Origin of the sequence: Virgibacillus sp. 6R (assembly GCF_001895305.1) — a bacterium.
GTDB classification, from domain to species: Bacteria; Bacillota; Bacilli; order Bacillales; family Amphibacillaceae; genus Virgibacillus; species Virgibacillus pantothenticus.
In genome coordinates this window covers 1,268,774-1,326,444 of record NZ_CP017762.1, presented here as the reverse complement: position 1 = coordinate 1,326,444, position 57,671 = coordinate 1,268,774, and the positions used below count along the sequence as shown (strand labels likewise).

52 protein-coding genes, 1 pseudogene, 2 riboswitches and 1 other annotated feature (1 of these 56 cut by a window edge) are annotated in these 57,671 nt (G+C 35.2%); of the genes and pseudogenes, 44 read left to right on the top strand and 9 right to left on the bottom strand.

Annotated features, from left to right (window positions below; all coding sequences use genetic code 11):
• Nucleotides 1–481: 481 nt before the first annotated feature.
• The 9 genes from BKP57_RS06020 to BKP57_RS05980 all read left to right on the top strand — a co-directional run bounded on the left by BKP57_RS06020 (nucleotide 482) and on the right by BKP57_RS05980 (nucleotide 11,169).
• The gene (locus BKP57_RS06020; RefSeq protein ID WP_050351691.1) at nucleotides 482–928 is read left to right on the top strand and encodes a MarR family winged helix-turn-helix transcriptional regulator; all 447 of its coding nucleotides are present in this window, start codon (nucleotides 482–484) and stop codon (nucleotides 926–928) included.
• 59 nt (nucleotides 929–987) lie between these two features.
• Nucleotides 988–1,770, top strand: a complete 783-nt coding sequence (locus BKP57_RS06015) for an alpha/beta fold hydrolase (protein ID WP_072742376.1) — start codon at nucleotides 988–990, stop codon at nucleotides 1,768–1,770.
• 1,057 nt (nucleotides 1,771–2,827) lie between these two features.
• On the top strand, nucleotides 2,828–3,118 hold the full coding sequence (gene gatC / locus BKP57_RS06005) for an Asp-tRNA(Asn)/Glu-tRNA(Gln) amidotransferase subunit GatC (protein WP_050351689.1): 291 nt from the start codon (nucleotides 2,828–2,830) through the stop codon (nucleotides 3,116–3,118).
• A gap of 12 nt (nucleotides 3,119–3,130) precedes the next feature.
• Nucleotides 3,131–4,597 (top strand): Asp-tRNA(Asn)/Glu-tRNA(Gln) amidotransferase subunit GatA, encoded by a 1,467-nt coding sequence (gatA, locus tag BKP57_RS06000; RefSeq protein WP_050351688.1) that lies wholly within the window; start codon nucleotides 3,131–3,133, stop codon nucleotides 4,595–4,597.
• Entirely contained in the window at nucleotides 4,597–6,027 is a 1,431-nt protein-coding gene (gene gatB / locus BKP57_RS05995; protein WP_050351687.1) for an Asp-tRNA(Asn)/Glu-tRNA(Gln) amidotransferase subunit GatB, read from the top strand. Before gatA ends, gatB begins: the two co-directional genes overlap by 1 nt.
• Before the next feature lie 811 nt (nucleotides 6,028–6,838).
• Nucleotides 6,839–7,741 (top strand): diacylglycerol kinase, encoded by a 903-nt coding sequence (locus BKP57_RS05990; protein WP_050351686.1) that lies wholly within the window; start codon nucleotides 6,839–6,841, stop codon nucleotides 7,739–7,741.
• Between the two features lie 345 nt (nucleotides 7,742–8,086).
• On the top strand, nucleotides 8,087–8,254 hold the full coding sequence (locus BKP57_RS22460) for a hypothetical protein (protein WP_169770794.1): 168 nt from the start codon (nucleotides 8,087–8,089) through the stop codon (nucleotides 8,252–8,254).
• Between the two features lie 115 nt (nucleotides 8,255–8,369).
• Nucleotides 8,370–9,755, top strand: a complete 1,386-nt coding sequence (gene rlmD / locus BKP57_RS05985; RefSeq protein ID WP_050351685.1) for a 23S rRNA (uracil(1939)-C(5))-methyltransferase RlmD — start codon at nucleotides 8,370–8,372, stop codon at nucleotides 9,753–9,755.
• A gap of 1,099 nt (nucleotides 9,756–10,854) precedes the next feature.
• The gene (locus tag BKP57_RS05980) at nucleotides 10,855–11,169 is read left to right on the top strand and encodes a hypothetical protein (RefSeq protein ID WP_050351684.1); all 315 of its coding nucleotides are present in this window, start codon (nucleotides 10,855–10,857) and stop codon (nucleotides 11,167–11,169) included.
• Here the strand turns inward: BKP57_RS05980 and BKP57_RS23385 are convergent.
• On the bottom strand, nucleotides 11,155–11,337 hold the full coding sequence (locus BKP57_RS23385; RefSeq protein ID WP_072741156.1) for a transposase: 183 nt from the start codon (nucleotides 11,335–11,337) through the stop codon (nucleotides 11,155–11,157). The genes BKP57_RS05980 and BKP57_RS23385 overlap by 15 nt on opposite strands.
• A gap of 32 nt (nucleotides 11,338–11,369) precedes the next feature.
• Nucleotides 11,370–11,546 (bottom strand): transposase, encoded by a 177-nt coding sequence (locus BKP57_RS23085; protein ID WP_250637876.1) that lies wholly within the window; start codon nucleotides 11,544–11,546, stop codon nucleotides 11,370–11,372.
• Nucleotides 11,547–12,280: 734 nt separating this feature from the next.
• On the opposite strand from BKP57_RS23085, the gene BKP57_RS05965 reads away from it, so the two are divergent.
• The 20 genes and pseudogenes from BKP57_RS05965 (at nucleotide 12,281) to BKP57_RS23270 (ending at nucleotide 31,490) form a co-directional block, all read left to right on the top strand.
• The gene (locus tag BKP57_RS05965; protein ID WP_050351683.1) at nucleotides 12,281–12,886 is read left to right on the top strand and encodes a TetR/AcrR family transcriptional regulator; all 606 of its coding nucleotides are present in this window, start codon (nucleotides 12,281–12,283) and stop codon (nucleotides 12,884–12,886) included.
• Between the two features lie 40 nt (nucleotides 12,887–12,926).
• On the top strand, nucleotides 12,927–13,628 hold the full coding sequence (locus BKP57_RS05960) for an ABC transporter ATP-binding protein (protein ID WP_050351682.1): 702 nt from the start codon (nucleotides 12,927–12,929) through the stop codon (nucleotides 13,626–13,628).
• 2 nt (nucleotides 13,629–13,630) lie between these two features.
• On the top strand, nucleotides 13,631–15,943 hold the full coding sequence (locus tag BKP57_RS05955; protein ID WP_050351681.1) for an ABC transporter permease: 2,313 nt from the start codon (nucleotides 13,631–13,633) through the stop codon (nucleotides 15,941–15,943).
• Between the two features lie 590 nt (nucleotides 15,944–16,533).
• Nucleotides 16,534–16,743, top strand: coding sequence for a sigma factor-like helix-turn-helix DNA-binding protein (locus BKP57_RS23275; RefSeq protein WP_335725527.1), 210 nt, complete (start codon nucleotides 16,534–16,536; stop codon nucleotides 16,741–16,743).
• A 269-nt stretch (nucleotides 16,744–17,012) separates the two neighbouring features.
• Nucleotides 17,013–17,723: a lantibiotic protection ABC transporter ATP-binding subunit gene (locus BKP57_RS05950; protein WP_072741154.1), complete on the top strand. Its 711-nt coding sequence runs from the start codon at nucleotides 17,013–17,015 to the stop codon at nucleotides 17,721–17,723.
• On the top strand, nucleotides 17,720–18,475 hold the full coding sequence (locus tag BKP57_RS05945) for a lantibiotic immunity ABC transporter MutE/EpiE family permease subunit (protein ID WP_050351679.1): 756 nt from the start codon (nucleotides 17,720–17,722) through the stop codon (nucleotides 18,473–18,475). The genes BKP57_RS05950 and BKP57_RS05945 overlap by 4 nt, the downstream gene beginning before the upstream one ends.
• Nucleotides 18,472–19,170, top strand: coding sequence for a BsaG family lantibiotic immunity ABC transporter permease subunit (locus tag BKP57_RS05940; protein ID WP_050351678.1), 699 nt, complete (start codon nucleotides 18,472–18,474; stop codon nucleotides 19,168–19,170). Before BKP57_RS05945 ends, BKP57_RS05940 begins: the two co-directional genes overlap by 4 nt.
• Nucleotides 19,163–19,858, top strand: coding sequence for a response regulator transcription factor (locus BKP57_RS05935; RefSeq protein WP_050351677.1), 696 nt, complete (start codon nucleotides 19,163–19,165; stop codon nucleotides 19,856–19,858). The genes BKP57_RS05940 and BKP57_RS05935 overlap by 8 nt, the downstream gene beginning before the upstream one ends.
• The gene (locus tag BKP57_RS05930; protein WP_050351676.1) at nucleotides 19,843–21,246 is read left to right on the top strand and encodes a HAMP domain-containing sensor histidine kinase; all 1,404 of its coding nucleotides are present in this window, start codon (nucleotides 19,843–19,845) and stop codon (nucleotides 21,244–21,246) included. Before BKP57_RS05935 ends, BKP57_RS05930 begins: the two co-directional genes overlap by 16 nt.
• Nucleotides 21,247–21,669: 423 nt before the next feature.
• Nucleotides 21,670–23,589 (top strand): BglG family transcription antiterminator, encoded by a 1,920-nt coding sequence (locus BKP57_RS05925; protein WP_050351675.1) that lies wholly within the window; start codon nucleotides 21,670–21,672, stop codon nucleotides 23,587–23,589.
• Nucleotides 23,590–23,996: 407 nt separating this feature from the next.
• A complete protein-coding gene (locus BKP57_RS05920; RefSeq protein ID WP_050351674.1) occupies nucleotides 23,997–24,329 on the top strand; it encodes a PTS sugar transporter subunit IIB in 333 nt (110 codons plus the stop codon).
• A gap of 53 nt (nucleotides 24,330–24,382) precedes the next feature.
• Complete coding sequence (locus BKP57_RS05915) at nucleotides 24,383–24,664, top strand: PTS sugar transporter subunit IIA (RefSeq protein ID WP_077296879.1); 282 nt, start codon at nucleotides 24,383–24,385, stop codon at nucleotides 24,662–24,664.
• Nucleotides 24,665–24,684: 20 nt separating this feature from the next.
• Entirely contained in the window at nucleotides 24,685–25,782 is a 1,098-nt protein-coding gene (locus BKP57_RS05910; RefSeq protein ID WP_050351672.1) for a DUF871 domain-containing protein, read from the top strand.
• A 21-nt stretch (nucleotides 25,783–25,803) separates the two neighbouring features.
• Nucleotides 25,804–27,078: a PTS cellobiose transporter subunit IIC gene (celB, locus tag BKP57_RS05905; RefSeq protein WP_050351671.1), complete on the top strand. Its 1,275-nt coding sequence runs from the start codon at nucleotides 25,804–25,806 to the stop codon at nucleotides 27,076–27,078.
• A gap of 194 nt (nucleotides 27,079–27,272) precedes the next feature.
• Nucleotides 27,273–27,704 carry a helix-turn-helix transcriptional regulator gene (locus BKP57_RS22455; protein ID WP_198035023.1) on the top strand — a complete coding sequence of 144 codons (432 nt, stop codon included), beginning with the start codon at nucleotides 27,273–27,275 and terminating at the stop codon, nucleotides 27,702–27,704.
• 96 nt (nucleotides 27,705–27,800) lie between these two features.
• Nucleotides 27,801–28,154: a WYL domain-containing protein gene (locus BKP57_RS22450; protein WP_198035022.1), complete on the top strand. Its 354-nt coding sequence runs from the start codon at nucleotides 27,801–27,803 to the stop codon at nucleotides 28,152–28,154.
• A 139-nt stretch (nucleotides 28,155–28,293) separates the two neighbouring features.
• Nucleotides 28,294–28,839: pseudogene (locus BKP57_RS22700) on the top strand (DJ-1/PfpI family protein).
• 442 nt (nucleotides 28,840–29,281) lie between these two features.
• A complete protein-coding gene (locus BKP57_RS05890) occupies nucleotides 29,282–30,244 on the top strand; it encodes a tRNA dihydrouridine synthase (RefSeq protein ID WP_050351670.1) in 963 nt (320 codons plus the stop codon).
• A 699-nt stretch (nucleotides 30,245–30,943) separates the two neighbouring features.
• Nucleotides 30,944–31,426, top strand: coding sequence for a DUF2975 domain-containing protein (locus BKP57_RS05885; protein ID WP_072741153.1), 483 nt, complete (start codon nucleotides 30,944–30,946; stop codon nucleotides 31,424–31,426).
• A complete protein-coding gene (locus tag BKP57_RS23270; RefSeq protein WP_303046264.1) occupies nucleotides 31,404–31,490 on the top strand; it encodes a helix-turn-helix domain-containing protein in 87 nt (28 codons plus the stop codon). Before BKP57_RS05885 ends, BKP57_RS23270 begins: the two co-directional genes overlap by 23 nt.
• A gap of 291 nt (nucleotides 31,491–31,781) precedes the next feature.
• Here BKP57_RS23270 and BKP57_RS05880 read toward each other — a convergent pair whose 3' ends face one another.
• A complete protein-coding gene (locus BKP57_RS05880) occupies nucleotides 31,782–32,294 on the bottom strand; it encodes a YolC/YozM family protein (RefSeq protein ID WP_050351668.1) in 513 nt (170 codons plus the stop codon).
• 173 nt (nucleotides 32,295–32,467) lie between these two features.
• Here BKP57_RS05880 and BKP57_RS05875 point away from each other — a divergent pair, with 173 nt between their 5' ends.
• The 14 genes from BKP57_RS05875 to BKP57_RS05810 all read left to right on the top strand — a co-directional run bounded on the left by BKP57_RS05875 (nucleotide 32,468) and on the right by BKP57_RS05810 (nucleotide 49,343).
• On the top strand, nucleotides 32,468–33,160 hold the full coding sequence (locus BKP57_RS05875; protein ID WP_232231332.1) for an SDR family oxidoreductase: 693 nt from the start codon (nucleotides 32,468–32,470) through the stop codon (nucleotides 33,158–33,160).
• Nucleotides 33,161–34,318: 1,158 nt separating this feature from the next.
• Complete coding sequence (tyrP, locus tag BKP57_RS05870; RefSeq protein WP_050351667.1) at nucleotides 34,319–35,752, top strand: tyrosine-tyramine antiporter; 1,434 nt, start codon at nucleotides 34,319–34,321, stop codon at nucleotides 35,750–35,752.
• 46 nt (nucleotides 35,753–35,798) lie between these two features.
• Nucleotides 35,799–37,661: a tyrosine decarboxylase gene (tdc, locus tag BKP57_RS05865; RefSeq protein WP_050351666.1), complete on the top strand. Its 1,863-nt coding sequence runs from the start codon at nucleotides 35,799–35,801 to the stop codon at nucleotides 37,659–37,661.
• 447 nt (nucleotides 37,662–38,108) lie between these two features.
• The gene (gene pdxK, locus BKP57_RS05860) at nucleotides 38,109–38,924 is read left to right on the top strand and encodes a pyridoxine/pyridoxal/pyridoxamine kinase (protein ID WP_050351665.1); all 816 of its coding nucleotides are present in this window, start codon (nucleotides 38,109–38,111) and stop codon (nucleotides 38,922–38,924) included.
• Nucleotides 38,925–39,699: 775 nt separating this feature from the next.
• Nucleotides 39,700–41,073: a Na+/H+ antiporter NhaC gene (gene nhaC, locus BKP57_RS05855; protein WP_050351664.1), complete on the top strand. Its 1,374-nt coding sequence runs from the start codon at nucleotides 39,700–39,702 to the stop codon at nucleotides 41,071–41,073.
• Between the two features lie 648 nt (nucleotides 41,074–41,721).
• Nucleotides 41,722–42,024, top strand: a complete 303-nt coding sequence (locus BKP57_RS05850; RefSeq protein WP_050351663.1) for a YerC/YecD family TrpR-related protein — start codon at nucleotides 41,722–41,724, stop codon at nucleotides 42,022–42,024.
• 584 nt (nucleotides 42,025–42,608) lie between these two features.
• Nucleotides 42,609–42,835, top strand: a binding site (T-box leader).
• Between the two features lie 75 nt (nucleotides 42,836–42,910).
• The gene (tyrS, locus tag BKP57_RS05845) at nucleotides 42,911–44,167 is read left to right on the top strand and encodes a tyrosine--tRNA ligase (protein WP_050351662.1); all 1,257 of its coding nucleotides are present in this window, start codon (nucleotides 42,911–42,913) and stop codon (nucleotides 44,165–44,167) included.
• A 767-nt stretch (nucleotides 44,168–44,934) separates the two neighbouring features.
• Nucleotides 44,935–45,627, top strand: a complete 693-nt coding sequence (locus BKP57_RS05840; protein ID WP_050351661.1) for a protein rep — start codon at nucleotides 44,935–44,937, stop codon at nucleotides 45,625–45,627.
• Between the two features lie 427 nt (nucleotides 45,628–46,054).
• On the top strand, nucleotides 46,055–46,417 hold the full coding sequence (locus tag BKP57_RS05835) for a PadR family transcriptional regulator (RefSeq protein WP_050351660.1): 363 nt from the start codon (nucleotides 46,055–46,057) through the stop codon (nucleotides 46,415–46,417).
• Nucleotides 46,330–47,148, top strand: a complete 819-nt coding sequence (locus BKP57_RS05830) for a VanZ family protein (RefSeq protein ID WP_232231331.1) — start codon at nucleotides 46,330–46,332, stop codon at nucleotides 47,146–47,148. The genes BKP57_RS05835 and BKP57_RS05830 overlap by 88 nt, the downstream gene beginning before the upstream one ends.
• A gap of 20 nt (nucleotides 47,149–47,168) precedes the next feature.
• On the top strand, nucleotides 47,169–47,654 hold the full coding sequence (locus BKP57_RS05825) for a VanZ family protein (RefSeq protein ID WP_072741151.1): 486 nt from the start codon (nucleotides 47,169–47,171) through the stop codon (nucleotides 47,652–47,654).
• A gap of 428 nt (nucleotides 47,655–48,082) precedes the next feature.
• Nucleotides 48,083–48,439: a DUF6176 family protein gene (locus BKP57_RS05820; RefSeq protein ID WP_050353454.1), complete on the top strand. Its 357-nt coding sequence runs from the start codon at nucleotides 48,083–48,085 to the stop codon at nucleotides 48,437–48,439.
• Between the two features lie 303 nt (nucleotides 48,440–48,742).
• The gene (locus BKP57_RS05815) at nucleotides 48,743–48,943 is read left to right on the top strand and encodes a DUF4177 domain-containing protein (protein WP_050351657.1); all 201 of its coding nucleotides are present in this window, start codon (nucleotides 48,743–48,745) and stop codon (nucleotides 48,941–48,943) included.
• Between the two features lie 82 nt (nucleotides 48,944–49,025).
• Nucleotides 49,026–49,343, top strand: a complete 318-nt coding sequence (locus BKP57_RS05810) for a MazG nucleotide pyrophosphohydrolase domain-containing protein (RefSeq protein ID WP_050351656.1) — start codon at nucleotides 49,026–49,028, stop codon at nucleotides 49,341–49,343.
• A gap of 389 nt (nucleotides 49,344–49,732) precedes the next feature.
• Here BKP57_RS05810 and BKP57_RS05805 read toward each other — a convergent pair whose 3' ends face one another.
• The 6 genes from BKP57_RS05805 to BKP57_RS05780 all read right to left on the bottom strand — a co-directional run bounded on the left by BKP57_RS05805 (nucleotide 49,733) and on the right by BKP57_RS05780 (nucleotide 55,876).
• Nucleotides 49,733–50,470: a cyclase family protein gene (locus tag BKP57_RS05805; RefSeq protein ID WP_072741150.1), complete on the bottom strand. Its 738-nt coding sequence runs from the start codon at nucleotides 50,468–50,470 to the stop codon at nucleotides 49,733–49,735.
• 41 nt (nucleotides 50,471–50,511) lie between these two features.
• Complete coding sequence (locus BKP57_RS05800) at nucleotides 50,512–51,561, bottom strand: homocysteine S-methyltransferase family protein (RefSeq protein WP_050351654.1); 1,050 nt, start codon at nucleotides 51,559–51,561, stop codon at nucleotides 50,512–50,514.
• A 94-nt stretch (nucleotides 51,562–51,655) separates the two neighbouring features.
• Nucleotides 51,656–51,754: riboswitch (SAM riboswitch) on the bottom strand.
• Nucleotides 51,755–51,936: 182 nt separating this feature from the next.
• Nucleotides 51,937–53,049, bottom strand: coding sequence for a methionine biosynthesis PLP-dependent protein (locus BKP57_RS05795; RefSeq protein WP_050353453.1), 1,113 nt, complete (start codon nucleotides 53,047–53,049; stop codon nucleotides 51,937–51,939).
• Nucleotides 53,050–53,151: 102 nt separating this feature from the next.
• A riboswitch (SAM riboswitch) is annotated at nucleotides 53,152–53,253 on the bottom strand.
• 289 nt (nucleotides 53,254–53,542) lie between these two features.
• Entirely contained in the window at nucleotides 53,543–54,439 is an 897-nt protein-coding gene (locus BKP57_RS05790; protein ID WP_050351653.1) for a manganese catalase family protein, read from the bottom strand.
• A 14-nt stretch (nucleotides 54,440–54,453) separates the two neighbouring features.
• Complete coding sequence (locus BKP57_RS05785; RefSeq protein WP_050351652.1) at nucleotides 54,454–54,672, bottom strand: YuzF family protein; 219 nt, start codon at nucleotides 54,670–54,672, stop codon at nucleotides 54,454–54,456.
• A gap of 319 nt (nucleotides 54,673–54,991) precedes the next feature.
• Nucleotides 54,992–55,876 (bottom strand): LysR family transcriptional regulator, encoded by an 885-nt coding sequence (locus tag BKP57_RS05780; protein ID WP_072741149.1) that lies wholly within the window; start codon nucleotides 55,874–55,876, stop codon nucleotides 54,992–54,994.
• A gap of 152 nt (nucleotides 55,877–56,028) precedes the next feature.
• On the opposite strand from BKP57_RS05780, the gene BKP57_RS05775 reads away from it, so the two are divergent.
• Nucleotides 56,029–57,671, top strand: the 5' portion of a protein-coding gene (locus tag BKP57_RS05775; protein WP_156875280.1) for a malate synthase G. The gene runs 535 nt beyond the window's last position; only the first 1,643 of its 2,178 coding nucleotides appear in the window; the start codon lies at nucleotides 56,029–56,031; its stop codon lies off the right edge, out of view.

Genomic DNA, 57,671 nt, shown 5'->3' with positions numbered 1-57,671 from the left:
TGGAATCTTAATATAGTTTTAATAGTCATTATTCATTTTCAGTTCCTTCTGTATGAAGTTTTCCAACGATATATTCTTTAAATTATTGTTTTGCATCCAGATATGTACTACTTCACCGTTTAACTTTGCTTCATAGTGTTTTAAGATTACCTTTGTTCTTTTTTTAAAAAAGGGGAAATTTAAATGAAAAAGTATTATTATAAAAGGATAATTTCTTATTTTACGAAAGGTAATTTAAACCATTGAAAGAACTAATAATGAAAAAATTTATTGAAAAAGGTGGGTATTCGGATTATAGTGTTCAAAACCAATTTCAATGTTGATATAATACTAAATCGAATAGTGTGGAATCTCTATAAAAACATATGAAATTCGAGAATTAATAGGCAAAATTAAGCAATTAGAAAATTTAAAACTTCATTTGTAATATAGTTAAGGTTGCTTTATAATTAATAGAGCTTAGTAAAATGAGGTGCATGAAATGAAAGATGAATATATCCACCAAATAAATATTTTACAAAATAACTTTAATATCTTAGTAGCAAAAAAATTTGAGGATAAGCTAGATAATCAGCTAACAGCTAAGCAAGTATTACTGTTAGAGTTGATAAAGCAAGGGTTTACTTCAACGAAAGATATAGCTGATAAATTAAATGTTTCTACAAGTGCAGTAAGTCAAATACTAAATAAATTAGAAGACAGAGGATATATCGAACGAAATTTTAATCCGCAAGACCGACGTGAAATCATCTTGAACCTTGCTGATAAAGCCCATCAGTATTTCAGAGATTTAGCTGCTTTGAAACTTCAAATTAATAAGGACATTTATGGAAATTTATCTTCAAAGGATTTAAAGCAATTAAAGGATATATTAGAAAAAATAATAACTATTGCTGATGAAAGCGATCAATCGAATGCAAATAATTAAGAGAAAATAAATTGGAGGAAATAATAGTACAATTCTGTTGTGTTATTGGAGTGGATGATTTGACTTTGTATTATAGAGAAACTGGAAATAAGGACGGTTCAATGATGTTTTTTATACATGGTGGCGGGGTAAGTAGCTGGATGTGGGAAAAACAAATGCAATACTTCAGTCAGTATCATTGTGTTGCAATAGATTTACCAGAACAAGGGAAAAGTAATCATACAGCTAAATTTTCAATTAAATATAGTGCAGAAAGAGCGATAGAGATAATAGAGAAAATAGCAAATGATAAAAAAGTAATCGTTATTGGATTCTCTTTAGGGGCGCAAGTAGCTATTCAAATGCTGAGTATAAAACCGAATTTAATTCATTATGCAGTTATTAATAGTGCGTTAGTTAGACCAAATTCATTTGTAAAAAAACTAATTAGACCTACAATTAAATTGACGTTTCCATTGATTAAAAACAAATCATTTTCAAAACTTCAAGCAAAAACACTATATATCGATATGGAACACTTCGAAACCTATTATAAAGAAAGTTCCTTAATGAAGTCGGATACGCTTGTACGAATATTAGAAGAAAATATGTCGTTTGAATTACCTGAAGATTTTAATAAGGCAAAGGGAAAGATTTTGGTTACCGTTGGTGAAAGAGAAAAAGCAGTAATGAAAAAATCAGCAAAAGATATAATTTTAAATAATTCAAACTGTTTAGGGGTAATAATACCTAACGTTAGTCATGGAATACCTCTAGTGCATCCTGATTTTTTTAATCAATTGGTTGAGAAATGGATTATTGACGGTGAAATACCAGATGGAAAGACAATAAATATTTCTTAAATTAGTCGGTGTTTATTAATCAAATTTATTTAAATAACTTAAGAATCAAGTGAAAAGCCTCGGCTTGATCATTATAGTTTTTATATAAGTCCAACATTCCAAGACTGCTTTAAAAAGAAATATAATGAAAAGGGGAAATAGAAAATTTATTATATATTGAAACTAGAAAAACAGCGCTTACCATTTTTCTGGTGGAGTTAACTGCTTCACCTTCTTTGCGTTTCTAAATTTTTCACAGTGCCAAATCTCTTCAAGTTTGGTAAGAAGGAAGAGTGATTTTCCATGCACGCTACGGTTTTATTTTCGTGAATTTGAATAAAGCAATTATGATCAGTAGATGAAAGAGAAGTAATGTTCTTTATTCGTCTAAGTAAACAAATTACAAAATAGTTAGGTTCTATCCTGACACAACTAGCCAATAGTAGGCTTTCCTAAATATATGTAAGGAATGAGAATGCATTCCTTAAAATTTTCGTTTTCCAAGTTTTTGCATGATGGAAGAGGAAACTGTTCATTAATTCGGTTTACTTCTCTACTTTAGTTGCTTAGTTATAGGACATTCTGCTATTATCAATAGTGTTACCACAACGTTTATTTTGCTTTAAGAGGTAGCAGGACGTTTAAAAGAAAAAACTATTTCAAAGAAAACAAATTTGATACAAAAGATAAACCAATTGTTTATTCTGTATGTAACTGGCAATAACGCCAACCCTTTCATGTTACTAGGACAGATAGGGAGGAATTAATTGCAAGTTAAATGGCGCTGTGCGGTATATCCTGCATATAAGTGCTGTAAGGCTCCCGCTCTAAGAGGTGCAGAGAGTTTCCTGAGCAAGTCTAAGTGGATAACAGCCCAAAATGTCCTATTTCATAAGCGGCCTTTAGGTCATACCGTTACGGTACTAACAATAGCGGGGAAAAACGCCTCACTGATTGAAGAGTTCGCTTTATACAACATCAGTAAAGGATAAATGAAAGTACTACTCATGAATAATTCATGTTATGAATGCAATTCTGGTGTGTACCATATAAAAGTATGTAGTTTGGAGGGAAAGAAGTGGAAAAAATTTCGAAAGATCAAGTAAAACATGTTGCTCATTTGGCTCGCTTGCATGTGACAGAAGAGGAAGCAGAAATGTTTACAGAGCATTTAAGTTCGATCATTGCTTATGCAGAGCAGTTAAATGAATTGGATACAACGAATGTAGAACCGACGACGCATGTACTTGATATAAAAAATGTGATGCGTAAAGATGAGCCGAAGCAATGGATTACACAAGAAGAAGCACTGAAAAATGCTCCAGATCATCAAGATGGTCATTTTCGTGTGCCATCAATTTTGGAGTAGGGAGGGAAAAGAATGTCGTTATTTGATTACACCATCAAGCAATTAGAAGAGAAATTACATAAAGGTGAAATTACCGTGGAAGAGCTAGTAAATGCTTCCTATGAGCGTATCCATGAAGTGGATGACCGAGTTCATGCATTTCTTACATTAGATGAAGAAAAAGCAAGAACAAAAGCAAAAGAACTGGATAAGGAATCAGATAAAACAGCAGCTTTATTTGGCATTCCTAGTGGGATTAAAGATAATATTGTAACGAAATCACTGCGTACTACATGTGCCAGTCAGTTTCTAGATAATTTCCATGACCCTTTATATAACGCAACGGTTGTTGATAAACTAAATCAACAAAAAGCTGTTACCATTGGTAAATTGAATATGGATGAATTTGCAATGGGGTCATCCAATGAAAACTCAAGCTATGAACCAACTCGTAACCCTTGGAACACCGATTATGTTCCTGGTGGGTCTAGTGGTGGCTCAGCAGCTGCTGTAGCAGCAGGTGAAGTGCTATTTGCATTAGGGTCAGATACAGGCGGTTCTATTCGTCAGCCAGCAGCATTTTGCGGCGTTGTAGGATTAAAACCTACATACGGACGGGTATCTCGGTTTGGTTTAGTAGCCTTTGCGTCCTCTTTGGATCAAATTGGTCCAATTACCCGTACGGTAGAAGATAATGCACGTGTACTTGAAGTGATTTCTGGACATGATGTGATGGATTCAACGAGTGCAGATGTAGAAGTCCCTGCGTACACGAAAGCTTTAACGAACGATGTGAAGGGATTAAAAATTGCTGTGCCAAAGGAATACCTTAGTGAAGGTGTAACTCCAGAGGTTAAAGAGACAGTTATGCAAGCATTAAAGGTATATGAATCTTTAGGAGCTACGTGGGAAGAGGTTTCCCTGCCGCACTCTAAATATGCTGTTGCAACATACTACCTGCTATCTTCATCGGAAGCTTCAGCCAACCTTGCTCGCTTTGACGGGGTTCGTTATGGAGTTCGCTCTGAGAATGCAGAAAATATGATCGACATGTTCAAAAAGTCACGCAGCGAAGGATTTGGTGAAGAAGTGAAGCGTCGGATTATGTTAGGGACGTTTGCCCTTAGCTCTGGATACTACGATGCGTACTATAAAAAGGCACAAAAAGTGCGTACATTAATAAAGCAGGATTTTGATCAGATTTTCCAAGATTATGATGTGGTAATCGGACCAACTACGCCAACTCCAGCATTTAAAGTCGGGGAAAAAGTGGACGACCCACTAACGATGTATGCAAATGATATTTTAACCATCCCGGTAAATTTAGCTGGCGTACCAGGTATTTCCGTTCCGTGTGGGTTTTCTGGGGCAGGATTGCCAATCGGTCTGCAAATTATTGGAAAGCATTTTGATGAGGCTACTGTATACCGCGCTGCACATGCGTATGAGCAAGCGACGGATCATCATAAACAACGCCCTCAGCTAGGAGGTGCCAAGTAATGAATTTTGAAACAATCATTGGCTTAGAGGTACACGTTGAATTAAAAACAAAGTCGAAAATCTTTAGTCCTAGTACTAATGAGTTTGGGACAGCTCCAAACACAAACGTGAATCCAATCGATTTGGGATATCCAGGTGTTTTGCCTGTATTGAACGAAGAAGCGGTTAATTTTGCAATGAAAGCAGCAATGGCTTTAAATTGTGATATTGCGACTCATACGAAATTTGATCGCAAAAATTACTTCTATCCGGACAATCCAAAGGCTTATCAAATTTCACAATTTGATCAACCAATTGGCGAGAATGGTTGGATTGAAATTGAAGTGCATGGAAAGAAAAAACGGATCGGCATTACACGACTTCATCTGGAAGAAGATGCGGGTAAACTAACACATGGTGATGATGGTTATTCGTTGGTTGATTTTAATCGTCAAGGCACACCATTAATTGAAATTGTTTCCGAACCAGATATGCGTTCGCCAGAAGAAGCTTATGCGTATCTAGAAAAACTCAAAAACATTATTCAATATACTGGTGTGTCCGATGTGAAAATGCAGGAAGGGTCTTTACGCTGTGATGCGAATATTTCTTTACGTCCAATTGGCCAAGAAGAATTCGGAACAAAAACGGAGCTAAAGAATTTGAACTCCTTTAGCTTTGTGCAAAAAGGATTAGAATTTGAAGAAAAACGTCAAGAGAAAGAATTGCTTTCAGGAGGAAAAATCCTGCAAGAAACACGTCGTTACGATGAAAAAACCAAGGAAACGATCCTCATGCGTGTTAAGGAAGGTTCGGATGATTACCGTTATTTCCCTGAGCCTGACCTAGTTCCATTGTATATTGATGAGGCTTGGAAGGAGCGCATTCGTAAAGAAATTCCAGAGCTGCCTGATGCACGTAAAAAACGATATATGGAAGAGCTTGAGTTGCCTGAATATGATGCTACCGTGATTACCAATTCCAAACAGATGGCTGATTTCTTTGAAGAAGCTATCGCTCACGGGGCTGATATGAAGCAAGTTTCTAATTGGCTTATGGGTGAAATTTCGGCTTATATGAACAAGCATTATAAAGAGCTGGATGAATTAGCTATTACGCCAGAAGCGCTTGCCAAAATGATTCAGCTCATTGATGATGGAACCATTTCTTCCAAGATCGCTAAGAAAGTGTTCGCAGAGTTAGTGGAAAATGGTGGCGATCCGGAGAAGATTGTAAAAGAAAAAGGTCTTGTTCAAATTTCTGACGAAGGTCAATTGAAAGAAATTATTTCTAAAGTGCTTGATGAAAATGAACAATCAATTATCGATTATAAAAATGGTAAAAATAAAGCAGTTGGTTTCTTAGTCGGTCAAGTGATGAAAGCTACTAAAGGACAAGCAAATCCACCAATGGTTAACAAAATTTTATTAGAAGAAATAAACAAACGATAATAGATCACCTGGGCTATTATGATCGCTTTCAAATAGTCCAGGATTTGATCTGTAAGGCTCGGTTATGAATCATGATAGTTGGATTGGAAGTCTACGGAACATACAGCATGTAAATCTCTGTTTTCGTTAGAGTTTAACAGTAAAAACTTTTGAAGCTCGGGTTGATGCAATTAACTAATGCAGGGGTTTCATTGTGGGTAGAGGAATTTCTTTTCCATATTGGAAAGTGCCGATTCACTAAGTTGCTGTAGGCGTATTAGGTGATTGATAATCGTTGTAAGTGTTTAAAACGTGGGAAACGACAACGACAAGTTTTAACGATAGATCGATCAGCTATTTTCTGCTGGCTATTTTATCCCTATATAAGGTGCAGTAAGACTCCAAATTCAGGAGTTGGATAATCTTTACTAATAACAAGTCTAAATGGAAGATAACAGCACCTAAATGCCCTATTTCGTAAGGGGACTTTAGGTGATACCATTACGGTACTAACAATCCGTGGGGGATGAATCCCCCCAATATATGGAAGATTCCCTTTATCAGAAGCGGCTGTATTCAAATCCATTCAGTTAATTTTGACATATATAGGTGATGGTTCATAAAATCTTCCTTGTGTGTCCTCTTTTCAAAATCATAGAAAAGGGCTATGATAAAGAATAGACTGCAGGTACATCATGTTTTTTAGGTTTTTATGATAAGCATACGAATCAGGTTCGGTCTATTTAGTTACATACTTTTTAAATATCATTCTATGTTTGCAATTTTTAATAATTATGGTCCTGCATACCTGATGCAATGCGGAGGGAAAGCAATGAATAAAGCGCGTATTATTTATAATCCTACGTCTGGTAGAGAAGCTTTTAAAAAAGAATTGCCAGCTGTATTAGAGAAGCTTGAAGTAGCTGGTTATGAAACATCTGCTCATGCAACGACTTGTGAGGGAGACGCGATCCAAGCTGCAAAATTGGCTGTTGAAAGAGGTCATGACCTTGTGATTGCTGCTGGTGGAGATGGAACAATTAATGAAGTTATTAATGGGATAGCTGAGCAGGAGAGACGGCCAAAGCTTGGTATTATACCAGTGGGGACGACGAACGATTTTGCCAGAGCCCTACATATTCCACGTGATATTCAAAAAGCAGTTGATGTAATTACGGAAGGGAAATCGATGTGTTTAGATATTGGAAAAGTGAATGAGCACTATTTCATGAACATTGCTGGTGGAGGTAAACTTACTGAACTGACATATGAAGTGCCAAGCAAGCTAAAGACGATGCTTGGACAGTTAGCTTATTATATGAAGGGGATTGAGATGTTACCTTCTTTAAAACCGACAAGAGCTAAAATCGAATATGACGGCAATGTCATTGATGAAGATATTATGCTCTTTCTCATCTCCAATACTAATTCAGTTGGTGGTTTTGAAAAACTCGCTCCGGAAGCGGATATGCAGGACGGTTACTTTGATTTAATCATCTTACGCAAAACAAATTTGGCAGAATTTATCCGAATTGCGACACTAGCACTACGCGGAGCACATTTAGAGGATCGCCACGTCATCTATGATAAGGCGAAGCATGTTAAAGTGACGACAGATGAGAAAATGCAATTAAATATTGACGGTGAGTACGGGGGACTGCTTCCAGGAGAATTTGCAAATCTACAGCAGCATATTGAATTTTTCGTTCCAGCTGAATTTATCGAAAAGAATTAACGGACTGCATGTATGAACTGCACCCAAAAGTTAGATGATACATCTAACTTTGCGGTGCACATTAAGGCAGTCCTTTTGCATGTTAAAAAGTGCTTTGCGCTGTGTTGCTGAGCGAGTCCACAGATTGCTGGAAATGGAAGGCTGATCATGTTTTTATGCATCATTGTAAAGCTTGTTAATTGTGAACTCCGGCGATTTTTATGTGAACTTCAGCGATTTTACTTTTTATCCATAAATAAAGCGTTAACGAGACCTCACTATTGGTTTTTAAAGTTCACTTCCAAAAGGTGAAAAGTCATGCTAAGCTTATGAATAATAGAAGAAGTTTTAATAGGGGGTATTCTTTTGAACGGAGAATTTTATGTCGGTTGGGGGACATTAGCGTTAATTAATGCTGGGTTAGCGCAAGGGAAGAATAGAACAGCTGTTAATTGGTTTTTATTGTCTCTATTTATAGGACCAATTGCCACGCTTAGTTTGTTGCTCGTTGAGAAACGGCCAGAAGATCAATAGGTGAATTTAGATAACATAACATGGTTACATATTTCCAAGTGCATGAATTCATTATGTAACCATTAACTTCTATGATAAGATAGGAACACAAACTAGCTTATAAAGGAAGAGAATCATGGCAAAAAAAGCAGTACCAGTAAAAAAGAACGAGACCTTGACGCTCGCATTTGAAGATTTGACCCATGAAGGGAATGGAGTTGCTAAAGTAAATGGCTACCCTCTGTTTGTACCGTATGGATTGCCAGGCGAACAAGCTCTCGTTAAAGTCATAAAAGTAAATAAAAATTTTGGCTTTGGAAAGCTTCTGGAAGTAAAACAAGCAAGTCCAGATCGAGTAGAAGCACCTTGTGATGTTTATTATAAATGTGGTGGTTGCCAATTGCAGCATATGAGTTATGATCTGCAGCTGAATATGAAGCGAAACCAAGTAAAAAACGTGATGCGTAAAATTGCCCATATGAGCCATGTTCCAGTTCATCCTACACTTGGTATGACGGATCCATGGCGTTATCGTAATAAAGTGCAAATTCCGGTTGGCGAAAAGAACGGTGAGTTAATTACTGGTTTTTTTCAAAAACGCAGTCATCGTATCATTGAAGATATGGATACATGTGTCATTCAGGATGAAGTCAATGATCGTATGGTAGAAGCAGTGCGACGGATTGCCAACCAATTAGGAATCACTGCTTATGATGAATCCAAGCATCGCGGGGTGTTGCGCCATATCATGGTACGTACCGGTAGAGAAACAAAGGATACGATGATTGTTCTCGTAACGCGAACGGACAAGCTTCCAGAACAGGATAAGCTGATTCAAGCATTGACAGAAACCTATCCTCATATTAAATCGATTGTTCACAATGTGAATAAGGAAATAACGAATGTCATTTTAGGTAAAAAGACGAAAGTGATTTGGGGAGATGACTATATTTACGATACGATTGGTAACATTCGATTCGCTATTTCTGCTAAGTCGTTTTATCAAGTCAATCCCCCTCAAACAAAAGTGCTATATGAAAAAGCTTTGGAATATGCAAATCTTAATTCATCGGATGTCGTTATTGATGCGTATTGTGGCATCGGTACGATTTCATTATTTTTAGCGCAGCAGGCGAAAAAGGTTTACGGCATAGAGGTTGTTCCAGAAGCAATTAGCGATGCAAAAAGAAATGCCAAATTGAACGGAATTACCAATGTTGAATTCGTTGTAGGTGAAGCTGAGAAAGTTATGCCATGGTGGAAGGCACAAGGATTGCATCCTGACGTTATCATCGTTGATCCGCCACGAAAAGGATGTGATGGAGACTTTCTGCAAGCAATGATTGAGATGCAACCGAAACGAATTGTGTATGTTTCTTGCAACCCGTCTACATTAGCTCGAGACTTAAAAATACTAGATGAAGGCGGCTATGAAACAAAGGAAGTGCAACCAGTTGACATGTTTCCACAGACGAATCATGTGGAGGCAGTGTCTTTACTAGAAAGAAAAATGTCTAACTAAAAAGAACATTTCTCAGTGATAATAGACTTTTCCTAATAAGACCTGGATTTCGGTAAAATAAACAATTCCGATTTAGACCCCGATTTCGTGAAAATAAACATTTCCGATTTCGGGGTCTAATCCAATAATTTCTTGGGTAATAGATGAAAGAGTGGGGAGAAAAGAGTTCTTTTTCTTCCCTTTTCTTTTTTCTCTATTCCTTGTTATCACTGGGTTCAACCAATATCCCACTCAATATTTAACTCAATAACAAATCACATCCAATATTTTATCTTTTCCTCTTCCATAATTTTCTCCATTATTTTTGAGAGAACTTTATTTTAAAACAAAAAAAAGGTGGAAAAGCGGTGAAAAACGGCCATATTTTCTACCGGGATTGGGAAAAAAGAGGGTTTAGTCGGAAAACTTTATTTTAACTCTGACGGTGGAATGCGGGTTTGAGGGGGGATTTAGGGAGAGTTTATTTTAATTGTACATAGTAGAGAAAAGAAATTTAGTTTGGTTTGTAATATTTTAACCATATTAAGTAAAATAGGAGATAAGAAGGAGTAGAACAGGGTTGATATACGTAAGAATTTTACAAAGAGTGTTGCTGTAGAGTTGATATTTATAAAAATTAGTCTCTACTATCTCCCTGTTGTTTTCCACTTCTTCACGCTAAAAAGTCGATACCTACTGCTAAATAGTTGGTACATTTGAGGGAAGAGCGGGGGAAACACGAATAGGCAGAACAATCATTTAAGGTTAATCAAAACTCAATACGAATCCAGCCTGGATCCAATAGTGGTCCAGTGTTCTTTATCCAATATTCCTTTACCCCGTTTTCTATTTTCCCTCACAATATATTTCATTAAATAATCAATTACTCGGACCCCAAAACTTGAAAAAATTGTAAAACTCCCTTGGATATTGTTTTATCTATGTTATATTTGCACCCATTTATCAAAATTTAGTAGAGGAATATTATAGTTTGATAAATTAGAATGCAAAATTTATAATATATTATTTGAATTCCAATAATTTTCTGATGTTATAATAGTATTAATTACCATATTAGTAAAGTGTAGTTGCTATATTAATAGGAAGGGAGGGTGAATAAATGAAAAAGAAGGTATTTGTTTTAATGTTTTCTACGTTATTATGTTTCTCCGCATTTGGAAATCCAGTATTTGCAGAAGAAAGTGTGGCTGTTGAAAAGGAAGGCGAAGTTAATCCAGAATGGGCACCGGTTACAAGAATTTGGCATGAATTCGGACCGGTTCCATATCAAGGACGCACGGTGTATATACAAACAACTAAATATAGAGCGTCTTTCGAGGGGTACGTATCTGCTAGAAATGTAGGTGGAGGACTATTCATCTATGAAGGGTATTTATACAATTTTCAAGGGCCTATTCCGTTACCATCTAAATAGGTTTATTAGTGAATCCTTTTTAATGCCATAGGACTTATGTTTTAACACCTTTATCTTGTTGTTTACCCCCTCTATATATCCATTGTTAAAAGGATACATAAATGATTGAAAGATTTCTGTTTTCCATCGCTGAAACGTATGATAAACACGTTGAAATGAATCAATCATACCTTATTCTTTTAACGCCTGCATACATGCTTCTAATCCAGCTTTAGCTTTATCCTTATCGCTTTCTTAAACCATTGATATAACTTATTTTTAAGTGCATATGCTTTTTGTAATCTAGGATCAATCTCAAGGAGTTTTTGTACCTTTTCTGACTCTTCTTCATCCAGTTTATATACCGATTTCCATAACAGTTTTTTACTACGTTTCATCAGAAAACGTGGCTTTTTATCCAAATCCCTTTGAACTTCTCGGCGTACTTCATGCCTCATATAGTGAAATCATCTGCAATAAAAATAGTTTCCCTAATGCTATATCCTTTCAAAACACATTTCATGCTAAAATTGCTGCTATTACTGACCCTATCATAATATCCCATTCAATATTACTTTTAATAACAAATTAGTGCTCATCTGTTATGATTATTTTCCTAAACTCTTTTCTCTGGTATCTTTATCTTCATTACTTTTATATCGTTGTTTAGCCTATACCGTTGGTTCGTTTATTCCTCCAGTTTAATCGTTACCGTTTAAGGTTTAACATTTAGTAAAAATTCCCTTTAACATTGACCGAACGTCGTTCAATTGATAGAATCTAAATATAGGAGCTTTTCCGACCACCTTGTGGATACGCAAGACGAAAAAATGTGTGGATAAAAATCATGTGATATATAAAGGGTGAGCAAGTTTGGCGAAAACGCATAGTTATACCAATATTTAACCAAATACTTTCAATTTGGGCGTTAGGTGGGATAAAGATGCTTTAAATCTTCAGTATTTTGAACGATTAGATATCTACCTCACACCATTCTTAATTAGGTGTTTGAGAAATTCTAAGAAAACAAGAACATTTGCAAGAAATGTTAATTAAATAGAGGAAGGCAATAATAATAACTAAAAATTAAATAAATAATAGAATACCAATATCTAAATCGGAGGTATTAAATGTGAGAACTGTCAAGAAACCAGAAGAACGGCTGAAAGAGCTAATTGAATTAGCGAAGGAATTGTTTTTAGAAAAAGGTTACGAAAAAGTAACTGTTCGTGAAATTCTCAATAAAACAGAAAGTTCGGGAGGGCCGGGATTATTTTACCATTATTTTAAATCGAAAAAAGAGATTTATGAAGCTGTGATTAATCAAATGGCTGAAGAAACGATTTTAAAGAGAAAAAAAATCTTTCAAGAAATGGATAATTCGGATGAAAGTGTATTACTTACTATTTCAAAGTTACTCATTATGATTAGAAATGACACGTTGGAATATCAGAAATTACAATTGAAGGGCGAAAATAAACAACTTTTGGAAAGTGCTTCGAAAAAGATAATTAAATCAGAGAAAACAATGATAAAAACGTTGCTATATCAATTATTAGAAAGAAGGATTGTTCCCGAATCTCCAATATTCAATAATGATTCATGTGATTTTTTGGCGAACTTCATCATTTATGGAGCAAATGGTATTTTGGCAAACCTTGAACCAGACCAAGATAGAATCGAAGCAACTGAATATATAAAAAAAGTCATTGAAAAATTAACTTATTTACAACTATAAAATATGGTGCGAAACTATAGTTTTGAGAAAGGAGATAGTTATGTCATTCGTAGAAGTTAAGAATATTATTAAAGATTATTACAGTGGAGATATTACTACTCGGGCTCTTAATGATATTAGTTTTTCTTTAGAAGAGGGTACGTTTAATGTTATTCTAGGCCCTAGTGGATCAGGGAAAACTACACTTTTAAATATGTTAGGGGGTATGGATACTTTGACGAGTGGAACCATTAGTATTCAAAAGCAAACTATCTCATCTATGAAAGAATATGAACTTACCAATTATCGAAGAAGGTATGTTGGTTTTGTTTTTCAATTTTATAATATTATTCCTTCATTAAATGCTTTTGAAAATGTTCAATTAGTGGAAAAAATGTCTCCAGATTCATTTGACCCTTTAGAAATTTTAAAATCAGTTGGTCTAGGTCATCGTTTAAAAAGCTTTCCTCAAAATCTATCTGGAGGGGAACTACAAAGGGTATCCATTGCTCGTGCTATTTGTAAAAATCCGGAAATATTACTTTGTGATGAACCGACTGGAGCATTGGATTCAAAAACAGGAGGGAAAATTTTACAATTACTAAAAGATATGTCACTAAAATATCGCAAGACGGTTATTATTGTCACGCATAACGCTTCAATCGCTGAAGTTGCTGACAGCGTGATAAGAATTAAAGATGGGTATTTAGATTCCATAAACTTTAATGACCGACCTAAAAAAATTAGTGAAATTGAGTGGTAAAAATGCTAAAAAATCTTCTAAAAAAAAATTTCAGAGATTTTCGTTCTCATGCTTCCGAATTTAGTTCAGTATTTATTTTATCATTATTAAGCATCTTGATTTTTTCAGGATTGTTAGCTGCAAGCCAAGGAATGGAAGAGAAATTTGAGAAATGGTCAGAAAGTTCTAATATGGCTGATGAATGGGTTACTATTAGGGATCAGCAAGAAAATAAAGTACTTCAAGAATTAAAAGATAAAAAATCAATTGATCAGGTTATGCAACAACAATATCTAAATGTTAAGGTTGGAACAGCCTCTTCAAAGAAGCAGCTGCAATTGGTAATAGATAATGGAACAATTTCAAAGCCAGCAATAATTAAGGGTGACAAATTCTCTACCCAAACAAAAGGAATCTGGCTGGATAGTAATTTTGCAAAAGAAAACGATTATAAAGTTGATTCGAATATTCAATTAAATGTTAATGGTGAAACCAAAAGTTATTTAATAAAAGGATTGGTAGCCAGTCCTAACTTTATTGCATATACAGGACCAGCAAATGATATTGTAGCAGATCATGAAAAATACGGTTATGTATTAACTAACACAAAAACCATTCCTTCTTTAAAAAACGCAAGTAATCAAATATTGGTTACGAAAAATGAAGAGTATTCAGAGTTTGATTTAAAAGAAGACTTAAAAGATGTTTTAGGTACTTCATTAATTGATATTTCTAATAGGAATGAAAAAAACAATGTATCAGAGTTTATTCAGAAAAAAAATAGTGTAAAAAAACTTTCTATCATGTTCTGCACAGTTTTATTCGCATTAGTGATTTTAACAACAGAAACAACTATTAGAAGATTGGTTAATAAACAGAGAAGTATTATTGGTCTTTTGAGAGCTTTGGGATTGAGCAAGTTTAAAATTATCCTCCATTATGTCCAATACGGTTTTCTGCCAACTCTTTTTGGTGGAACTATAGGATTATTCTTTGGACCAAGGACAATTGCACCACTTATTTTAGATAAACAGAAACCACTTTTTAATATGCCATATTGGGAGGTAACTCCCTCGAAGTGGAGTTGGGTAATGCTCGGCGTATTAGTATTAATAGGGAGTATAGCAGGAATTACTGCTATTTTAAAAACACTAAAAGATGCACCAGCAAAAATAATGCAACCACAAAAAATCAAACGTACACCTAAAAATATAGTTGAAATGTTCCCGCGGCTTTGGGATAGTTTGTCTTGGGATTGGCGTTGGGTTTTACGAGATATATCCAGAGCTAAATTACGTGCTTTGATTGGTATCTTTGGTGTAATTGGTTCATTAATGCTTTTAATTTCTGGATTAGGAATCCAACAATCTTTAAATGACTCCAATGAAAAGACATTTGGTAGTGATCAGTCATATAAAAATGAGATTAAAATATCCCCTACTATAGACAAATCTATTATGGACTTGATGGACTCTGAATTAAATGGTGACTATCAAACTATTCAACAATTACCTGCAAACCTTTCGACTTCAAGGAAAGATTTGATGTCGCTAATTACAATTGTTGAACCTGGTATTTACATGAATTTTAATTCAACGGATTATGAATCAGTTAATTTAGAAAAAGAAGACGGTGTTTTTATTTCTGATTATATATCAAAACAGTTAAATGTGAGAAAGGGTGACTCGATAAAACTTATTGGTAATTTTTCTGAACAAAATTTAATTGTTCCTATTGCGGGAATCTTAAAAGTAGGGAGTCCTCAAGGTATAGTGATGAGTAAAGATTATTGGGGAGAATTAGAACAATTATATGTTCCTACTACGGTTTTAACTGGACAAAAAGTATCTAAAAAAATATCTGACGACGAGGATGTTGTTCAAGTAAATTCGTTAGCGCAAAATTTGGAAAGTGCAAATAAAGTTTTGACTTCTTTTCAGAGTATTATTATTCTACTTATCGTTTTTGCGGTTCTTCTAAGTTGGTTTATTTTATATAATCTAGGAGCACTTAATTTTACGGAAAGATATCGAGAGTATGCTACTTTGAGAGTCTTAGGCTTTAGATTGAACGAGATTCGGTCAATAATTATAAAAGATAGTATTGCTACTTGGATTATGGGAACGATTATAGGCATACCCTTAGGATTACTATTTTTAGATTCTTATGTAGCGTTAGCAAATTCTACAACTACTCAATTTTTTATGCATATAAGTAGTCTAAGAATAGGAACAGCAATCTTAATTGTTTTATTTAATGTTATATTAATTTCTCTGTTTATTTCCAGACAAGTCAAAAAAATGGATATGGCGACAGCCTTAAAAAGCGTAGAATAGTGATTGACAATATGAGATGTTTTAAAATGAGTGAAATTGTTATTGCTTTACCAATAAGATGTTAGCTATAGAGGGAATATAAGGGAGTAGATATTTGAATACGCAAATAGGTTTTATGTGAATTTTTACTTGATTCGATTAACATTCAAGAAAGAATTAAATTGTTATGGGGTTTAGCTCAAATACCATTATTGACATACAATATCTCATAAACCTTTTGCTTTCAAGCCCAGCTGACTTTATTCAGTTGGGCATTTTTGTGTATTCTAAGACTTCCTTTCAAAAAATTGCTCTTTTTTGCATGTAGAACCAATGGGTGGAGGCTATGAAAGGGGAAATCATCACCTACCTTTGCAGTTTGGGAGGAAGAGAAAAGAATGATAGAACCAGATCGTACCAAGTGACAAGTTCGTTGTGCCTTTCATGCCTTTTGTAAAACGTGTATTGAAGAATGAAGCAATTAATATTTACAACAAAAGAGAGCAAGTAAAGGAATGATATTTTCTGATCTTACACCACAAGAAGAAAAAATCAACTCTATACCTTAGCTAAGCAATAGGAAGAAGAAAAAGGACAAAGCTTTCAAGTGGCTGGATAAAGAAAATCACTCCGAAATTCTTGGTGAAGTGATGCTTTCTTTACCAAAAAAGCTTATTACTGTCCTGCTATATTACTTTTTTCAACTGTCTGCTGTAGAAATAGGTAGATTATTCGATATTCCTCGTAGCACCATACAGTATAGATTGGCTCGTTATTTCTTATCAATGATAATATGCTCCCTAAACTCTATAATAACGTGAAAAAAAGATTAACCAAACATCAAATCCTTAGGTGGTTGGTTAGGTATGTAGTATATAGTCGGTTATCGATGGTTAACAAATTTATGATTCACACTCAAAAAGGAGAGGAGAAGCACATGAAGTCTTATTAAATAAAGAATTAAATAATCTTTATATTTCTGCTTGGCATCCTCGAAGTAGATCTTACAGCATCTAATCTCCTTTCCTTATAGATTCCTTATAATTTGATAGTAGACTTTAGATATCAACGAAAAGGAGCTTGGTATCTAATGTCAAAATATATGTTAGAGACACGAGATATAGGAAAAATGTTCAAAGATGAGAAAGTCTTAACGAATATTAATATGCATGTAAAATACAGTGAAATCTATGGATTGCTTGGATTGAACGGCGCTGGCAAATCTACATTAATGAAAATAATATGTGGTATATTTAGACCATCAGTTGGAGAAGTAATGTTTGCTGGACATAAATGGAATAGAAATGACTTACATGAAATTGGTTCTTTAATTGAAGGTCCAGCTATTTATGGGAATCTAACTGCTTATGATAACTTAAAGCTATTTTGTTTACAAGAAGGTATCCCATTAAATGAAATTAATCCTGTTTTAGCTAAAATGAAATTGGAAAACACCGGTAAAAAGAAAGTGAAGAACTTTTCTATAGGTATGAAACAACGTTTAGGAATTGCAATGGCCCTGATTAAAAAGCCGAAATTATTAGTGTTTGATGAACCTAGCAATGGTCTTGATCCAATGGGAATTCAAGAGTTACGTACATTATTAACCGAATTAAAAGACAACGGTATTACCATTATGATCTCTAGTCATATTCTATCTGAAATTCAACTGGTATCAGATACGATTGGTATTATTCATAATGGAACTTTAGAATATGAAAAAGAGAATAACCATGAAGAAAACTTAGAAAAAACATTCTTTGATATTACCGTAAGCCAAAGGGGATGCATCATGACATGATTGGGTACTTAAAAGCTGAACGGATAAAAATGAAAGCAACTATATCAAAACGATTATTATTCATTATCCCATTATTTTTCTTAGTATTTTCTATGTTTACTGCGCAGTTTATCACAAAAATAGGAAAATTTAATGGATATTTAGCACAAATGTTTAATCAATGGCCTTTGATTTTTTTGCCAATTGGATTAGCTATAGCATGTAGCTTGAATATCAGTTTGGAAAAAAAGAGTGGAAATTATAAGGCGATCATTGCGAATAACTTATCGTTATCTAAGACATGGTACTCTAAAATAATTAATATGGCATTTTATCAATCGCTATCTTCTATACTGATTATTGTCGTTGCTGTAGGGGGCTCGATACTAACTTATGGTGAGGTTCCTAATGTTTTAACGATCATTTATACCACTACTTTAATCACGTTAGCCGCTCTGCCACTAATACCATTTAATTTTATTCTTTCACAGTATTTCGGTACGATTATAACGATGATAACTAATTTATTAGGAGCTTTTATTAGCGTTATTTGGTTAGCACCTTATTCAAGATTTTGGTGGACTCCTTGGGCAAATATGCTTCGCATCCCAGCCGCATTGATGGGGATTCATCCGAATGGTACAGCCATTGCGCCTGGAAGCCATTTACAGGATACTACTGTATTAGGGGTGAGTATCGTCATTAGCGTACTGTACTTTGTTTTACTGTTCATTCTATCCACTTTTGCATTTAAGAAAAAGGTGATGAAATGAACTTATTAAAAACCACAACATTGAAATTAATTCGTACAAATTGGGTAATAATAATGGTAGCTTTTCCCATTTTATATGGGCTTGTGCTATATTGGTATTTAGGTAGGTATAATGACCTGGAACAAGCGTATTTTATGTACGCATTATTTTATAACTGTTTGTTGCCTTGTGGAATTGCTTTATTGGTTAGTTTGTATGTTCAATATGAAGAACAAATTGGGCACTTTAATCATTTGTTACAGTTACCTCGTCGTGATAAATGGTTGATAACTATGGTATTTGTCACTTGGCTTTCTGTAGGTATAAGCACACTCATTAGTTGTGTGCCGTTGTGGTTATTAGTAAGCAGTACGTATAATCAATATATTGGCTACTACTTACTTTTCACTACTTTGTTTTGTTTACCGATGATCATCATTATGTGGTTTGTTGCTTTAAAAATAAATGCAAGCTTATGTTTAGGTATGGGGGTCTTATTAAGTTTATTTCTAATCCTATTTGGGGCAAATAGTTTGGGTGACACAATATGGATGTACGTTCCTTTACTCTACGGAACGAGATATTTATATGTGGTAGGTAGATCACATGAAGATTTATTTTTTATTTTAGGTTTGTTCGTATTATTTTGCAGTTTTCTTTTCGCTGCTCTTATCTATTGGTTTAACCGTTGGGAGGGAAGAAAAATTAATGAATAGGAAACTTTTAATTGCTGAAGACGAAGCTGATATGCGGCGTTTAATTCGTTTGCATCTACAAAAGAAAGGCTATCAAATCATGGAAGCGACTGATGGAGAAGATGCAATTAACCAAATAAATACTAGCGTTGACCTTGTCCTGCTGGATATTATGATGCCAAAATGGAGCGGACTAGAAGTGTGTGAGCGTATTCGCCAGAAAGTGGATTGTCCAATTGTATTTATCAGTGCAGCATCAGATGAGATGACGCGTATAAAAGCTTTGTCGCTTGGCGGTGATGATTTTATCGCCAAGCCTTTTTCTCTAGAAGAATTAACTTTAAAAATTGAAGCTATTTTTAATATGCAAGCTCGTTTTCTTGACTCTTATGAAAAGGAAAAAAGAAAACATATTATGGTCGATGAATTAGAAGTTGATTTACTATCGAGACAAATATCCTATAAAAATAAACCTATCCCATTCACAAAAAAAGAATATGAATTGTTGGTTTTGTTGTTATCTTCTCCTAAACAGGTATTTACTAAGGAACAAATATATGACCATATTAGCGGAATCGATGGTATTGGAAGCTTACAATCTGTTGTAGAGCATGTTAAAAATATTAGACATAAATTAGGGGAAGTGAATTATAAATATGACTATTTACAAACTGTATGGGGGATCGGCTATCAGTGGAAAAATCACTAAGTAAAGATATAAGAAATCTTTACACGAAGAGTATTCTGTGGACAGTTGTCACTACTATATTAACTGTTATAGCTTTTGTGATTATAATTACATTCTTACAGCGGGAAATGTTACCAGCTAACCATGCAGAAATTGCAGCAATGGAAGCAAGTACTGAGATGAAAGAAAATACTTCAAAGTATTTAAACGAAAAACAGTTTTTAAGTAAACAGAATACTTTGCAGAAAAAAGGTGTGTATTTAAGTGAATTTTCAATGGATGGAGAAATGATTTCTGGTTTTGAAAGATTTGATTCCCTGTTTAATGATAAATCAATTCCAGAACTTGTTAATACCACTATAAATAGCAATGGATATTATCATAAAATTTTCCCGATAACTAGTCACGGAGAAATAAAGGGAATATGGGTATACTCCTATCAATTGAACCCAACGTTTTCAAATGAATATTATCGTTATATGATGATAGGAATGATTTTTTTAATATTTCTATCGCCTATTATATATTTTATTATCTTTTCAAGACTTTATATCAATAAGTTATATAACAAAATTAGGACTCCACTAGAAGAATTGATGGCGGCATCGCATAAAATTAGTCAAAAAGACCTTGACTTTGATTTAAAATACGATTCGAAAAATGAAATAGGTCAGTTAACCCGGTCTTTTAGACAAATGCAAGGAGAATTAAAAAAATCATTATATGAGAACTGGAAAAAAGATTCAGAATGGGCGGTCATGATGTCAAGTTTATCACATGACTTAAAGACACCTATTACACTAATTGGGATGTGCTCAGAAACACTAGCAAGTGATCAGACGTTAAGTGAAGAACAAAAAATGAGTGTAGAGATAATTGCTCGGAACATAATTAAAGCAAATCGCTTATTAGATAATATGAATATTGCAGGTAGGATTAGAAATCCGACTGCTATGAAGGACGAGACAACGTTAGTCAATTTAATAAGTGAAATAGAGTATGATTTTAAATCAATAATAGAAGAGAAGTCAATTACCTATTCCTACGAATCAACAGCAGATTCAAACATTACTGTCCCTTATTTAAAAATGAGCAGAATCTTGCAGAATATTTTTTCAAATGCAGTCCAATATACGCCTAAGGGCGGGGAAATCATGTTTACAATAGAACAAACAAATAATCATCTGTTATTAGCAATAGAGAATTCGGGAGCAGGAATTAAAAAAGAAAACTGGGAAAATATATTTAGAAAACACTATAGAGAAGATCCGTCTAGACCAAACCATGGAAATTCAGGTTTGGGTTTATATATAACTAAACAACTAATAGAATCGCTGGGTGGAACAATATCGGTAACAAACCCATTAAAATTAAATGGCATTAGATTTGAACTCGTATTACCATTGTAAGGTAAAACCGTCGATCCCTAACCACGTGTGGATGATTTAAGGACAGTTATGTTAAATAGAATTATATAAAAATTCTTATTAAAAACGGGGTTACTATACTTTTCCCCGATGTAAGGTACCGTAAGCTACTGCTTAGGTGGACTTTATATATACAAAGAGCGTAAGTGGGAAATAAAGGCGCTTAAATTCCGGATTCGTTGGGGCTGTAAGAGCCAATTGCTGAGGTTGTTGCATTTATGACAAGGTACGTTACGTAAGCGACGCTCTGCACACAGGAAAAGCTGGTTTAGCAGTTGTTTTACTTTTGATCAGTAGGCGATGAGGAAAACTCTACTTCGCGAAGTTTCCGCTTATTGTCATTTGCAATCATTTATTTGATATTAATAACATAGCGCTTGTCGTTTTATTGGAGGCTGATAATGTATGGGAATTAACAAAAGGCAAAGCACCATTTTATTACTTTTAAATAAATCCAAAGGACCTATAACAGCTAATTGGATCTCAAAAGAACTGAATGTTAGTGATCGTACGGTTCGTAATGAAATAAATAATTTACGTAAGGAATGTAAATCGCTCGGGATAGAAATTGAGTCCATACGAGGAAAAGGTTACGACTTAAAAATAATTGACCCTACTCTATTTAAAGAGGCGCTAAACATATATATAAAAGATGACACATTAACTAATTATAATCGTTTTACCCTCCAAAGCAATAGAGTGAAGTACTTGTTACAGCGTCTTTTGCTCGCAAAAGATTTTATAAAAATGGAAAAGCTTGAAGAAGAACTGTTTGTCTCAAGATCTACGTTAAAAAATGATTTGAAGCTAGTTAAGCAGGAGTTAGAAAAATTCCAGTTGGTTTGTATTAGTAAACCTTACTATGGAAAAAAGGTTCATGGTGAGGAATATATGAAAAGGTTATGCTTATCAAATTCTATATTAGATAACTATGACGTTTTTAGAGAAAAGACAGTTTGGTTTAGATTCATAGATATGGATCTATTCAATAAAATAAAGGATATAATTATTGAGATAGTGAATGATTACAGTTTTGAAATATCAGACCTAACATTGGAGAATTTGGCTACTCATATAGCTATAGCTTGCAAGCGTATCGAAGACAACTTTATTATTGAACAACTAAATATTCCATTAGCAGATGGATATACAGTTGAAAAAAGTATCGCAAATAAAATTATCCAAAGAGTAGAGTGTTTTACAGGTTTAAATTTCCCTAGAACAGAAGAAGAGTATATTTTAGTTCACCTGTTAGGTACAAAATTACTCTCTAATAAAAGGAATGCTAATGATTCTATCGTCATGAATGAGATTGTAAGAGACATTGTGATAGAGCTAAAGGAAATATATGATTGGGACTTTTATTCTGACTTGGAATTTATTCAGGGACTATCTTCGCACCTTGGACCAGTAATGAATCGGTTAAAATATGGTATGAATATTCATAATCCTTTATTAAACGACATAAAGCTGACATACCCTCTTGCCTTTGAAGGTGCAATTGTTGCAAGTAGATGTATTAAAAAGTACATCGATAAAGAAATTAATGAACATGAAATATCTTATATTGCTATGTATATTCAAGCAGCCCTTGAAAGAATAAAGGGAATACAAAAATATAAGATATTAGTCGTTTGTGCAACAGGAGTGGGAAGTGCAAAGCTTTTATATTATCAATTAAAGGATTTGTTTGGGCAGAAAATAGAGATAGTAGATACTATTAGTTTCTATAAACTGCCTTCTTTTTCTTTAGCTGGTATTGATTTCATAATAAGTACTGTTCCAATAAATAGAAAATTAAAGACTCCAGTTATTGTTGTCAATCCTTTTCTAAAAGATGAGGACATTAACACTATTGCTAGCCAGGTCAACACGTGTGATAATATACTTTCTTTTATAGATCTAGAAAGAATTTTTGTTCATGAAGAATTAAAAAACCAGGAAGCTGTTATTCAATTTTTATGTAATAAATTATATGAACAAGGTCTTGTTAAGAAAAACTACGCTACTTTAGTATTAAAGAGAGAGTCTGTGGCATCCACTTATTTTGGAAACTTGGTAGCAATACCACACCCGATAACTCCTCAAACTAGCAAAACATTTTGGACCATATGTACATTAAAAGCTCCAATATTGTGGAACAATCAAAATATGGTGCAACTTGTTTGTTTGCTAAATGTAGAAAAAGATGGTGCAGAGGATTTAAGCGGTATGTATGAAAGTTTAATTCATCTCATTAAAAGTAATTCAATTGTAAGAGAAATAATAAATAGTAAATCGCCGCAACAAATAGCTGAAATACTAAGCGAACAGATAAAAAGGTAAGCCAATATAGAGTGTTGGCTTACCTTTTTAATCTTATAGGAAATAATAAAATTAGGTGCTTGTATGTCCGGCTCCATCGCCCAGCAACTATGCGACTTTAGAAATGCGCCCTACGATAAATCATCATCAGTTCGTCCCTAAGAGGAAGGCCGACTAAAAACGGGCTAGCCGCTCAGGCGTCGGCATACCCCTGTTTTTAGTGGCATGATTCCTTTATCTTTAGTTGATTCGTTCCATTCACTACGTTGCTAAACGGGCGCCCCGAGCCTTTGCTCTTTTTAAAACGGTCCAATATGAAATGACATTTATTTCCGTTGATTAAAGGAAAAAGTGAAACTGGAATTGTTAACGTTTTCACTTATGATAAATATATAAGGTTATTAAAAGAAAGGGTTGGTGATTTTAAAATGAGTAAGCAAGCCAATATTTTATTAGTGTGTTCTGCAGGAATGAGTACTAGTTTATTAATGACAAACATGGAAAAGGCAGCAAAGGAAAAGGGAATAGATGTCAAAATTCAGGCAATGTCCTCAAGCGCTGCTAACAAATATATAGCTAAAGAAGATGTAGATGTCTTATTACTAGGACCCCAAGTACGCTTTTTAAAGAAAAAGTATGAGAAGAAGCTAGCGGGTACGCATACGAAACTTGCTGTTATAGATATGCAAGACTATGGGCAAGTGAACGGTGAGAAAGTCTTAGAATTAGCTCTACAATTAACAAGTGAAATTGATAAATAGGGATAAAGAAAGGAAGATATTCCTTGGAAGAACCAAAAAATTTACAAGCTATTATGGGACTGATTACGCATAGTGGAAATGCAAAAAGTTGTGCAATGGAAGGGATACAAGAGGCAAAACAAGGAAATTTTAAAGCGGCAGATAAAAAAATGGAAGAAGCTCATAATGAATTGGAAAATGCACATAACTCCCAAACAAGTCTGTTATCAAAAGAAGCCTCTGGAGAGAATATAGAAATAACGTTATTAATGGTTCACGCTCAAGATCATTTGATGAATGCAATCACTTTCTGCGATTTAGCAGAAGAATTTATTGATTTATATAAAGATAAATAAAGATATTTGGAGGAGCTATCATGAAACAATTAGGAGTGTCAATTTATCCATCTAGTAGCAACTTTGAAAAGGATAAAGAGTATTTAAATCTCGCTAGTCAATTTGGATTCACTAGAATCTTCACCAGCTTATTGGAGATTACTGGTAATGCCGATGAAGTAGTTAATAAGTTTAGAAAAATTATAAAGCACGGTAATTCGCTTGGCATGGAAACAATTTTAGATATTAATCCGAAGCTATTTAATCAATTGGGGGTTAGCTATAATGACCTCAGTTTTTTTAAAGATTTGGGAGCAGCAGGCATACGTCTAGATCTCGGATTTACTGGTTTAGAAGAAACAAGAATGACAAAAAATCCACACGATTTAATTATTGAAGTAAACATGAGTAGTGGAACAAAATATATAGAGAATATCATGAGCTATCAACCGAACAAGGAAAAGTTATATGCTTCTCATAACTTTTACCCGCAAAAATACTCTGGTATTTCACAGCAACATTTTGAAACGACCACAGAGATGTTTAATCAGTATGATTTAAAAACAGCAGCATTTGTAACTTCACAACATGGAGAACTTGGACCATGGCCAGTTCAAAAGGGCTTATGTACGCTTGAACGACATAGAAATCTATCTATTCAAACCCAGGTAACACATTTTCGATTAATGGGCACGATTGATGATTTGTTAATAGGAAATGCTTACGCCACTAAAGATGAATTGCAGATGATGTCAGATGCTTATTTATCTACACATCCTTTCTTTGAAGTAGTATTAACAGATAATGTAACCGAACTAGAGAAAAAAATTATTCTTGATGAAGAACATCAATATAGGGGAGATCGATCTGCATATATGATTCGCTCATCGACTACGCGATTGAAGTATAGAGAAGCGGACATTCAACCTAATCATACGGTACCAATTAAAAAGGGCGATGTTGTTATTTGTAATAATAATTTTGGTCAGTACAAAGGAGAAACGCAAATTGCTTTACAGGATATGGATAACGACGGAGATAGAAATGTAGTTGGCCATCTTAGACAGGAGACTGTCTTTCTATTGGACTTTATCAAACCATGGTCAAGCTTTCAATTTATAAATAGTATCGACCAATAACTTTATATGAGGTGAGTTAAATTGTTCGAAAAAATTGAAATGATAGCCGGTCGCATAGGTAACCAACGGCATTTAAGAGCTTTACGAGACGGTATTTTGCTAAGTATGCCACTTATTATAATCGGTTCTATTTTTCTCATCTTAGGAAATTTACCAATAGAAGGTTATCCTGATTGGTTAGATAGTATAGGTGTTGCGCATATATTTAATAAAATCGTTAACGGGTCTTTTGGACTTATGGCTCTAGTCGCTGCCTTTGGAATTGCACATAGTCTAGCTGAAGATTATGAGGTTGATGGAGTTTCTGCTGGCATCACCTCTTTAGCTGCTTTCATCATTGTGACACCTGATCTAATAACCGACGCAGGGTCAGGAATACCATATATTTATGTAGGTAGTAGTGGTCTATTTGTAGCGATTGTGGTTGCACTTATATCTGCTGAAATTTTTAGATTTTTTATTCAGAAAGAATTTACAATAAAGATGCCAGAAGGTGTACCAATCGCTGTAGAGAAATCATTTGCAGCTTTATTGCCTGGCCTTATGGTAGTTTTGGCTTGGGGCTTCATTTATTATTTACTTGTCACAACAGGTATAGACAACATCCATACATTATTGACCAATACTTTAGGTAAACCGTTAGGCGCAATAGGTGGAAGTTTATGGGGAACATTATTAATTATTGCTTTCAACTCGATATTCTGGTTTGTAGGAATTCATGGTGCAAATACAATAAATCCAGTAATTCAACCAGTTTGGCTGCAAAATACGGATGCTAATCGCATTGCGTTCCAAGCCGGACAAGAACTACCTAATATCATAACGAATGAATTTATGCTCAATTTCGTTTGGATAGGTGGTGGAGGAACGACAATAGGACTTGTCCTCTGTTTGTTTCTATTTGCAAAAGGAAAAAACAATAAAGCAATGGGGCGTCTTACTGTAGCTCCTGGATTTTTCAACATCAATGAGCCAGTTTTATTTGGTTTACCAATCGTATTAAATTTTAAGTTACTTATTCCATTTATTTTAGCACCTGTAGCAACAGCGATTATAACATATATTGGTATGTCAACAGGTTTAGTGGCAAAAACAGCTGGAATTGTTGTGCCATGGACGATGCCGCCAATTATTAGCGGTTACTTGGCAACTGGAGGGAAAATAAGTGGTGCGGTTATTCAGGTTATTACGCTAGTTATTTCGGTACTAATTTATTACCCATTTGTTAGATCTACAGATAAAGCTCAATTAAAAGCCGAGCGAGAAGAGGAGATAGCAGCATCTAAAAGTGATTAAAATCAATAAATCATAGAAAACTAACAATTGATTTATTTCAATTGTTAGTTTTTTTGCAGAATAAGAAAGCTGTTCTGTCTAAACAACCACTCGTAATATAGGATACAAGGAGATACCGTTTCCCTTACTAAATATCGTTGCTATGTTTTAATAAACACTATAATATGGAAATACATTGACCCTGAGGTGAGCGGATGAAGATAGAACGGTTATTAGGAATATTGTTTTATTTACTGAACAGAGAAAATGTTAGTGCAGCTAAGTTGGCTGCACAATTTAATGTCTCACGTAGGACAATCATTCGTGACATAGACACGTTAACGTTAGCTGGCATTCCAATTTATTCTGAAGTAGGTATTAAAGGTGGTTATTCTATTCACCAAGATTATAAGTTGAATGATAAAATAGTTGACCAAGCTAACTACGACTACATTCTACTAGCATTGCAAAGTTTAAAAAGTGTTTACGGCGAGCAAAAAGTGAATGAAACATATGAAAAAGTAAAACATCTTTATGGTGATGATAAAAGTAATAGACATGTTTTTAAAATTGATTTTTCGATAGTAAATGAAAATACAGAGGTCAATTCCGTCACTTCTAAGCTAAGGAAAGCGATTTTTGGATAATAAAATAGTATCATTTCAATATATCAATCTTAACAGTAAGACTCGAATCGTACACAGTAATATGATACATGTACTCTATCTTTTGGTTATGATTTAATGAAAGATGATTATCGGATGTTTAAAATAGCAAGAATGAAGAATCTAGAAATTAGTGAAAAATATTTTGTAAATAATTATGATGTCGCAAAGTTGCTCAAAGATTATGAACAAAAACGTGAGGAAGATAGTGTATATGTAACTATTGAATATTTGAAAGAAGTTGAAACGTTAGTAAATGAATATTTCGAAGGTGATGTAATCGATGTACTGGGAACATCGAAAATTAAGAGAGTAGTTATAAAAGAGAATGATTTTATGATGTTTTCAATTATCCTAGGGTTTGGGGAAAAAATAAAAGTCCTTTCGCCTTTATCCTATCAACAAAGGATGAAGGAGCATGTAAAAATATAATAAGTAGTTATCAGAACAGTGACATATAGGTGTCACTGTTCTTGTCATATAATGGTATTAAGTTAGGGCGAGTTGAATCACACATTTGGAAAGCGGGAAGCTACAGAGCTTGTATAACTTATTTAATCAGAGGAAGCAAATGAAAAAAATTATCTATCTTTATATTTTGGAATCTATGGCTGAATGGGAAGTCAGTTATATGATGCAAGCTATTAGCATGGAAAACATGTTAAAGAGAAACAGAGAGTTTATCCTTAAAACGGTAAGCACGAGTTTGAACCCAGTACAAACCATGGGAGGATTTACGGTCACCCCTGACTGTGTAATAGATGAAATGGATGAAAACAACATGGTTGCATTGCTATTGCCAGGTGCAGATACTTGGAACAATGAGAAAAATAATCGTATCTTACAAACGGCGATATCCTAATTAGAAAATGGAATTCTTATAGGCGCTATCTGCGGTGCGACACTAGCTTTAGCTGATTTGAAAGTTTTAGATTCATTCAAGCACACGAGCAATTCTTTAGAATATTTGACATTATTTTCAAAAATATATAATGGGAAAGGTTTATATGTTAATACATTGGCTTTTACAGATAGCAACTTGATAACCGCAAGTTCAGCAGGAGGTTTGGATTGGGCGAGAGAGATTATTCAATATTTGAATGTTTTTTCCTCATGAGGTCATTGAATCTTGGTACACTTACTATTCAACAGGTGATCCTAAATATTATACAGAGCTTATTTCAAAGAGCGTTTAACGGTTTCATTAAAACAGATAAAATCGAAGGGAAACTTATGTGAATGTTGCAGAATTATGAAGGTATGTGGCAACACAGAGGCATGCATACAAAAGTCCCCGCCATCTATTAGCAAAAAAATTGGGGATGGTTAACAATATGAAGTGTATTTAGACATTGTCCTTCAGTACCAAATCATTTCTGATAATCGATCTTCTTTTCACTTTTGTTTGTTCTTATTAAAGTGTATAATAATCAAGGTTTACGATGGTTTGATAAAGGCGATGAAGAATGATATAAGTGTAAAAGAAGTAGGGATGTTTTTTATATTTTAGAAAAAGATTTTGATTCGTTGTCCCATGATGAAAGGATTTGAGTTTATATATGATAAATAATTTTTGGCGTGATTTACCAAAGCCGTTTTTTGTGCTGGCGCCAATGGAAGATGTGACGGATGTTGTTTTTCGCCATGTAGTTAGTGAAGCAGGAAGACCAGATGTGTTTTTTACAGAGTTTACAAACTCAGAGAGCTATTGTCACCCAGAGGGGAACTTTAGTGTACGTGGACGTTTGACTTTTACCGAAGATGAACAACCAATTGTAGCTCATATATGGGGAGATAAACCAGAATACTTTCGACAAATGAGTATTGGTATGGCGAAACAAGGGTTTAAGGGGCTGGATATCAATATGGGCTGTCCTGTCCATAATGTTGCAGCAAATGGAAAGGGATGTGGGCTTATCCGACGCCCAGAAGTTGCAGCAGATCTAATACAAGCTGCAAAAGCTGGTGGATTGCCTGTAAGTGTGAAGACAAGGCTTGGTTACACTCATGTAGATGAATGGCGTGACTGGTTGACTCACCTATTGGAACAAGATATCGTGAATCTTTCCATTCATTTGCGTACAAAAAAGGAAATGAGTAAAGTAGATGCCCATTGGGAACTAATCCCAGAAATTAAGACTCTTCGTGACCAGGTAGCACCAGATACGCTTTTGACGATTAATGGGGATATTCCGGACCGGCAAACTGGTATGAAACTTGCTCATCAATACGGAGTGGATGGGATTATGATTGGGCGTGGTATTTTTAAAAATCCATTTGCCTTTGAAAAGGAGCCGAAAGCTCATAGTAGTAAGGAATTACTTGATCTCTTACGGTTGCATTTAGACCTTCATGATAAGTATTCAAAATTAGAGCCACGTCCATTCAGACCCCTTCGTCGTTTTTTTAAGATATATGTCCGTGATTTTCGAGGAGCGAGTGAACTAAGAAATCAATTGATGAGCACAGAATCAACAGACGAAGTACGTGTATTGCTCGATAACTTTGAGTATAGTAATTGATTCGTGTTGATGGAGCGACGAGCACGAGAAGTAATCCAATACCAAGCGGGTCGTTAAACTAATGTGTGCCTCGACCCTAAACAAGAATTACTATGAATAAAGTATTAGAAAGGTATACTACAATTGGCTGTGTTGCAGGAAATCAAAAGCCTAACCTCCTTCTAAAATGGGAATTAGGCTTTTGTACTTTTTTAAATAATTAATAAATGCGCAAATGTGTAGATTTAATGGTAACCGCTCGTTCCTTTAACCAGTAATAAATGAAATACTACTTCTTCTAAGCTGAAAAGACAGAAGGTTAATACTTTTCTTTTTTCATTTCTTGACCCCTACAAATACAACGGAAGATCATTTGGAAATGTATACACTTACAATTAATTTTATCCCGTATATAAGGTGCTGTAAGACTCCCACAGTAGTTGGATAATTTGTACAGCAATGAGTATAAGTGGGAGATAGCAGCACCTAAATACCCGATTCGTTCCTCTAACAATCAGTACGATGAATGAAAACCCCTACTGATTGAAGATTCACTTTATTATAATTTGTTTAAGGAAGGGCTTGTGTTAACATCATTTTCCTCACTAAATAGTTGATTATATATACTGCGAAAAAATGCATATTACAAAGGGGTAAATATTTATTGATAATCAATAAGCTAGATATAATATGGTTAATGATGAAAAGTGAGGTGCTGTTATGAAACGGGGAGCGGTAACGGCTCTAAAGGCAGCTATCTTTGCAATAGGGATTGTCGTATTAGGCTTATGTATATTTGCGTTGCCGTCATTGGCAAAGAGCTCAGCAGAAATGTTTCCAGAGTTTGCTTATTTAAGATATCCAGTATTATTAGGTCTATATTTGACCGCGGTTCCATTTTTTTATGCGTTGTATCAGGCGATGAAGCTGTTACATTTTATTGATAACCGTAAGGCCTTTTCTGATTTAGCAGTATATACATTAGTTCGCATCAAGTACTGTGCAAGTATGATTAGTATATTGTATGTTATTGGAATGATTTTTCTTTTAACGCAAAATGCTTTACATCCTAGTATAGCTATTATGGGGCTGGTCATTCTCTTTTCTTCCATAGTTATTATGTTGTTTAGTGCTGTTCTTCAGTCACTTTTTAAAAATGCACTAATCATGAGATTAGAAAATGAGCGTGACGGAGCTGTCTGAAATAGTGGGTATTACTATGGCTAATCTTTCTATTTTAAAAAATGGTAAGGCAAAAGCAATTTGAACTGGCCCCTATCAAATAGACAGGGGAAATAATAAAAATGATTTAACCGGCTTTAGTTCTATTCTATAGGGATGAGACCGTTTAAATTGTTCTTGATACCATACGTTGAGCATAACTCTACAATTGAATAATCTTCTTTTTTAGACATTAAAACTTCATATTTTAATTGACTAGAATAAAACGTATTGGAAACAGAAAAGCTTCTGCCTCACGTACAACAGATTTTATTTTTTAATCTGTCTACCTGGGAGGGAGCATATCAGCAATTGACTACCTTTTCCAAGTTTTAATCTATTCTGTCGCTTTGAATTGAAATAATCCGTGTATCTCTTTTTCTAAATCTTCTTTCGATATATTGGCATCATCCGCTACATAGAATGTGAAGAGAGGCTTTTTCCCCTCGTAGTTGATTTCAAATTCAACACCTTTATAATCATTTTCTTGTATATAGTTAAAGACATGAGACTCCATTTTCTCTTTAGTTTGTTGCAACTCTAATTCTTCCGCATTACTTCGCTTAATGCTAATGAAATATCTATCTGGGAGATCATACTCCTCCAGCTTGTTTTCCATTGTAGCTATAAATTCATGTTGATCAATCTGATCATCAATATCAAAGAAAACTTCTGAGTTCTCGCACTCTACACTCGAAGCGAAAATATCATAATTATCCCAAGCATAGTCTATCACTTTACTTAAACGTTCATCTTCACTAAGCTCAGGTTCTGCTTCTTTCACTAGATTAGTGCTAAATAGCAATACAATGAATGAAACAATAACCAAAAATAGAATGCCTTTCTTCATCATATCCCTCATTTTCTTGCATTGTTGATTTTACTGGTATTTGGATTATTTGGAGCCGTCATTAACTCAATCTAACTATACTATTCTAGCAATATTAATTGCAATCTTTTTCTGATTTCAACGGATTACACTTCTAATCAGATTGGTGGACATACATACAAAATGTATTTACGATGGAATTAAGCACGAACAATAAGAATGAAAGGATGATTGTATTGAAAATTCTTGTTGTAGGAGCAAATGGACAAATTGGAAAACATCTCGTGAAACAAATTCAAGATAGCGGAGAGCATATGGCGAGAGCGATGATTCGTAAACAAGAGCAAGCACAATATTTTAAAGATTTAGGTGCAGAGACGGTTGTCGTTGATTTGGAAGATGAGATAGAAGAGATTACAAATGCGGCTGAAGGTGTTGATGCTGTTGTGTTTACAGCAGGTTCAGGTCCGAACACAGGCAAAGACAAGACGTTAATGGTGGACTTAGATGGTGCGGTAAAAACGATTGAAGCAACGAAAGCCGCTGGTGTGAAACGTTTTGTTATGGTGAGCTCTTTTGACACAAGCAGGGGAGCAATCCAGGCAGCTTCCGCTTCTTTTGCTCCCTACGTAGTCGCAAAACATTATGCAGATCAGTGGCTGAGAAGCACAGATTTAGACTACACGATCGTTCATCCAGGATTATTAACGAACCAACCAGGAACAGGTCAAGTAGATGCGGCAACGAAAATCGAACGAGGAGAAATCCCACGCGAAGACGTAGCTGGTGTTATTTATGGTTGCTTAGAAGACAATACTACGATTGGGAAAGAATTTCAAATCGTTGCAGGTAAATCGGAAATTAAACAAGCATTATATAAGTTATAAGTGAACCCTCAATCAGTAAAGGATCGTACCCTACTGATTGAGGGTTCACTTTATTATATTCCATTCTTTTATCCTGAATCTTGATACCGTAATAACCTTGTTTTGAAAGATCAAGGAGATACAAAGAGGTCTAATTGGGGGATAACGGTACCTGTTTGTTGGTTTAGAAGATGTTAAATGCTTGGGTGTGTGACACTTCATGAAAATCCTCCTCCTTATGCGCAAGAACCACTAATAGTTTTCCTTTCTTATAAGATAAGAAACCACCATGGCTCGCCTAGAACACAAGCCACCTCTATGATGAAAAATTTTGCTTTATAATGTTTAGATTCTTGAAATACTACCTAAAATGAATAACTTATATAATGGTAAGTAGCTTTTTTTCATACAAAGTATAAAATGAGGTGCTTGGGGATAACGAAATAACCGAATAGCCACGTCCGGCGCAAGCGCCAGCAACGATGCGACTTTAGAAATGCGCACTACGTACGATAAGGCCTCATCGGTGCGTCACAAAGAGGAAGGCCGACTAAAAACGGGCTTTCGCTCAGGCGTCGGCATACCCCTGTTTTTAGTGGCATGATTCCTAAATTTTTAGTTGATTCGTTCCATTCGCTACGTTGCTAAACGGGCGCCCTGCGCCTTTGTTCATTGTTGTAAAATTCAGCAAAAAATCAAGATAAACCTTTAATGCTTTTATCAAAAAAAGCATTAAAGGTTTAATGGATTTATTAATAAACTAAACAATGCGTTACTCCGTTAAATAACAAGATTTCATAAAATGTTAATTAAAGGCTATATATCAATGTTATTTAAAGTATTGACAAAACAAAAAAATGGGCGTAGACTAATGATTGCAAGTTAACTTGTGAGTGATTTCACTAAATAGCAATATGTCTCGTTTGTTTATTATGCAATATAACAGTTAGCAGTAAAGAGTAGTTGTTTAATTCATTTTGATTCGAGTTTTAATTCTTATGTGAAACATAAAACATTTGCTATTTGTAGTTGTTAGTCATAGATAGCGATGAATATATATGTTTTTCGCAATCTATGAACAAGATATCTAATTTTTAAATGAACTTCCTAGGTGTACAGTTAGTTGAAAATTAGATTATTGGTTCATGTAAAAGTTGAAAAAGGAAAGAAGGAAAATTTATGGCTAAAACAAAAAGTCTAACCCTTTTTGGACTAATCGGCATTACGATGGCGTTCTTTGGAACGGTACGTAGTGTACCAACACTTTCCATTACCGGATGGACACAAATATTTTACATGTTAATTGCGGCAGTCCTATTTGCTTTGCCTATCGCATTAATGTCGGCTGAACTGTCTACAGGATGGTCTGAAGAAGGTGGACCAACAGTTTGGGTGAAGAATGCATTAGGTGAGAAGTGGGGATTTGTTACCTCATGGTTATTATGGGTTCAAATGTTTTTTGGTATGGTAATGGTTGCTTCCACAGTAGGTGTGCTATTTGGGTACGTTATCAATACACCTGAGCTTTCTTCAAATAATTACTTTATTTTTGCAGTTATTTTAGTTTCCTACTGGGGTGTGACTATCCTAAATCTCAAATTTGATATGGTTAAAGTAGCTGGTAATTGGGGAGCCATCATTGGGGTTTATATTCCATTCGTTATCCTAGTCGTGCTAGGTGTCATCTATATGATTAAGAATGGCATTCAACCAAATAGTTATTTAGGAGATTTTAAACCAAGCGACCTAATTCCGAATTTTAAAGACTTAGGCAGCTTAACTTACTTATCAGGAATTATCTTTATTTTTGCAGGGGTAGAAATCTCATCTGTGCATGCAAATAATATAGAAAATCCTAAACGTAATTATCCGATTGCTGTTATCTCATCTGTTATTTTGTTGGTAATCTTTAATATTGTTGCAGGATTAACTGTATCTAATGCAGTGCCAGTTGGAGAATTAGAATTGGCTAATATTACACAACCGTACATGATTTTTTCTGAAAACTTGGGTATTCCGTCTATCTTCGTTAATATCATTTCCTTAATGATTTTAATTGGGGTGCTAGTACAGTTGAGTGCATGGGTGCTAGGTCCAAGTAAAGCGATGATAAAAATTGCTGATGAAGGTAACTTACCTAAATTCTTTCAAAAAAGAACTGAAAGAGACATTCCGATAACTTTTGTTTTAATTCAAGCAATTGTAATTTCTTTAGTATCTTTCTTGTATGTAGTTGTTCCAGATGTAAATAGTGCCTTTTTAATTATTACGATTACAACAACTATTTTATATTGTATCGTATATGCATTAATTGCTATTTCAGCAATTCGCTTGCGGTATAAAATGCCAGAGGTTAAGCGACCATTTAGATTAGGAAATAAAGGTAATGGATTAATGTGGTTTGTTTCCATTCTTTCTTTAATTAGTGTAGCAATTACACTTACTGTCAGTCTTATACCACCATCTATTTTAGATCCTAGTCAGTACACAGGTTATATTATCTATCAAGTCGTGGCTACAGTCGTAATGATCGGAATAGCTCTTATTATTCACAAATGTAAAAAACCAGAATGGAAGAAAGAAGCATCAACTATCCATAAAAAATGCAGCTAGAGAGAAAAATAATTAATTTAGTGATATTAATTGGAGGATTAGAAAAATGAAAAATGAATTGCGAGATCACAATTTAAAAGCTTTATTTTTAGGAAGTAAAGGTGAAAATGTAGATTTATTTAAAGAATTATTATTAAAGATGATCGACGAACATGTGGGGTGGCGTCAAAACTATCAGCCACAAGATTTACCGGTAATTACTCCACAAGATAAAAGTTCAAAAAGCTTTCTAGAAACTGCTGATCATGTACGTAGTGTACTTAATGTTTTATCTTCTAAACTTCGTACAAACTCACTTCCGTGGCATACGGCTGGTCGTTTTTGGGGGCATATGAACTCAGAAACGTTAATGCCATCTATCATTGCTTATACAACTGCAATGTTATGGAATGGTAATAACGTAGCATATGAATCTTCACCAGGTACTTCACAAATGGAAGAAGAAGTTGGACATGAGTTTGCTGCTCTTATGGGGTACAAAAAAGGTGAAAGCTGGGGGCATATTTGTGCTGATGGTTCTATTGCCAACCTTGAAGGTCTTTGGTATGCACGAAACATGAAATCTCTCCCTTTAGCTATTAAAGAGGTAGCCCCTGAATTTGTAGCAGGCAAAACGGAATGGGAATTATTGAACATGTCTACAGAAGAAATTCTAGACATTCTAGACCAAATTCCTGAAAAAATAGACGAAGTGAAAGAGCATTCTGCTCGCAGTGGAAAACACCTTCAAAAACTAGGTAAATGGTTAATTCCTCAAACCAAACACTATTCTTGGTTAAAAGCTGCTGATATTATCGGTGTGGGTCTTGATTGTGTAGAAGCTATTGATGTGGATGATCATTATCGGATGGATATCTCTAAACTAGAAGCAAAAATTCGCGAATTGGCTGCTCAAGAAATTCCAGTTCTTGGTGTGGTTGGAGTAATCGGAACAACAGAAGAAGGACAAGTTGATCGTATTGATAAAATGGTAGAATTGCGAGATAAATTAGCTGAAGAAGGAATCTACTACTATATACATGTAGATGCTGCTTATGGTGGCTATGCTCGTGCGATATTCTTGGATGAAAATAATAACTTTATTGATTACGCTAAAATGTCAGAAGTACATGAGAAATTTAACGTTTTCACAGAGAAAAACGAATGGCTTACCGAAGATATTTATCATTCTTTCAAAGCGATGAGCGAAGCGGAAACAATTACCATTGACCCTCATAAAATGGGTTATATTCCTTATTCTGCTGGTGGTATTGTTGTTAAAGATACTAGAATGCGTGACGTCATTTCTTATTTTGCCACATATGTATTTGAAAAAGGTGCCGATATTCCAGCTTTACTCGGTGCTTATATGCTTGAAGGATCTAAAGCGGGTGCTACTGCAGCGGCAGTATGGACAGCACATAAAGTATTACCATTAAATGTAACAGGCTATGGTAAATTAATTGGTGCAAGCATTGAGGGTGCCTATCGCTTCTATCATTTCTTGCAAGGAAAACAATTTAAAGTCGGTGATAAAACGATTAACGTCTATCCGCTAACAAAACCTGATTTCAATATGGTTGATTATGTATTCAATGAAGAAGGAAACACTGACTTAGAAAAAATGAATAAACTTAACCATGATTTTTATGAACAAGCCTCTTACGTTAAAGGCGGACTATACAATAATGAGTTTATTACTTCACATACCGATTTTGCAATTCCTGACTATGGAAATAGTCCATTGCCATATGTTCAAAGCTTAGGATTTAGCAAAGAAGAATGGGATCGTGAAGGTAAAGTTACGATACTTCGTGCATGTGCTTTATCACCATATGCTTATGACAAAGGTGTCTTTGAAGAATATGCCAGCAAGATCGAACAAGCTATTCAAGAAAAACTTGAAAAAGTTTATGCTGTTGTAAACTAATGAAAATCCACAAAAGATTACTTTATTGTTTAACTAGTAAGTAATTGTGTGTAAATGGAAGGAAAAGGGTATGATTTGAAAGTGCTTTTAAATCATACCTTAACTCCATGTAAACTGGAAACGGTTCTGCTGTAAGTTGAATAATAGTTTAGGAAATTGGAAATATATACATTATAAGTGAATCAGAAGTACTAGACTCCCTTAGCTAAACAAGATATTATCAGTAAGGGATTGTAAAAGTATTAGCAACTAGGAGTATCACTTATGTTCCTTGACAACCATTATATAAAGCTTTAATAGCTGATAAAAATATGGATATAAATATATGTGTTATTGTGAAAAAAATAACAATAATTTGTAGTTTTTTTACCGTAAATTATTTTTTCTATTTTAAAAGGTGTACAAAATGAATCCTTTTCAAAAAAGAACTGTTTAGGAAGTGGAAAAATGGCAGTAAAAAAAGTACTAACGATTGCAGGTTCGGATTCAAGTGGTGGTGCAGGTCTGCAAGCAGATATTAAAACATTTGAAGAATATGGCACTTTTGGTTGTACAGCTATCACTAATATTGTCACAATGGATCCTCAAAATAATTGGCAACACCATATGTACCCTGTTGATGCTGAGGTGGTTCGAGAACAATTGACAACTATCTTCTCTGGTGATCCACTAAGTGCAATGAAAACGGGAATGCTGGGTTCTATCAATATTATCAGGCTTGTGAGTAAAGTCATTGATCAATATAAAATGAAGAATGTCGTTGTTGATCCAGTTATGGTTTGCAAAGGAGAAGATGAGCCGTTGCATCCAGAAAATGTATTTGCTATCTGTGATCATCTTTTACCGAAAGCAACCATTGTAACACCTAATTTGTTTGAAGCTGCTCAACTATCTGATATGCAAATCTTACGTACAGTGGTTGATATGAAAGAAGCGGCGAAGAAGATTGTTAATCTTGGTGTTCAATATGTTGTCATTAAAGGTGGAAACAGACTAGAGGGAAATAAAGCAATTGATTTACTTTATGATGGGTCTGAGTTTACTTTTTTTGAAGCTGAGAAGATCCATACGAATTATAATCACGGTGCTGGTTGCACATTTGCAGCTGCTATCACAGCTGGATTGGCGAAAGGACTTTCTGTGAAAGATTCCGTAGCAAAAGCAAAAGTATTTACTACCGAGGGAATTAAGGCTGGGTTTGCTTTTAATAGATTCATTGGACCGGTTTGGCATGGAGCATATAATAAATCGCATCTATCTTAAATAAGGTAGAAGTCTTGCTATTAGCGTTATATATTATTTCAAAATACGATTATCCAGCTAGTCAGACCGTTTATTCTGCATGTAAAGTACTATAGAACCCCACATTAAGAGCATAGAGTGATACAAGTAAATCTAAGCGGGAGATAAAAGCACCTAAATTTTTCGGTTGTTTGTCGATTGCGGAAGGCGTTGCACTAGGGTGCCCGTGGATAATGAAATAACCGAATAGCCACGTCCGGCGCATTAGCCCAGCAACGATGCGACTTTAGAAATGCGCCCTACGATAAGGCCTCATCGGTTCGTCACAAAGAGGAAGGCCGACTAAAAACGGGCTTTCGCTCAGGCGTCGGCATACCCCTGTTTTTAGTGGCATGATTCCTTTATCTTTAGTAGATTCGTCCATTCGCTACGTTGCTAAACGGGCGCCCCGCGCCTTTGTTCTATTTTAAAATAACTTATAAATTATTTTAGAAATGTGATGTAAAACAAATCATTTACTAGCGTTAGGCCATGTTCTTTGAACATGGCATCTGTTGTTGAATTATTTTCATTCAAAAATTCTAAGTAGGAGTAACGTCACCTAAGTTTTTTAGGTCTCTTTTTGCGATGCTAACAATTGGGAAAAGCACTCCTTGATTGGGTGTTCATCTGTTTTTTACTTTAATCAACCAACGTGCTGATGTTCCTAAATATAAAAGAAAGTATATTGGCATAATGCTATCAGCCAACTAAAAAAAATGTCAGATAATTCAATGGTCATAAGGAGTTTATCATAATGAAAAGAGATGTAACGTTAAAAGAAAGTATCTTTCTTTTAGTAATATTAATGATAATTATAGGAATTAGTATTATTGGTTTGGATTTGCAACCGCAAATTCCGATTTTATTTGCAGTAGGAATTGTTATATTTTTTGCTAAGATGAAAGGTGCTTCTTGGGATGCTATTCATAAGGGAATTCAAAATGGGATTATCCCTGGTTTAATACCTATCATTATCTTTATGCTTATTGGTGTCTTAATAAGTGTTTGGATTTCAGCAGGAACTATTCCAACTATTATGGTATACGGGTTAGGAATTTTATCTGCGAAATTTTTCTTACCTTCTGTATTTGTTATTTGTGCACTGGTTGGTATCCTAGTGGGAAGTTCGTTTACAACCATCTCAACGATTGGCATTGCCTTCTTAGGCATGGGGCAAATGATGGAATTTAATCTAGCTATGACTGCAGGTGCTATTGTATCAGGTGCTTACGTAGGGAATAATATATCTCCTTTATCGGATACTGCCAATTTGGCTTCTGCTATAGCAGAAGTGGATTTATTCGAGCATATTAGAAATATGTTGCGAAAAATTGTTCCTTCTTTTGTTATTTCACTTATCTTTTTTATCATAATTGGACAAACAAAAGTGGGAGCAACTGGAAACAACATTAATGAATTAGTAGATACACTACATTCCAATTTTAATATTTCTATTGTGTCACTAATACCAGCCCTTATCTTGTTCTTATGTGCCTGGAAAAAAGTTCCTGCTATTCCAACGCTTTTACTAAGTATTATTGTTACTATTGTTATTCATTATATATATTATCCACACACTAGTTTTTCTCAGATATCTAACCTCATGCAAGATGGGTTTGTTTCTAATACAGGAACAGAAACAGTAGACATTTTGCTTACTCGTGGTGGAATGCAAAGTATGATGTGGTCTGTATCTCTTATTATTCTTGCTTTGTCATTAGGAGGATTGTTAGTAGAATTAAAAATTATTGAAACGTTAATATCAAAGATTCAAAGTCTTGTCAGTACCAAAGGGAAATTAATTCTTATGGCTGGATTAAGTGCGGTTGGTATAAATATTGTGCTGGGAGAACAATATTTATCCATTATTTTGCCTGGTAAAGCTTTTAAATCACAAGTTGAGGCAATAAATATTAACCCGAAAAAACTTTCCGCAATTCTAGCAGATGCTGGAGCAGTAGTCAATTCACTGATTCCATGGGGGGTAAGTGGTGTATTTATCACTGGAACATTAGGCGTTCCCACATTAGAGTATGCTCCATTCGCTATCTTTTGTGTAATTGCTCCCATTATAAATGTGCTGTCTGGTTTTTTTGAAAAAGAAAAAGATCTAACTCGTCTTTCGTAATAGGTTTGGAACAGTAATATTAAAAATAATAAATTGCTGCTTCCTTATTTAGCCCGTATATAAGGTGCTGTAAGACTCCCCCTTCAGGAGTTGGATAATCTGTACTGCAACAAGTCTAAGTGGGGGATAACAGCACCTAAATATCCGATTCGTAAGAGGCCTTTAGGTCATACTATTACGGTACTAACAATTAGTGAAGGATGAATGAAAACTCCCACTGATTGAAGATTCACTTTATCCGCGTTATGCTGTATGAAAGATTAAGCTAACCATGAAAGAAATTGTTTTTGTATCCCAAATGTCATTATCTCCCGTCAGTCCCACTTTAGGAAACTTGAGGTAGATATCAAAAATTAAATGGGAAGTGAAGGAAATCCCTACTAACTGAAAGCTTACTTTATTAAGTAATCCAAATATTACCATTATTTTTTTGGTATAACTAAATTCAAAAAAAAGAAATGGTGTTATAATTAAATGTTACCTCATAATAGGATAAAATTATCATAATTCACTCTATCATGCCTTATAAAAATAGGGGGCTTCGTTTCCCCAAAGGTTAAAAAAGTGGTAATTAGTTGTTTACAATTATTCTTTAATACGTTGATGTGTTAATGATTTAGGTGAAAGACATAAACGGAGGTAGAAAATATGCTTATAGATGAAATACGTGGAGAAGAATTGGATGAATTTTTTGAGGCTTTTTTAGCTCTTGAAACAATAGAAGATTGTTATTCTTTTTTTGATGATTTATGTACAGTAAATGAAGTCAAGGCGATGCTTCAACGATTTAGAGTAGCTAAAATGCTTTATAATGACAACACATATTGTCAAATTGAAGTGGAAACAGGCGCAAGCACTGCAACCATCTCTCGTACGAAGCGATCATTATATCATGGGAATAATATGTATGATATTCTTTTCAAGCGGATGAAGAAGAATAAAGAAAAATAAAAGCTAATAAAGATAAGTTTTAAACTTCCAAATAGAAAAATGTTAGCAACACAAAGCGAAACTATCGAATTTTAAGTCAAATCTTAGGTTGTAGTCAAAATCAATTATTATATGATGTCCAAATTAGATTTGCAAAGCTATTTCTATATGTGTATGTATAAACATTTTTTTAACTTACAGCACAGGCCTACTTTTTATTTCGGGGGAAGTTTATAAATAAAGTAGTGCTGCATTGAAAAAGTAACATACATGATGCGAAATAGTTAAAGCTTATGGAGCAACCATTTGTATAGAGTATTCTAAAGATCTTATAAAGTGAACTTTCAATTAGTGGGGGTTTTTGAAATAGTAATTTAAAGTTGGACACTCAGAGCGCTTTTAAAAAATAAAAAATCTTTTGTGTGTCACGTTTCCGGCGATCAACATTTTCTTTAAAAATTTTAGATGTTTTTTTCATCAAACTTATGGATAGTATCCTTATTTTTCGGAATGATAACCTTTACATTTATGAGGAAAGTGAATGTAAAAGTAAAGTTTGTTGACAAATAAATTATTATTCACTATAATATCCTTAATATTATATTAGAAATACGTTGAAGGAGCCTAGTAGCGAGGTTGTCACTGTTCATTTAGAAAGCTAGGGGTGATGCGACCTAGTACAAACAAACTTGTGAATTACACTCTGGAGTATCTTAGGTAATGCTAAGCGGATTAGCAAACGATATGATTGCTGAGAGAGGTATTAATAGTTTATAAAACAATTTGCTATTAATACAATTTGGGTGGTAACACGGTTAGAATCGTCCCTATGTCTTTATTAGACATAGGGCGTTTTTTATTTATTTCAAGCCTATATAATAAACTACAACTAAAGGAGTCGGAAAGCATGAATCTTATCGATGAGTTAGAATGGCGAGGTGCCATAAATCAACAAACAGATGCCGAAGGATTACGCGAATTAATCGAAGAGAAAAAAATCTCCTTGTACTGCGGTGTTGACCCTACGGGTGACAGTATGCATATTGGCCACTTAATTCCGTTTATCATGATGAAACGTTTTCAATTACATGGTCATCAGCCCATTATTTTAATTGGAGGAGCAACGGGTACAATCGGTGATCCAAGTGGACGGCAAACGGAACGTCAATTACAAACACTGGAGCAAGTACAGAATAATGTTGATAAGTTAACAGCGCAAATGAAGAAGTTATTCTTCGATGACAATAGTGAAGTTAAAATAGTTAACAACTACGAATGGACACATAACTTAAGTATTTTAGACTTCTTACGTGACTACGGTAAAAATTTTAGTGTTAATACTATGTTGGCAAAAGATATTGTAGCTAGCCGATTAGATAGTGGTATATCATTCACTGAGTTCTCTTACCAAATTTTACAATCTATGGACTTTCTTCATTTATTCAGAGAAGAAAATGTACAATTACAAATTGGTGGTAGCGATCAGTGGGGAAATATTACAAGCGGTTTAGACTTAATACGTAAAAAAGAAGGACAGCAAGCGAAAGTATTTGGATTAACCATTCCACTATTATTAAAAGCAGATGGTACAAAATTTGGTAAAACTGCTGGTGGGGCAATTTGGTTAGATGCAGAAAAAACGACACCATATGAATTTTACCAGTTTTGGGTTAATACAGATGATAAAGATGTTATAAAATACCTAAAATTCTTTACGTTCTTAACTAAAGATGAGATTGATCAATTAGAGGTTAAAGTGAAAACAGAACCTCACAAACGTGAAGCACAAAAAGTGCTGGCAAAAGAAATGACTAAATTTGTTCATGGCGAGAATGCTTTGAATCAAGCGTTAAAAATTACGAAAGCACTATTTAGTGGGGATATTAAATCACTAACAGCAGATGAAATTGAACAAGGATTTAAAGAGATGCCTACTTTTCACGCTAAAAAAGAAACCAAAAATATCGTGGAATGGTTAGTTGATTTAGGTATTGAGCCATCTAAACGTCAGGCAAGAGAAGATATTAACAACGGGGCTATTTCCATGAATGGCGAACGAGTAAATGATGTTAACGTTGATGTAACAGCGGAAAACTCATTTGATGGAAGGTTTATTATTATTCGTAAAGGGAAGAAAAATTACAGCTTGGTGAAATTAAATTAATTCAACATGCAGCTACTTAATGAAAGTTATTTCGCATGTAAGGTGCTGTAAAACCCTTATTTCAAAAGTTAGAAGTGAATACAAACAAGTCTAAATGGGAGATAACAGCATCTAAATGCTTAATCGTTTAATGCGAATTTAGTCCATACCCTTGTTATACGGAACGCTTAGTAGGAGATAAAGGGAACTTGCACGTAATAAAGTATCACTTTATAAATAGATGAAAGAGGAAACATCTTCCCTAAAGCTAATAAGATTCTAGGGAAGATGTTTCTATATAATCTGTATAGGAAACGATAAAATGAGGTGCTTGGGATAACGAAATAACCGAATAATCACGTCCCGCGCATGAGTTCAGCAACGATGCGACTTTAGAAATGCGCCCTACGATAAGGCATCATCGGTTCGTCGCTAAGGGGAAGGCCGACTAAAAACGGGCTTGCCGCTCAGGCGTCGGCATACCCCTGTTTTTAGTGGCATGATTCCTTTATTTTAGTTGATTCGTTCCATTCGCTACGTTGCTAAACGGGCGCCCCGAGCCTTTGTTCCACTATAGGAAAGTATAAGATTTTTTGGTTTATAGTATAAGAAAAACAAAAGGCTTTCGCCATAAGACTTGGCGACAAGCCAAGTTTTTCTAATGGATCAATTGAACCTTATGTGGTAAATGAACATTTTTTAAGAATGCAAACAAATATCAATCATGATGAGCTCGATTACATCTTTGTTCAGTGATGGAAGTTAAGGAATGAAAGGGAGGTTTAAGCATGCCTTCTTCTTGGAAAAGATCATTAGAACTAGCATATATTAATCATTATATCATTACTAAAGTTAATGAAAAGCAACCAGTTAATTGGCTATTATTAGATTTAGGTTTAGAAAATGTGGCGGAAGAATATATTAACCAAGCTTTAGATAATTTGTTAATCGGATTTAATCGATTGTTTAAGTATAAAAGTGTAAAACAAGCTACGTTAGGTTATTTTCGTATGCTGGACATATTTAAACAGGATGAGAGGTACCATCCTAATATTCATGTGTTGCTTCCAACTCTGAAAAGTTATTTTCAAGGAAGATATTATATTAAACATGATAAATGGTTAGAATTGTGGAGTAAAGCTTTAGGGGTCAACAGTAATCTATATGTAAAGGTGAAAGTCGTCCAATCTAAAGATGACAATCCTCTCATTTTAAAGAGAATGGAACAAGGGTTGTCGGCACTTTTCGATGCATCGGAAACAAAGAGACCTACTGAAGACAAGAAAATTATTGAAACACGAAGGTTAATTGGGTATAGCAGGTTATTAAAAAGTGAAGTAGATCGACTACTGCCTGATGTAAGCTTTTATCTTGATATAGATAATTTATGTACGGATGATACTATTGCAAATGCTGCTTTTGACAGAATGCTTGCTTGGCATCCGGGCTTAAGATCAGAGGAAACGAATCCTTTTATATGAAGAAAGCTTTGAAAAAAGGCTGGGACATAAGTAAATACTATATAGCAAAAGCCGAACAATCCATTTATAATTGTTCGGCTTATTTGCATTAAAAAATTTTTATCACCGCTATGTCAAAATACTTCGCTTTCCGCAGGTCTCTTCAGCTTCCTCGGAAAGCAAAAACCGCTTTCCTGTGGGATCTTCAGCTCGCGCTGTTCCCCGCAGGAGTCTACCTATTTTGACTACGCTAAAACTTGCGTATATACAATTGGCGATTTATTTTCGTTAGTATAGTCTAGCGTTTTTCTGTCATTCTGTTTTTCGCCATTAGCTTCTATTATTCCTAAAAAAACACATGATGCAAATAATATTTCACTAATACCTTGTAATGCGATGTACTATGTGGTACATTGTATTTGAATCTTATATGAAAAGAGGTGTTAGTATGGATAAAGAGATCATGAAAGGGAGCATTGATATTTTACTTTTATCGCTCTTACGTCATCGTAATATGTACGGTTATGAGATGGTCAAGGCGTTAAAGAAAAATAGTAATGAGCTTTATAGCATGAGTGAGGGAACGTTGTATCCTGCTTTAAAGCGATTAGAAAAGAAAGGCTGGCTTCAATCCTACTGGGGAAACTCTGAAAATGGAGGCCGACGGAAATATTATCAAATTACGCAGGAAGGGAAGAACAAGTTAGATAAAAAACTGCAAGAATGGAATCAAATCAGCCATTTAATCAAAGTATGTTCGGAGGGATTGAGTTGGAGCCAAAAGTCGAAGCTTACATTCATAAGATTGTAAGTCAGTTACATTGTGGTAAAGAAGAAAAAAAGGACATCATCGATGAAATAGAAGATCATCTAAATTTGTTGATACAAGAATATAAAGAAGGAGGGCTTTCGAACGAAGCGGCTGTGAATAAGGCGTTGAATAGTTTTGGTGCGCAAGATCAAATAGCAACTGGTTTACAAACGTCTTTATCCACCTTTCATAAGGTGTTTAAAATAGCGACAAGTATTCTTTTCGGTTTTTACGCTTTTATTTTATTGTTTAAGTTGCTCTTGGAGAGAATGATTCATTTAACGTTCACCACTGAGCAGGTTGGTTTTTTGAATAATTATGTGACTTTTCCAGAAAGTAACAGGGGGATATTTGATCTCGCATATATTCATCTAAATGCCAATTTTATCCCTTTTAAGACAACGGTGCAATATATACTGGAGTCCGACTCCTATAATTTATCCGTTATTCTTCATAACACCATTGGGAACGTGCTGCTGTTTTTGCCATTAGGATTATTTCTGCCGCTATTATTTAAAAAATATAAAGTATTCTCGAAAGTGCTTGTGTTTGCAGCGATAGCTAGCTTGTCCATTGAACTATTACAGCTGATTTTACAAGTTGGCCAGTTTGATATAGATGATATTATTTTAAACACAATTGGCAGCAGTATAGGTTTTTTATGTTTTTCATTTTTACATCGTATTAAAAATGAAATATCATCTATCCCCTCCACAATAGAACATTTATAAAGAGAAAGTGAGAAGAAAGTATGAGAAAAATAATAAAAACAGGGTTAATTGTAGGGATGTGCTTTTATTTGCTGGTTCTTTCCAAGCTGATCTTGTTTAAGCATCTCCCTCTTTCTGAAATTATCAGTCATTTTACATTTAGTTATGAAGGACCTTTTTGGAATGAGCATAATTTTATCCCTTTTAAAACGATCTTATATTATTTGTTTTTAGCAGAAAATATTAATTTCACTATACGTGTTCAAAATATAGTAGGTAATGTGATTGGATTTGTTCCGTATGGTTTACTCCTCCCATTGATATCGAAAAGATTTCAAAAGATAACCAAAGTGATGCTCGCAACGCTATGCTTAAGTTTTATGTTTGAACTGCTGCAATTAATTTTTAAATTTGGAAGCTTTGATGTTGATGATATGTTGTTAAATACAATTGGAGGAGTGCTTGGTTATTTGCCTATTAAACTACTTAAAATATTATATGGGCAAGCAAAGAATAGGGAGGCTTAGCCAAGCAATAGTTCTATTTAAAGAATTTTGTTTTTGAAAAGCGACCTTTCTTTTTTGTTCTTGATGTTTTCAATGGTATAAAATGTATTCTTTAAATTGTGCAGGAAACGTACTATAGTACTGCATTAAAAACCGCTCTTTAGGTAAATAATTGTTTAGAAAATATAGAACAGTATTATAGATGTTCATATTGATTCTCCTTTGGCAAAAAGATCGTTCATCACTAATTATTTCGCCAACCTACCCCATTTACCTGCTTGTTGATTAAAAATTGCTTGATTGACCAGCAATTAGTTAGTCTAGACGTTGGGAACCATGAGCAAACTTAACCGAAATTATCAGATGTAAAACTTGCTATTCATTAAATTAGTAGTTTATGCTACGATCAATTTACATAGATGATATTATAAGATGGAGGTTTGCAAGTGATACAAGTAGAGCTAACAAGATTTAAAGTGAAAGAAGGAAAATCCAAGGTTGTAGATGAGTGGTTAGCATTTCTAAATGAGCATATGAAGGATGTCCTAATTACTTTAGCAGATGAAAAAATGTACGTTGAAACCATTTTTAGAGAAACACTTAATGGAAATGAGTATCTATATTGGTACTCTGTACAAGGGGAAGGTGGACAAGATGTAGAAGAATCCGAACACTGGGTAGACAGAAAACACTTGCAATATTGGCATGAATGCATAGATCCTAATTTTAGGCCCGTAGATCTTAGTACAGAAGTTGTGATGATACCTGAGAAACTGAGACAAGCCATGGAAGCCTTTAACAAGTAAAATAAGCTGAAAGAAAATCGGACTTGCTTGGTAGGAAGAATGGACTTGATGGATAAACGCACCTAGGGATTTGGCTCGATCGCAATATTGATGAAGCATGAAAATCAACTATTTGTGAAGGAACCTTAAATTTTGGCATGGGTCTACAAATTTTAATAACCACTTGTTGTTTTCTATAAGGCAATCTACTATTTTAAGGAATGACATATTTAGGCTGACGATAATCAATTTAGGTGCTATAGGCAAAAGAAGATGTCTTTCTTTGATATGGACGCTTGAACGCAAATAAAAGGAGTGTTGTTTATGCAAACATGGGAATATGCAGTAGAAACTTGGACATTAGGGATTACCTCTGCCGATCGAGAAGAACTCGAGGACAAATTAAATGAGTATGGTAAGCAAGGCTGGGAATTAGTAAATATTATTCCTCAAGTTGGAGAGGGCCCTAGTGGTAGGATTAGTGTGAACTTCAATCAAATTGTGTTTAAACGAAAAGTAGATTAGCCTGTTTTCTCTTGGAGCTAGTTCAGTAAAATAAATTTTGAAGGTTATTAAAACTTATAGCTAGACAAGAAGGTGGGTAAGAATGGATGTAACTGAATTTCAGCAGTGGGTAAAGCAATATTATAAGAACAGAGGATGGGCGGATTTAGATATTTTCGTTCGCATCGGCTTTTTAGCTGAAGAAACAGGTGAAGTAGCTAGAGCGATAAGAGCTCTTGAAATAGGGAGAGACAGACCAGATGAAGCAGAAAGTACTTTTGAAGAAAATAAACAAGCGTTAACCGAAGAACTTGGAGATGTACTAGGCAATGTCATTGTCATTGCCAATAAATACGGCATTTCTTTGGAAGAAGTATTTCAATTACATAAAAGTAAGCTAGCAAAGCGCTATTCAGAATAAATATTAGAAAAGGAGTTAATGCTTTCCTGTCTGAACCGCTTCTTCTTTTTTCAGCTCCCGCTTAAAGCTTTTGCTTTCGCGAATCGTTTCATCTATATACGCTATGGGGGGAGTTCTCATCTAAAAACCTGATCGGGTATTCAATTATTCTGTTTCAAAGCTTTTCTTTTAAGAATTATGAGTTGAGAAAAGTGCTGTCCAAAATGTATGGACCCCCCCCTCCTCTCACACCTCAGGTAGGAGGAGGGGCTGCTTGTTGTATTGAACTATTTTAAAATAATCAAAGTCTCATAAACTCTTAAATATGGATGCGATCTTTATCCATGTTTGTTAAGCGTGGTTTGCTTCCACAGAAGTCATACCATTATCAATGCTTTCATTCTTACAAATTAAGGTAAAATAGCAAACGAACGAACCGGAAATCCAGAAGCGTTTTTTGCTTTTGGGACGATATTACAAATGACTGCACCTGTTGCTGGCACCTTATCTAAATTGGCAAGTAATTCTATTTGGTAGCTATCTTGGCTAAGTACGTAATACTCTGCTATGAGTGAGCCATTTTTGGCATAATCAATAGCGGTGTCTGTATCAAACGTTTCATGACCAACGGCTTTTATATCGCGTTCCTCGTACAAAAACTGTAAAGCTTCTAGTGACCAGCCTGGTGTATGACTTTGCCCGTCAGCATCTTTATTATCAAATGCCTCCTGATCAGGCCACCGTTTACTCCAATCTGTACGTAAAGCCACAAAACTGCCAGGATTTATTTTTCCATAGATGGTTTCAAATGCTAACACATCTTCAACCGTTAATGCGAAGTCATGATTTTCACCAGCAGCTTTTGATTTATCAATGACGACAAGTGGTAAGACAAATTCTTTTAGCTCTAATTCATCTAAGCACCTTGTATCACGGACAAAATGAACAGGTGCATCCAAATGTGTTCCATATTGCCCGGGAAATGTGAGTCGTTGCGCGAAAAAGCCGTCATCATGATCAAATAATGTTTCAAATTTGGCGGGTTCAAATGCTGAGAAATGTGGTGATTCCGGTCCAAAAGCATGGGTTAAATCAATCCATTGCTTGTTTTTAATCGCTGCAATGGTATGCCATAATTGATTTGTCACACTAATTCTCCTTTAAAAGAAAAATTTTCTTTGTTGTTGTTTTAAGCTTTCAAACGATAATCCACATTATGTTTTTTTAATGTTTTATCTGATCCAAACAAGAAATGTTTCTCCATATTTGGGGAATATTTGGAATTAATCGTTTCGACACCGACAGCTTCAGCTACTGCTCGTAGCATTGCAGGAGAAGCGCCACAGCAAAGTCCAATGTAATGGATGCCAATATCTTTTGCTTCCTTAGCCCATGCTGCCAATTCATAGCGATTGTGATAAAGTGGGTCTAGCGCAGTTGGAAAAGTTGTTTCTGTTGGTAAATGACAGCTGCAAGCCCCATCAGGTAAGTTGAAAAATGTTGGATGCTCCTCTGTTGTGCGATATGGAATTGGTAAAGCGCCGACATATCCATTGACAGACTTTCTTATTTTAGCAAGATATGGCTGCATCGTTTCTGGACCTCGGAAGCAGTTCATGCCAACCACAAGTGCTCCTTTTTCGGAAAGCAATTGACAAGCCTCTTCCACGGTATATCCATCCCGTAAAATGTTTTCTCCCATAAGACCAAATGTTATTACAGCTGGAAGCTCTTGTTTCGTAATTTCCTCTAAGGCGATCAATGCTTCTTCATAGTAATAAAAGGTTTCCCCGTTAACAAAATCGACTCCTTCTTCTTTACACCATTGCACCATTTCTGCAAAAATACTTCTTACTTGATCTTTAGATGACGGATCATCGGGGTCAAAAATATTAGTGTTGGAAATATTTCCAGCAACAAGAGCTTCTTCTACTGGATGTTCCTTGGCGACTTCCTTTGCAAGACGAATCGCGCTTCGATTTAATGGCTCTAATAATTCCTCTTTGCCAATGATGCGCATTTTTTCTCGATTCCCATTATACGTAAAAGCCAGAACAACATCAGATCCGGCATTCATAAAATCACGGTATGCTTGCTTAAGGGCTTGCGGATTATCTAAAGCTACTTCCGGTACAAAAGAGCCTGCCTGTAAATATCCCCTTCGTTCCAGTTCAAATAAATAGCCTTCTCCAACAATAACGGGACCTTCCTCTAACCTCTGTTGTAAATTACGTTTCATTTAAAATTCCTCCTTTTAGTGATTTGGGGAAACCCCATAATAAAACCCTCTTCTTGAATTAGAAGAGGGTGAATTACCTTATTTATGGTATCTCTTCTTATCTTCAAGCGTTACGCTCTGGAATTAGCACAGTGCAATTATGCCTGTTGCTGAGGTTTCAATGGGCCAGTCCCTCCACCTCTCTGGATAAGATAGTCATATTATGTTTGTTCAAAAGCTATTCATGATAGCTCCTGTGTTCAATCAATGGCACGTTTCTGCCGAACTGTTGTTGAAACGAGATATTTGTTGTCAAATATATTTGATCATTTATAAAATTTAAATAATACTTTACACCGAGAGGAATGAAATGTCAACCTATTTACTAAAAAAATTTTAAGTTCCTGTTTCGAATTGTTTCAGCGCTTGATTTAAATCATGCTTTAAATCTTCTGCTTGCTCAATCCCTACAGAAAAACGTAATAAACAGTTATCAATTCCACGCTTTTTCCGTTCTTTAATAGGAATGTCGGCATGGGTTTGTGTAGCTGGATACGTGATAAAGCTTTCCACACCTCCTAAGCTTTCTGCAAAGGTAATTAATTGTAATTGTTGCAAAAAAGGATCAACCCAGCTAGAATCATGCAAACGAAAAGACAGCATCCCACCTTTGCCTGGATAGATCACCTCTTTAACTGCAGGTTGTCCCTCTAAAAATCTTGCTATTTTTTGTGCGTTTTCCTGATGCTTTGCTATTCGGAGTGAAAGTGTTTTTAGCCCTCTAATTAACAACCAACAATCAAAAGGAGAAAGCACTGCTCCGGATGCATTGTGTAAAGCAGCAAGTTTTTCACATACTTCCACACCTGTTGCAATCACAAGTCCCGCCAATACGTCATTATGTCCACCAATATATTTGGTTGCACTATGAATAACAATGTTTGCGCCAAGTTCTATAGGTCGCTGCAAACAAGGGGTGAGAAATGTATTATCAACGATAAGTAATAGGTTATGTTTTGTGGTTAAACTGGCTAACGATTTGATGTCAATTTCTTGCATGAGTGGATTCGTAGGCGTTTCAATAAATAAAGCCTTTGTTTTATCAGATATCCGTTTTTCCATATCTTTCAAATTAGTAAAAGAATCATAGATTATATGGAACTGATAGGCATTTGCATAGTGCTGCAGCAAACGATACGTTCCTCCGTATATATCTTCAGAAACGATCAATTCATCACCAGACTGGAAAAGGGACAGCACCAATTGGATAGCTGCCATACCTGAACTGCAAGCGTAACCTTGTTCACCAGACTCCAAATTCGCAATACCTGCTTCTAACAGTGTTCGGGTAGGGTTTTTGGTACGGCTATAATCATATCCGGTTGAACGTCCAATCCCGTCATGTTTAAATGCAGTTGATAAATAGATGGGAGGATTGATAGCACCAGTGTTAGGATCGCTGTGATTTCCTAATTGCACTAGCCTTGTTTCAAGTGTTCTTTTTATCATATGATCATCATCTCCTAGAAAAATATTTTCAAGGAGAGCAAGCAAAAAACCTCTCCTTGAAATAAGAAGAGGTTTCCTAAGTTAAATATAAAGGACCAATTCTTCTTATCTTCAAGCATTAAGCTTCTGGAATTGGCACAGTACTGCAAGCAGTCTGTTGCCGAGGCTTCAACGGGCCAGTCCCTTCACCTCTCTGGATAAGAAAATAATTTTTGAATTTTATAAGATTGAATATTAGAATACAAGGCGGATTAAAAAAAGTCAAGTGGAACCTTGTATTCATTTAGAGTGTTTAATGGATCATAGAATATCTATGAGCTATCCATTGCTACTCTCCTTCTATGTGCGATATTTGAAAAAGTTTAAAAGAGAAAGAAACTGTCTACATTTGCATTTTTCCTGCACACTATTGCACAGTTGACAATTTTCTTTGGCTAACTAGTTTATCCCGTATATAAGGAGCTGTAAGACTCCCACTTCAGGAGTAGGAAGTCTACATATTTTCCAGCAATCGTTTAGCGATTTTTTGATAGTCATCCCGATCAATTCCCGGTGCAAATTCTTCTGGAAGATCATCAAGATTTGGAATTGGTGCTCCCTTTGGTGCTCCTTCCTTCACGATCAGTTGTTTCCCATTTTCTGGATTTTCCCCTTTCCAAATTTGCCGAATGTCTACATAATCTCCGACGTCATTCCATGTGTATAATACATTTGCTAAGCCTTGCTCCTCAAATTTTCGGGCATGATCGAATTTGGTGTTGGAGAGATCAGGGATTGGAATTAGTTTCTTCACTTCAGCACCTGTAGCGATTTCTAGAGCTTTGGCATAAGCTAAGATATGAGTACCACCGCGAACTAATAAATATCCAATCATTTCTCTTGCTGTTTCATGCTCCGTCATTTCATATACACGCATTTTATGTGTACGAGCGCCAATTTCAAGAAAGAAATTGTGCAATAGATCAAGCACGAGGTTGCCACTGCTGAAGACATTATCTCCTGTCCAGGCGCGACCCATGGAATCACCTGCAAGTGCTGTTTGTGCAGTAGCAATGAACTGATAAGTATTTCGACTATCTTTTCCTGTTCGTAATGGAGTCACATCTGGGTCTCCTGTATAAAAGGTGTTTCGTTTTGAGAGTAGATTAATGGTGTTTGAAACAAGTTCAACGTGTCCGAATTCCTCAGCCGTTATACTAGCAACCAGGTCGTAAAATGGTTTGAGTTTATCCTTTTGTCGGAAATTAAAGGATTGAAACAGATAGTTATTTAAAGTTGACATTTCACCAAATTTCCCACCTAATAACTCTTGAACTGCCGCTGCTGCATTGGGATCCCCGTGTTCAGGTATAGGCAATTCAATTAACATGCGGTTTTCACGCTTAAACATGGTAAGCCTCCTTTTTAGCTTTTAGGAATGACCCAAACAATTTGTTGCGTACGAATGTAGAAAGAAGAACCACCTGATTCAATCACAATATGGTCTGGCATAACGGTTTTAAGACTGCCTGTAACAGTCCCTTGGGTGGTTTGTACAATAAGCATCGATCCGGTTATCGATTGTAATGTTTGGTAAACGTAGGGATCAAAAGCACTCATAAATGCCGGCGTTTGTGCATTCATTTTTTATCCTCCTTAAAAAGCATCACTACAGCTAAGCTATGACACTACAAAGTAGGTTATTCTCGTGGACAAGCAGAAATCAGCTATTTAGTAATAGAAGTACGTCAAGTTTTTAGTCAAGATGAACAATAAGGGGAATAATTTCACAAAAGTATGGAGGTTTACCTTTGTACAGGGTAGAGAAAAATAGCAGGAGAAATATTACCGACGTTTCGTTGTTATGATTACTCTGAAACAATTATTTTTTGCTATGCTGGTGATGACAAAGACCCAAAACAAGAGGCAGTTTATGGAGGCTCTGTCTCTTGTTTTGAGTTCTTTAACTGGTAAATTCTTTCGCGATAGCTATAAATTCCCGCACGGCGTATGGCAAATATTTATTTCTCTTCCATATGAGAGCCAATTCAAGGTGAGTGATAGGGTGCTTGAATGGAATGGTAGTAACGTCATGATGGAGGAGCTGTTGACAAATTTTACTTGGTAATAAAGCAATGCCTAATTTCGCTTCGACCATTTCAATCATAAAGTCTCGTTGTGAACTTTTACATACCGTGTTTGGTTCAAATCCGTAATTCCTGCAAGCTTCGACAATCCGATCATGCAAGGAAAAATCTTCCTGATATAAAACGAATTTTTCATTCTTTAGATCAGATAGTTCAACGAATTTTTTAGCTCCTAGTGGATGTTCGGTTTGAACAACAACCATTAAAGGATCTTTTAAAAGGTTAATCGTTGAAAAATGATGTTTTTCAACGGGAAGATTACAGATAAGTCCTACATCGAGTTCTCCTTCTTTCACCCCATATTGAATTAAATTACTCCCCACTTCGTTTAATTCAATATGAAAAGAAGGATGTGCAGCCTTGTACTTGCTAATTAATTTAGAAAAGAAGGTGGCACCAATAATCGGGGGAATGCCAATTTTTATTTGCCCTTTTTTTAATTGCACCACATCATAAAGTTCCGTAGTTAAATTATCATATGCCTCCATAAATGGTTTGGCATTACTTAGAAATGCTTCCCCGGCATCAGTCAACTCAATTTGTTTTCCCCCACGGTAAAACAAAGTTACTCCGAGCTGTGTTTCCAAGTTTTTAATCGCTTTACTTAAAGAGGGCTGTGATATGTGAAGCATAGAAGCTGCTTTTGTAAAGTTTCGCTTATTGGCGACAGCAACAAAATATTCAACCTGACGAACGTCCAAACTACCCATCCTTCCATTAAATAAATTCCCATTTTTCATTATTATACTAAATTCGATAGCTAAAAGGAATAACGTATATGCAAAACAGATATTTCAATTTTTTGTCTTCTCCAATTACAATGAAATAAACGATGAGAAAGAGGGGAATGGCGTTGACAAGTTATGTAACCAAAGGAAACTTACAGATTGCAAAGCAGCTTTATGATTTTGTAAACAACGAAGCTTTACCAGGTACAGGGTTGGATCAGGAAAAATTTTGGCAAGATTTAGATCAGCTTGTTGCTGATTTAGTGCCTAAAAACAAAGCTCTACTGTTGGAACGGGAAGAATTGCAACAAAAAATAGATGAATGGTATAGATCACATGAGTTGCATGACACTTTAGCATATACATCATTTTTACAGGAGATTGGCTATTTAGAGCCAGAAGTCGATGATTTTACTATTTCTACAAAAAATGTAGACGATACAATAACAATGCAAGCAGGACCGCAACTTGTTGTTCCTATTGATAATGCTCGTTACGCACTGAATGCTGCGAATGCCAGATGGGGCTCTCTGTATGACGCGCTTTACGGTTCGGATGTGATACGTGAAGAGGACGGTGCAGAAAAAGGTACAACTTATAATCCGATACGCGGTCTGCAAGTAATTGCTTTTGGGAAAAAATTTCTTAATCAGCATTTTTCATTGCAAACGGGAGCCCATGAAGATGCGGTTCGTTATTATGTGGACAATGATAGATTAGGTATTGAATTAAAGCACGGAGAAACGACAGAACTAAAGGAAGCGGTTCAATTTGCAGGCTACCAAGGGAATCCTGAAGCTCCAAGTGCTATCTTACTTGTGCATAACGGCTTACATGTAGAAATTCAAGTCGACCGCTCTCATCCGATTGGTAAAACAGATGCTGCAGGAATAAAAGATATTGTACTCGAAGCGGCGACAACAACCATTATGGATTGTGAAGATTCGGTTGCTGCGGTAGATGCAGAAGATAAAACCCTTGTTTATCGGAATTGGCTAGGATTAAATAAAGGGAATTTATCTACTTCTTTTAAAAAGGATGGGAAAGAAATAAAGCGAACCTTACATGACGATCGTGCGTATAAGAACCCGCATGGAGAAACGTTTAAACTCCCGGGCCGTGTGCTTATGTTCATACGGAATGTCGGACATTTAATGACGACAAATGTTATCCTTAATCTCCATGGGGAAGAAATTCCAGAGGGGATCATGGATGGTGTGTTCACTTCGCTAATGGCTAAACACGATTTATTAGGAAATGGGCGCTATCAAAATTCTCAAAAAGGTTCTATTTATATCGTGAAGCCAAAAATGCACGGTTCAAAAGAGGTTGCCTTTGCAAATGAGTTGTTTAATCGAATTGAAGATATGCTTGATTTAAAACGATATACACTTAAAATTGGGGTTATGGATGAAGAACGGCGAACTTCACTAAATTTGAAAAACTGTATTTATCAAGTTAAAGAACGAATTGTATTTATAAACACAGGATTCCTAGACCGAACAGGTGATGAAATTCATACGTCTATGGAAGCAGGGCCAATGATTCGTAAAGGTGAGATGAAAGCATCCACTTGGCTAGATGCATACGAAAAAAATAACGTTCAAGTAGGTCTGGCAGCAGGATTACAAGGAAAAGCACAAATAGGTAAAGGGATGTGGGCAATGCCCGATTTAATGGCGGATATGCTGAAGCAAAAAATCAGTCATCTACAAGCAGGAGGAAATACAGCTTGGGTACCATCTCCAACTGCAGCTACATTACATGC

Coding starts and splice junctions, on each gene's coding strand:
- gatB (WP_050351687.1), top strand. CDS start 4,597: ATGAATTTTGAAACAATCATTGGCTTAGAGGTACACGTTGAATTAAAA.
- BKP57_RS05920 (WP_050351674.1), top strand. CDS start 23,997: ATGAGTAAGCAAGCCAATATTTTATTAGTGTGTTCTGCAGGAATGAGT.
- BKP57_RS05990 (WP_050351686.1), top strand. CDS start 6,839: ATGAATAAAGCGCGTATTATTTATAATCCTACGTCTGGTAGAGAAGCT.
- pdxK (WP_050351665.1), top strand. CDS start 38,109: ATGGCAGTAAAAAAAGTACTAACGATTGCAGGTTCGGATTCAAGTGGT.
- tyrP (WP_050351667.1), top strand. CDS start 34,319: ATGGCTAAAACAAAAAGTCTAACCCTTTTTGGACTAATCGGCATTACG.
- BKP57_RS05810 (WP_050351656.1), top strand. CDS start 49,026: ATGGATGTAACTGAATTTCAGCAGTGGGTAAAGCAATATTATAAGAAC.
- tyrS (WP_050351662.1), top strand. CDS start 42,911: ATGAATCTTATCGATGAGTTAGAATGGCGAGGTGCCATAAATCAACAA.
- BKP57_RS05910 (WP_050351672.1), top strand. CDS start 24,685: ATGAAACAATTAGGAGTGTCAATTTATCCATCTAGTAGCAACTTTGAA.
- BKP57_RS05850 (WP_050351663.1), top strand. CDS start 41,722: ATGCTTATAGATGAAATACGTGGAGAAGAATTGGATGAATTTTTTGAG.
- BKP57_RS05785 (WP_050351652.1), bottom strand. CDS start 54,672: ATGAATGCACAAACGCCGGCATTTATGAGTGCTTTTGATCCCTACGTT.
- BKP57_RS05945 (WP_050351679.1), top strand. CDS start 17,720: ATGATTGGGTACTTAAAAGCTGAACGGATAAAAATGAAAGCAACTATA.
- BKP57_RS05955 (WP_050351681.1), top strand. CDS start 13,631: ATGCTAAAAAATCTTCTAAAAAAAAATTTCAGAGATTTTCGTTCTCAT.
- BKP57_RS05960 (WP_050351682.1), top strand. CDS start 12,927: ATGTCATTCGTAGAAGTTAAGAATATTATTAAAGATTATTACAGTGGA.
- BKP57_RS05800 (WP_050351654.1), bottom strand. CDS start 51,561: ATGAAACGTAATTTACAACAGAGGTTAGAGGAAGGTCCCGTTATTGTT.
- BKP57_RS05940 (WP_050351678.1), top strand. CDS start 18,472: ATGAACTTATTAAAAACCACAACATTGAAATTAATTCGTACAAATTGG.
- BKP57_RS23085 (WP_250637876.1), bottom strand. CDS start 11,546: ATGAAACGTAGTAAAAAACTGTTATGGAAATCGGTATATAAACTGGAT.
- BKP57_RS23270 (WP_303046264.1), top strand. CDS start 31,404: ATGAGCGTGACGGAGCTGTCTGAAATAGTGGGTATTACTATGGCTAAT.
- BKP57_RS05925 (WP_050351675.1), top strand. CDS start 21,670: ATGGGAATTAACAAAAGGCAAAGCACCATTTTATTACTTTTAAATAAA.
- rlmD (WP_050351685.1), top strand. CDS start 8,370: ATGGCAAAAAAAGCAGTACCAGTAAAAAAGAACGAGACCTTGACGCTC.
- BKP57_RS22450 (WP_198035022.1), top strand. CDS start 27,801: ATGAAAGATGATTATCGGATGTTTAAAATAGCAAGAATGAAGAATCTA.
- BKP57_RS05935 (WP_050351677.1), top strand. CDS start 19,163: ATGAATAGGAAACTTTTAATTGCTGAAGACGAAGCTGATATGCGGCGT.
- BKP57_RS22455 (WP_198035023.1), top strand. CDS start 27,273: ATGAAGATAGAACGGTTATTAGGAATATTGTTTTATTTACTGAACAGA.
- tdc (WP_050351666.1), top strand. CDS start 35,799: ATGAAAAATGAATTGCGAGATCACAATTTAAAAGCTTTATTTTTAGGA.
- BKP57_RS05835 (WP_050351660.1), top strand. CDS start 46,055: ATGGATAAAGAGATCATGAAAGGGAGCATTGATATTTTACTTTTATCG.
- BKP57_RS05825 (WP_072741151.1), top strand. CDS start 47,169: ATGAGAAAAATAATAAAAACAGGGTTAATTGTAGGGATGTGCTTTTAT.
- BKP57_RS05950 (WP_072741154.1), top strand. CDS start 17,013: ATGTCAAAATATATGTTAGAGACACGAGATATAGGAAAAATGTTCAAA.
- BKP57_RS05885 (WP_072741153.1), top strand. CDS start 30,944: ATGAAACGGGGAGCGGTAACGGCTCTAAAGGCAGCTATCTTTGCAATA.
- BKP57_RS05840 (WP_050351661.1), top strand. CDS start 44,935: ATGCCTTCTTCTTGGAAAAGATCATTAGAACTAGCATATATTAATCAT.
- nhaC (WP_050351664.1), top strand. CDS start 39,700: ATGAAAAGAGATGTAACGTTAAAAGAAAGTATCTTTCTTTTAGTAATA.
- BKP57_RS06020 (WP_050351691.1), top strand. CDS start 482: ATGAAAGATGAATATATCCACCAAATAAATATTTTACAAAATAACTTT.
- BKP57_RS05890 (WP_050351670.1), top strand. CDS start 29,282: ATGATAAATAATTTTTGGCGTGATTTACCAAAGCCGTTTTTTGTGCTG.
- BKP57_RS05790 (WP_050351653.1), bottom strand. CDS start 54,439: ATGTTTAAGCGTGAAAACCGCATGTTAATTGAATTGCCTATACCTGAA.
- BKP57_RS05815 (WP_050351657.1), top strand. CDS start 48,743: ATGCAAACATGGGAATATGCAGTAGAAACTTGGACATTAGGGATTACC.
- BKP57_RS05795 (WP_050353453.1), bottom strand. CDS start 53,049: ATGATAAAAAGAACACTTGAAACAAGGCTAGTGCAATTAGGAAATCAC.
- BKP57_RS05880 (WP_050351668.1), bottom strand. CDS start 32,294: ATGAAGAAAGGCATTCTATTTTTGGTTATTGTTTCATTCATTGTATTG.
- gatA (WP_050351688.1), top strand. CDS start 3,131: ATGTCGTTATTTGATTACACCATCAAGCAATTAGAAGAGAAATTACAT.
- BKP57_RS05830 (WP_232231331.1), top strand. CDS start 46,330: ATGGAATCAAATCAGCCATTTAATCAAAGTATGTTCGGAGGGATTGAG.
- BKP57_RS05875 (WP_232231332.1), top strand. CDS start 32,468: ATGGAATTAAGCACGAACAATAAGAATGAAAGGATGATTGTATTGAAA.
- BKP57_RS05915 (WP_077296879.1), top strand. CDS start 24,383: ATGGGACTGATTACGCATAGTGGAAATGCAAAAAGTTGTGCAATGGAA.
- BKP57_RS05980 (WP_050351684.1), top strand. CDS start 10,855: ATGAAAAAGAAGGTATTTGTTTTAATGTTTTCTACGTTATTATGTTTC.
- BKP57_RS23385 (WP_072741156.1), bottom strand. CDS start 11,337: ATGATTGATTCATTTCAACGTGTTTATCATACGTTTCAGCGATGGAAA.